This is a genomic window from Pontibacter beigongshangensis, from assembly GCF_014332515.1.
In the GTDB taxonomy this organism is placed as follows: domain Bacteria; phylum Bacteroidota; class Bacteroidia; order Cytophagales; family Hymenobacteraceae; genus Pontibacter; species Pontibacter beigongshangensis.
The window spans coordinates 56,768-114,438 of record NZ_VFSD01000020.1 but is presented as its reverse complement, the minus strand read 5'-3'; the positions used below and the strand labels follow the sequence as shown (position 1 = coordinate 114,438).

General features: G+C 50.1%; 49 protein-coding genes (2 of these 49 running past the window's edge). 37 read left to right on the top strand and 12 right to left on the bottom strand.

Features of this window, described 5'->3' with window-relative positions; translation table 11 throughout:
- From FJM74_RS16300 to FJM74_RS16265, 8 genes are all read left to right on the top strand, one after another.
- Positions 1–609, top strand: partial view of a bifunctional riboflavin kinase/FAD synthetase gene (locus tag FJM74_RS16300; RefSeq protein ID WP_187263705.1) — the 3' portion only. It extends 321 nt beyond the left edge of the window; 609 of the gene's 930 nt are visible here — the last part of the coding sequence; its start codon lies off the left edge, out of view; the stop codon is at positions 607–609.
- A gap of 567 nt (positions 610–1,176) precedes the next feature.
- Positions 1,177–1,869, top strand: coding sequence for a CoA transferase subunit A (locus tag FJM74_RS16295; protein ID WP_187263704.1), 693 nt, complete (start codon positions 1,177–1,179; stop codon positions 1,867–1,869).
- A 77-nt stretch (positions 1,870–1,946) separates the two neighbouring features.
- On the top strand, positions 1,947–2,318 hold the full coding sequence (locus FJM74_RS16290) for a four helix bundle protein (RefSeq protein ID WP_187263703.1): 372 nt from the start codon (positions 1,947–1,949) through the stop codon (positions 2,316–2,318).
- 86 nt (positions 2,319–2,404) lie between these two features.
- Complete coding sequence (locus tag FJM74_RS16285; protein ID WP_187263702.1) at positions 2,405–3,055, top strand: 3-oxoacid CoA-transferase subunit B; 651 nt, start codon at positions 2,405–2,407, stop codon at positions 3,053–3,055.
- 369 nt (positions 3,056–3,424) lie between these two features.
- Positions 3,425–4,972 (top strand): bifunctional GNAT family N-acetyltransferase/carbon-nitrogen hydrolase family protein, encoded by a 1,548-nt coding sequence (locus FJM74_RS16280; protein WP_187263701.1) that lies wholly within the window; start codon positions 3,425–3,427, stop codon positions 4,970–4,972.
- A 623-nt stretch (positions 4,973–5,595) separates the two neighbouring features.
- On the top strand, positions 5,596–6,726 hold the full coding sequence (locus tag FJM74_RS16275) for a DegT/DnrJ/EryC1/StrS family aminotransferase (protein WP_187263700.1): 1,131 nt from the start codon (positions 5,596–5,598) through the stop codon (positions 6,724–6,726).
- Between the two features lie 6 nt (positions 6,727–6,732).
- Positions 6,733–7,305, top strand: a complete 573-nt coding sequence (locus FJM74_RS16270; RefSeq protein WP_187263699.1) for an acyltransferase — start codon at positions 6,733–6,735, stop codon at positions 7,303–7,305.
- Entirely contained in the window at positions 7,306–8,346 is a 1,041-nt protein-coding gene (locus FJM74_RS16265) for a Gfo/Idh/MocA family protein (protein ID WP_187263698.1), read from the top strand. It begins immediately after the preceding gene.
- 99 nt (positions 8,347–8,445) lie between these two features.
- Here FJM74_RS16265 and FJM74_RS16260 read toward each other — a convergent pair whose 3' ends face one another.
- Positions 8,446–9,360 carry a chain length determinant protein gene (locus FJM74_RS16260; protein ID WP_187263697.1) on the bottom strand — a complete coding sequence of 305 codons (915 nt, stop codon included), beginning with the start codon at positions 9,358–9,360 and terminating at the stop codon, positions 8,446–8,448.
- Positions 9,361–10,074: 714 nt separating this feature from the next.
- Here FJM74_RS16260 and FJM74_RS16255 point away from each other — a divergent pair.
- The 14 genes from FJM74_RS16255 to FJM74_RS16190 all read left to right on the top strand — a co-directional run bounded on the left by FJM74_RS16255 (position 10,075) and on the right by FJM74_RS16190 (position 29,201).
- A complete protein-coding gene (locus tag FJM74_RS16255; protein ID WP_187263696.1) occupies positions 10,075–11,370 on the top strand; it encodes a flippase in 1,296 nt (431 codons plus the stop codon).
- 743 nt (positions 11,371–12,113) lie between these two features.
- Positions 12,114–12,827 carry a class I SAM-dependent methyltransferase gene (locus tag FJM74_RS16250; RefSeq protein ID WP_187263695.1) on the top strand — a complete coding sequence of 238 codons (714 nt, stop codon included), beginning with the start codon at positions 12,114–12,116 and terminating at the stop codon, positions 12,825–12,827.
- Between the two features lie 155 nt (positions 12,828–12,982).
- Complete coding sequence (locus tag FJM74_RS16245; RefSeq protein ID WP_187263694.1) at positions 12,983–14,125, top strand: glycosyltransferase family 4 protein; 1,143 nt, start codon at positions 12,983–12,985, stop codon at positions 14,123–14,125.
- A 249-nt stretch (positions 14,126–14,374) separates the two neighbouring features.
- Positions 14,375–15,670 (top strand): O-antigen ligase family protein, encoded by a 1,296-nt coding sequence (locus FJM74_RS16240; RefSeq protein ID WP_187263693.1) that lies wholly within the window; start codon positions 14,375–14,377, stop codon positions 15,668–15,670.
- Positions 15,663–16,733: a glycosyltransferase family 4 protein gene (locus FJM74_RS16235; protein ID WP_187263692.1), complete on the top strand. Its 1,071-nt coding sequence runs from the start codon at positions 15,663–15,665 to the stop codon at positions 16,731–16,733. Before FJM74_RS16240 ends, FJM74_RS16235 begins: the two co-directional genes overlap by 8 nt.
- A gap of 153 nt (positions 16,734–16,886) precedes the next feature.
- Entirely contained in the window at positions 16,887–17,855 is a 969-nt protein-coding gene (locus tag FJM74_RS16230) for an NAD-dependent epimerase/dehydratase family protein (protein WP_187263691.1), read from the top strand.
- 6 nt (positions 17,856–17,861) lie between these two features.
- Positions 17,862–18,977 (top strand): glycosyltransferase family 4 protein, encoded by a 1,116-nt coding sequence (locus FJM74_RS16225; RefSeq protein WP_187263690.1) that lies wholly within the window; start codon positions 17,862–17,864, stop codon positions 18,975–18,977.
- The gene (locus FJM74_RS16220; RefSeq protein WP_187263689.1) at positions 18,946–20,223 is read left to right on the top strand and encodes an O-antigen ligase family protein; all 1,278 of its coding nucleotides are present in this window, start codon (positions 18,946–18,948) and stop codon (positions 20,221–20,223) included. The genes FJM74_RS16225 and FJM74_RS16220 overlap by 32 nt, the downstream gene beginning before the upstream one ends.
- Positions 20,224–20,482: 259 nt before the next feature.
- Positions 20,483–21,865, top strand: coding sequence for an undecaprenyl-phosphate glucose phosphotransferase (locus tag FJM74_RS16215; protein WP_187263688.1), 1,383 nt, complete (start codon positions 20,483–20,485; stop codon positions 21,863–21,865).
- 430 nt (positions 21,866–22,295) lie between these two features.
- Positions 22,296–23,693 carry a histidine--tRNA ligase gene (gene hisS, locus FJM74_RS16210; RefSeq protein WP_187263687.1) on the top strand — a complete coding sequence of 466 codons (1,398 nt, stop codon included), beginning with the start codon at positions 22,296–22,298 and terminating at the stop codon, positions 23,691–23,693.
- 313 nt (positions 23,694–24,006) lie between these two features.
- On the top strand, positions 24,007–25,506 hold the full coding sequence (gene hutH, locus FJM74_RS16205; RefSeq protein ID WP_187263686.1) for a histidine ammonia-lyase: 1,500 nt from the start codon (positions 24,007–24,009) through the stop codon (positions 25,504–25,506).
- Positions 25,507–25,871: 365 nt separating this feature from the next.
- Complete coding sequence (locus tag FJM74_RS16200) at positions 25,872–27,764, top strand: T9SS type B sorting domain-containing protein (RefSeq protein ID WP_187263685.1); 1,893 nt, start codon at positions 25,872–25,874, stop codon at positions 27,762–27,764.
- Positions 27,765–27,853: 89 nt separating this feature from the next.
- Positions 27,854–28,189: a YbaB/EbfC family nucleoid-associated protein gene (locus FJM74_RS16195; RefSeq protein WP_147922208.1), complete on the top strand. Its 336-nt coding sequence runs from the start codon at positions 27,854–27,856 to the stop codon at positions 28,187–28,189.
- Positions 28,179–29,201 carry a glycosyltransferase family 2 protein gene (locus FJM74_RS16190; RefSeq protein ID WP_187263684.1) on the top strand — a complete coding sequence of 341 codons (1,023 nt, stop codon included), beginning with the start codon at positions 28,179–28,181 and terminating at the stop codon, positions 29,199–29,201. Before FJM74_RS16195 ends, FJM74_RS16190 begins: the two co-directional genes overlap by 11 nt.
- Here FJM74_RS16190 and FJM74_RS16185 read toward each other — a convergent pair.
- Positions 29,196–29,414 carry a PspC domain-containing protein gene (locus FJM74_RS16185; RefSeq protein WP_187263683.1) on the bottom strand — a complete coding sequence of 73 codons (219 nt, stop codon included), beginning with the start codon at positions 29,412–29,414 and terminating at the stop codon, positions 29,196–29,198. The genes FJM74_RS16190 and FJM74_RS16185 overlap by 6 nt on opposite strands.
- A gap of 243 nt (positions 29,415–29,657) precedes the next feature.
- Between FJM74_RS16185 and FJM74_RS16180 the strand changes: the two genes are divergently transcribed.
- Together FJM74_RS16180 and FJM74_RS16175 are read left to right on the top strand one after the other, a co-directional pair.
- A complete protein-coding gene (locus FJM74_RS16180) occupies positions 29,658–31,439 on the top strand; it encodes a tetratricopeptide repeat protein (protein ID WP_187263682.1) in 1,782 nt (593 codons plus the stop codon).
- 85 nt (positions 31,440–31,524) lie between these two features.
- Positions 31,525–32,508, top strand: a complete 984-nt coding sequence (locus FJM74_RS16175) for a pyruvate dehydrogenase complex E1 component subunit beta (protein WP_187263681.1) — start codon at positions 31,525–31,527, stop codon at positions 32,506–32,508.
- A 36-nt stretch (positions 32,509–32,544) separates the two neighbouring features.
- On the opposite strand, the gene FJM74_RS16170 is transcribed toward FJM74_RS16175, so the two are convergent.
- Positions 32,545–33,492: a YihY/virulence factor BrkB family protein gene (locus FJM74_RS16170; RefSeq protein ID WP_187263680.1), complete on the bottom strand. Its 948-nt coding sequence runs from the start codon at positions 33,490–33,492 to the stop codon at positions 32,545–32,547.
- 526 nt (positions 33,493–34,018) lie between these two features.
- On the bottom strand, positions 34,019–34,735 hold the full coding sequence (locus tag FJM74_RS16165; RefSeq protein WP_187263679.1) for a class I SAM-dependent methyltransferase: 717 nt from the start codon (positions 34,733–34,735) through the stop codon (positions 34,019–34,021).
- Between the two features lie 225 nt (positions 34,736–34,960).
- Between FJM74_RS16165 and FJM74_RS16160 the strand changes: the two genes are divergently transcribed.
- Positions 34,961–35,491 carry a DinB family protein gene (locus FJM74_RS16160; RefSeq protein WP_187263678.1) on the top strand — a complete coding sequence of 177 codons (531 nt, stop codon included), beginning with the start codon at positions 34,961–34,963 and terminating at the stop codon, positions 35,489–35,491.
- Between the two features lie 409 nt (positions 35,492–35,900).
- Here the strand turns inward: FJM74_RS16160 and FJM74_RS16155 are convergent, their stop codons facing one another.
- Positions 35,901–36,527 carry a DUF6565 domain-containing protein gene (locus FJM74_RS16155; RefSeq protein WP_187263677.1) on the bottom strand — a complete coding sequence of 209 codons (627 nt, stop codon included), beginning with the start codon at positions 36,525–36,527 and terminating at the stop codon, positions 35,901–35,903.
- A gap of 533 nt (positions 36,528–37,060) precedes the next feature.
- Positions 37,061–37,549 (bottom strand): hypothetical protein, encoded by a 489-nt coding sequence (locus FJM74_RS16150; protein WP_187263676.1) that lies wholly within the window; start codon positions 37,547–37,549, stop codon positions 37,061–37,063.
- 276 nt (positions 37,550–37,825) lie between these two features.
- On the opposite strand from FJM74_RS16150, the gene FJM74_RS16145 reads away from it, so the two are divergent.
- On the top strand, positions 37,826–38,299 hold the full coding sequence (locus FJM74_RS16145; RefSeq protein ID WP_187263675.1) for a nucleoside deaminase: 474 nt from the start codon (positions 37,826–37,828) through the stop codon (positions 38,297–38,299).
- 302 nt (positions 38,300–38,601) lie between these two features.
- Here FJM74_RS16145 and ffh read toward each other — a convergent pair whose 3' ends face one another.
- Positions 38,602–39,936, bottom strand: coding sequence for a signal recognition particle protein (gene ffh / locus FJM74_RS16140; protein WP_187263674.1), 1,335 nt, complete (start codon positions 39,934–39,936; stop codon positions 38,602–38,604).
- 327 nt (positions 39,937–40,263) lie between these two features.
- Here ffh and FJM74_RS16135 point away from each other — a divergent pair, with 327 nt between their 5' ends.
- The 10 genes from FJM74_RS16135 to FJM74_RS16090 all read left to right on the top strand — a co-directional run bounded on the left by FJM74_RS16135 (position 40,264) and on the right by FJM74_RS16090 (position 53,129).
- Positions 40,264–40,911: an START domain-containing protein gene (locus FJM74_RS16135; RefSeq protein WP_187263673.1), complete on the top strand. Its 648-nt coding sequence runs from the start codon at positions 40,264–40,266 to the stop codon at positions 40,909–40,911.
- A 177-nt stretch (positions 40,912–41,088) separates the two neighbouring features.
- Entirely contained in the window at positions 41,089–42,411 is a 1,323-nt protein-coding gene (locus tag FJM74_RS16130; protein ID WP_187263672.1) for a glycosyltransferase family 4 protein, read from the top strand.
- 348 nt (positions 42,412–42,759) lie between these two features.
- Positions 42,760–43,779, top strand: coding sequence for a UDP-N-acetylglucosamine 4,6-dehydratase (inverting) (gene pseB, locus FJM74_RS16125; RefSeq protein ID WP_187263671.1), 1,020 nt, complete (start codon positions 42,760–42,762; stop codon positions 43,777–43,779).
- Between the two features lie 307 nt (positions 43,780–44,086).
- On the top strand, positions 44,087–45,277 hold the full coding sequence (pseC, locus tag FJM74_RS16120) for a UDP-4-amino-4,6-dideoxy-N-acetyl-beta-L-altrosamine transaminase (protein WP_187263670.1): 1,191 nt from the start codon (positions 44,087–44,089) through the stop codon (positions 45,275–45,277).
- Positions 45,270–46,007, top strand: coding sequence for a cytidylyltransferase domain-containing protein (locus FJM74_RS16115; protein WP_187263669.1), 738 nt, complete (start codon positions 45,270–45,272; stop codon positions 46,005–46,007). Before pseC ends, FJM74_RS16115 begins: the two co-directional genes overlap by 8 nt.
- A 53-nt stretch (positions 46,008–46,060) precedes the next feature.
- Positions 46,061–47,551 (top strand): UDP-2,4-diacetamido-2,4,6-trideoxy-beta-L-altropyranose hydrolase, encoded by a 1,491-nt coding sequence (pseG, locus tag FJM74_RS16110; RefSeq protein WP_187263668.1) that lies wholly within the window; start codon positions 46,061–46,063, stop codon positions 47,549–47,551.
- 13 nt (positions 47,552–47,564) lie between these two features.
- Positions 47,565–48,608 carry a pseudaminic acid synthase gene (pseI, locus tag FJM74_RS16105; RefSeq protein ID WP_187263667.1) on the top strand — a complete coding sequence of 348 codons (1,044 nt, stop codon included), beginning with the start codon at positions 47,565–47,567 and terminating at the stop codon, positions 48,606–48,608.
- Positions 48,609–48,611: 3 nt separating this feature from the next.
- On the top strand, positions 48,612–49,925 hold the full coding sequence (locus tag FJM74_RS16100) for a hypothetical protein (protein ID WP_187263666.1): 1,314 nt from the start codon (positions 48,612–48,614) through the stop codon (positions 49,923–49,925).
- 302 nt (positions 49,926–50,227) lie between these two features.
- Entirely contained in the window at positions 50,228–51,577 is a 1,350-nt protein-coding gene (locus FJM74_RS16095; protein ID WP_187263665.1) for a DUF7033 domain-containing protein, read from the top strand.
- 73 nt (positions 51,578–51,650) lie between these two features.
- On the top strand, positions 51,651–53,129 hold the full coding sequence (locus FJM74_RS16090) for a lipopolysaccharide biosynthesis protein (RefSeq protein WP_187263664.1): 1,479 nt from the start codon (positions 51,651–51,653) through the stop codon (positions 53,127–53,129).
- Here FJM74_RS16090 and FJM74_RS16085 read toward each other — a convergent pair whose 3' ends face one another.
- Positions 53,130–54,269, bottom strand: a complete 1,140-nt coding sequence (locus FJM74_RS16085; RefSeq protein WP_187263663.1) for a DegT/DnrJ/EryC1/StrS family aminotransferase — start codon at positions 54,267–54,269, stop codon at positions 53,130–53,132.
- A gap of 164 nt (positions 54,270–54,433) precedes the next feature.
- Here FJM74_RS16085 and FJM74_RS16080 point away from each other — a divergent pair, with 164 nt between their 5' ends.
- The gene (locus FJM74_RS16080; RefSeq protein ID WP_187263662.1) at positions 54,434–55,096 is read left to right on the top strand and encodes a hypothetical protein; all 663 of its coding nucleotides are present in this window, start codon (positions 54,434–54,436) and stop codon (positions 55,094–55,096) included.
- An 86-nt stretch (positions 55,097–55,182) separates the two neighbouring features.
- Here FJM74_RS16080 and FJM74_RS16075 read toward each other — a convergent pair whose 3' ends face one another.
- From FJM74_RS16075 to fsa, 4 genes are all read right to left on the bottom strand, one after another.
- Positions 55,183–56,073 (bottom strand): glycosyltransferase family 2 protein, encoded by an 891-nt coding sequence (locus tag FJM74_RS16075; protein WP_187263661.1) that lies wholly within the window; start codon positions 56,071–56,073, stop codon positions 55,183–55,185.
- Entirely contained in the window at positions 56,063–56,773 is a 711-nt protein-coding gene (locus FJM74_RS16070; protein WP_187263660.1) for a cell division ATP-binding protein FtsE, read from the bottom strand. The genes FJM74_RS16075 and FJM74_RS16070 overlap by 11 nt, the downstream gene beginning before the upstream one ends.
- Before the next feature lie 5 nt (positions 56,774–56,778).
- Positions 56,779–56,982 carry a fructose-6-phosphate aldolase gene (locus tag FJM74_RS16065; RefSeq protein ID WP_187263659.1) on the bottom strand — a complete coding sequence of 68 codons (204 nt, stop codon included), beginning with the start codon at positions 56,980–56,982 and terminating at the stop codon, positions 56,779–56,781.
- A gap of 173 nt (positions 56,983–57,155) precedes the next feature.
- Positions 57,156–57,671, bottom strand: the 3' portion of a protein-coding gene (gene fsa / locus FJM74_RS16060; RefSeq protein ID WP_187263658.1) for a fructose-6-phosphate aldolase. Its footprint extends 141 nt past the window's final position; the window shows 516 of its 657 coding nt (coding positions 142–657); the start codon falls outside the window, past its right edge; it ends in the stop codon at positions 57,156–57,158.

Below are 57,671 nucleotides of genomic sequence, written 5' to 3'. Positions count from 1 at the left end.
ACGGATGTGCTGGTGCGGGCCCTCAACACCAAAGTGCTGGTGATAGGCTACGACCACCGCTTCGGCAAGAACCGCGAAGGCAGCTTCGAGCACCTGAAGGCGCGGTCACAGCAATACGGGTTTGAGGTGGAGGAGATTCCGCAGCAGGACGTAGATGATATTGCCGTGAGCTCTACCAAAATCAGAAAGGCCCTGGAGTCTGGCGACCCGCCCACGGCCACCCGGTACCTGGGGCGATACTACAGCCTGAGCTCGGTGGTAGAAAAAGGGCAGCAACTTGGCCGAACCATCGGCTTTCCGACTGCCAACCTGGCCCTGCCTGTGCCACACAAACTCATTCCGGCCAACGGTGTGTATGCCGTCTGGGTACATGTAGTGGGTGAGCGGCTCCCCGGCATGATGAACATTGGCACCCGCCCCACCGTGGATGGCAGCAAACTGACCCTGGAAGTGCATCTGCTGCATTTCAGCGGAGACCTGTACGGCCAGACCTTAACCGTAGAATTTGTGCAGCAGCTCCGCCAGGAGCAGAAGTTTGAAGGGCTGGACGCCCTGAAAGCTCAGCTTGCCAAAGACAAAGCAGCCACAGAGCAAGCGCTGGGACTTTAGATTGGTTTTGGTTGGTGGTTGCTTGTCTGAACCTTTAGTTAGCGCCCCAACCCTAAGGATTTACAGGATAAAAGGAGTAGCAGGATTCTGTGGACCTAATAATTCTGTAGTACTGATTACCTGCAACTACTGAACATCGTCTCAAATTATTTGAATGAAATTCCCCCTCCAGAGGTATATCAAGCTGCTGCTGCTAAAAAGGGCGCAAGACGCAGGAGAAAGGACCTTCTTTGGGTAGTTAAGACTTTAGAGTAGCCGGAGCGGCGGCTGTAGAAGTCTTATGAGGGGCATTTTGATTGGAATAATTCATTTTCGCGGTAGCTACTTGCCGCTAGAGCGGGCTTCTACCGGACACAAGACACAGGAAATCAGATACAAGATTTTTTCATCATGAGAACAAATCAACTGTCGAACCCCGATAAGTTCTGTCATTGTCTATTTCTTCCGCCTCACTTTTAACTCATAACTCTTACCCAAACAACAACCATTTGTACTGAAATTACGAAGAGCTATAATAACCATATAGCTCTTTTTCTATTTTTTGTACGCTAACAACCGTTCCGGCTTATGATCAATAAAACTGTGAAAGATGCCACCGCGGCATTGGCGGGCATCAAAGACGGCATGACGCTGATGCTCGGGGGCTTCGGGCTGTGCGGCATCCCCGAAAATGCCATTGCCGAGCTGCTGCGGCTGGGGGTAAAGAACCTGACCTGTATCTCGAACAACGCAGGCGTAGATGATTTCGGCATTGGGTTGCTGCTGCAAAAGCACCAGGTCCGGAAAATGATAGCGAGCTACGTGGGCGAGAACGCTGAGTTTGAACGCCAGCTGCTCACCGGCGAGCTGGAGGTGGACCTGATTCCGCAGGGCACGCTGGCAGAGCGCATCCGGGCAGGTGGGGCAGGTATTCCGGCTTTTTTCACACCGGCAGGTTATGGCACCGAGGTAGGCGAAGGCAAGGAGACCCGGGAGTTCAACGGTAAAATGTATTTGATGGAGACCTGGCTCAAGGCCGACTTTGCCTTTGTAAAAGCCTGGAAAGGCGACACGGCCGGCAACCTGGTCTACAAAGGCACGGCCCGCAACTTCAACCCCATGATGGCCACAGCCGGCAACATAACGGTGGCCGAAGTGGAGGAGCTGGTGCCCGCCGGCGAGCTCGACCCCAACATGATCCACACCCCCGGCATTTTCGTGCAACGCATCTTCCAGGGCACCCACTACGAGAAACGCATCGAGCAGCGGACGGTAGTTTAATGTGATGATTTTTTAATGTGCTAATGTGCTGATTAGAGGATGATTTAATTTTTTCAGTTTGTAACTGGGTATATATAATGAATGGGATTAATTATACTGGAATTTCTGATAACGTAATAGTAAACAAGTCCTTTCAGTTTGCTCTCTCCATTATCCAGTATGCAGAGGCCCTTGAAGGTGAAAAGAAATACGTGATTGCCAACCAACTTCTGAAAAGCGGCACGTCTATAGGAGCCAATGTCTGGGAATCGCAACATGCTGAGAGCAAAGCAGATTTTATTCATAAACTTAAAATTGCGGCCAAAGAAGCCAAAGAAACTGAATACTGGCTGTTGCTCTGCAAGTTACGTGTAGGTTATCCGGATACGTCTGATAAATTAGATAAACTTCTGGAAGTACAAAAGCTACTCTCGAGGATCATTCACAGCAGCAAATTAAACAGTAAATAACTCAGCTCATTTTTTAGCCCACAACTTAGGCCCGAAGCAAGAAAAAAATTAGCACATGAGCACATTAAACACATTAGCACATTAACATGGATAAACACGGAATTGCAAAGCGAATTGCCAAAGAGGTGAAGAATGGCATGTACGTCAACCTGGGGATCGGTATCCCCACGCTGGTGGCCAACTACATTCCGGAAGGGCTGGAGGTGGTGCTGCAGTCGGAGAACGGCTTGCTGGGCATGGGGCCCTTCCCCACCGAAGACAAGGTGGACCCGGACCTGATCAACGCCGGCAAGCAGACCATCACTACCTTGCCGGGCTCCGCCTTGTTCAGCTCCGCCGACAGCTTTGGCATGATACGCGGCGAGCATGTGGACCTGACCATACTCGGGGCCATGGAGGTATCGGAGCGCGGCGACATTGCCAACTGGAAAATTCCGGGCAAAATGGTGAAAGGCATGGGCGGCGCCATGGACCTGGTGGCCTCTGCCAAAAACATTATCGTGGCCATGCAGCACACCGCCCGCGACGGCTCCTCCAAGCTTCTGAAAAACTGCACCCTCCCCCTTACCGGCCTGGCATGTGTCAAGAAAATCGTTACCGACCTGGCCGTGCTGGAGGTAACCGGGCAGGGTTTTAAACTGCTGGAGCGGACACCAGGCGTATCGGTAGAAGACATAAAAAGGGCAACGGCAGGAACACTGCTAATAGAAGGCGAAATACCGGAAGTGCAGGTGTAGCAGCCGGTAAAGACAAGGGTATTCAACCGATGAGCGATTTCAAAAGGTAATAACTGCCTTCTTAGCAGACCGGCACCTTCACCAATTATTTCAATAAAAACCGACCTCCAGAGGCATTGCCGCTCCTGTTGCTGCTGCTCTATTATCGGAAGATAATCTTAAAACGCAGGCAGCAGGACCTCCTCTTAAGGCGCTACATCTGCCATTTTAAACCAGCTTTAACAAGAGGAAGCAACATGCAGCCACACAAGCTGATCAAAATTAGCTATTTTTGTGGTTGAAGCCCTTCCAGAGTGGGCTATCCTTACCCATCGTATCTTTACTATACTTTAACCTCGTATACGTTCAGATGAATTATCAATTTAATTTATGAGTGAAAGAAACGACAACAATACCGAACACCGGCTGCTGCTACGCCAGCTGGAACTGAAAGATTATAAAGAAGTAAAAGAGATCATGGACAAGGTGTACTCCAACATGGGGGCCTGGACCAGAAAAGAGTTCTCTAGTCTGCTGAAAAAATTCCCCGAGGGCCAGATCTGTATCGAAGACAAAGGCAATGTGGTGGCGGCCGCCCTGAGTATAATTGTAGACTATGCCAGCATCGGCGACAAACACACCTACGACCAGATCATAACCAAAGGATCCTTTAAAACCCACGACCCCGAAGGCGACACCCTGTATGGCCTGGATGTGTTTGTACACCCGGAGTACCGCAACCTGCGCCTGGGCCGCAGACTCTACGATGCCCGTAAGGAAATGTGCGAGAAGCTGAACCTGCGCGCCATCATTGCCGGAGGCCGCATCCCCGGCTACATCGACTATGCCGATAAGCTCTCGCCAGCCAAGTACATAGAAATGGTGCGGAACAAAGAACTTTCGGACCCGGTGCTCTCTTTCCAGATCAGCAACGACTTCCACGTGCGCAAGATCCTGAAAGGCTACCTGCCCGACGACAAAGAATCGAAAGCCTACGCCACGCTGCTGGAGTGGATAAACGTGTACTATGAGGAAAAGGAGAAGCTCATAGGCGGCAAAAAAACGGTTGTCCGGATCGGGATTGTGCAGTGGCAGATGCGGGCCGTGAAGTCGCTCGACGATTTTATGCAGCAGGTGGAGTTCTTCGTAGACACGGTGAGCTCCTACAAGTCCGATATTGTGATGTTCCCGGAGTTCTTCAATGCACCCCTCATGGCGCTCACCAACGAGGAGAGTCCGTCTGAGGCCATCCGGAGCATGGCCGAGTATACCGAGGAGATCCGCGAGCGCATGATTCACCTGGCCTTGTCTTACAACATCAACATTATTGCAGGCAGCATGCCGGAGTACTACGACAACAAGCTCTACAACGTGTCGTACCTCTGCCGCCGCGATGGCACCTACGACAAGCAGTACAAACTGCACGTAACGCCTGATGAGACGCACTATTGGGGGATGCGCGGCGGCCACAAGCTCAAAATTTTCGATACGGACATTGGTAAAATCGGCATCCTGATCTGCTACGACATCGAGTTCCCGGAGCTGGCCCGTATGCTCTCCGACATGGACATGAAGATCCTCTTCGTGCCTTTCTGGACCGACACCAAGAACGCCTACCTGCGGGTGCGGCTCTGCTCCCAGGCCCGCGCCATCGAGAACGAGTGCTATGTGGCCATTACAGGCAGCGTGGGCAACCTGCCGAAGGTAGAGAACATGGACATCCAGTATTCGCAGTCGGCCGTTTTCTCCCCTTCTGACTTTGCCTTCCCGCACGATGCCGTAGTGGCAGAGGCAACGCCAAATACTGAGATGACCCTGATCGCCGACCTCGACCTGGACCTGCTCAAAGACCTGAACACCGCAGGCAGCGTCCGGAACCTGAAAGACAGACGCAAAGACCTGTACAACCTGAGCTGGGTTCTCCGGAAGGATGATTAGAGACGATGAAATTTTTATTACAGACAAAGCCGCTCCCAAAGAGAGCGGCTTTGTTGTTTCTGGCCCAATTCCTAAGCAAGTCTCCAGCAGGAGCAGCAGGAACAGCAGAAGCTCCGGAGGGCTAATTCCATTGAAATAATTTGGTTGTTAATTGTTAGTGGCTGATTTTTAAATTGTTTAATTGTTGATTTAAAACCAGAGGCCCCTATGGTTGTCAGCTTAAACCTCGAAGTTCCCGAACTTGATTAGGGGGATCGGGTGGGCGAGTAATAAAAACGATAAAGAAAATCCCGCTAATCCTAACATCCTCTCTTCCTGATTCAGACAGACAACAGTATCAGAGCCTCTGGAGGGGCATTTTCATTAGCATAATTTAGAACTGCTCCCGGCTGCACATTCTTTAAGTTTGTAAAATCCTGGGGAAGGGACCCTATAAAAAGATGCAGGCAAAATGGCACCTTCAAAAAATACAGCCGACGAAGGCTGCTGAAGCGAAAAGCCATTGTAAAATTTTAGATAACTTTACGGAAGTTTGCATCCTGCGCCGGTCCGGACAAAGGCACCAGCAATTAAACTGGCAGTTCAGGAAGTTCACCGCTTTAAAACAAATACGGCCTATCGATATGAAGATACAGATGGTTGACCTTCAGCGTCAGTACCTCGCCCTTAAAAAGGAAATAGATGCCGCCATGTCGGGTGTATTGGAGAAGGCAGCCTTTATTAATGGGCCTGAGGTAGCACTGTTTGCCAAGGAGCTGGCCGCCTATACGGGTGCAAAGCATGCCATAACCTGCGCTAACGGAACAGATGCCCTGCAACTTGCCCTGATGGCGCTCGACCTGAAACCCGGAGACGAAGTAATTGTGCCCACGTTTACTTATGTGGCCACGGCAGAAGTTATTGCCCTGCTGGGCCTGACACCCGTGTTTGCCGATGTGGACCCTGCTACGTTTATGCTGACAGCAGCAGGCATCGAGAAAGCCATTTCCTCCAGAACAAAGGCCGTAGTACCCGTCCACCTTTTCGGGCAATGTGCCGGCATGGAGCAGATACTGGCCGTGGCGCAGGCGCATCAGCTGTTTGTAATAGAAGACACGGCCCAGGCCCTGGGGGCTGCCTATACTTTTTCAGATGGCACTACCAAACAAGCTGGCACCATGGGGCATCTTGGCACCACCTCCTTTTTTCCATCCAAAAACCTGGGTTGCTACGGCGATGGAGGAGCTCTGTTGGTGCAGGACGATGCCCTTGCCGAAAAACTGAGCATGCTGGCCAACCACGGCCAGAAAGTAAAGTACCACCACGACCTGGTCGGGATTAACTCCAGGCTGGACACCCTGCAGGCCGCTATTCTGCGCGTAAAGCTCCCTTACTTAGACGCTTATAGCTCCCGCCGCAACAGGTCTGCCGAGTTTTATGATCAAGCGTTAAGTGGATTGAGTGGTATAAAAATACCCAAAAGGGCAGAAAACTCCAGCCATGTGTTTCATCAATACACCTTAACATGCGCTGGTGTTAGCAGAGAGCGGCTTCGTTCCTATCTGCAGGAGAAGGGGATTCCGAGCATGGTGTACTACCCGGTGCCCCTGCATCGGCAGAAAGCTTATGCCCACTATAAACAGGCCCCGGAAGGCTACCCGGTATCTGAGCAACTTTGTGCACAGGTGCTGTCCCTCCCCATCCACACCGAGCAGGACGAGGAGCAGCTTGCTTACATCACAAAGGCTATCAGGCAATTCATTTTTCAGGATTAAATAGATATGGGATACACCAACCACGAAACGGCAGTAATCGAGGAAGGCAGCGTGATCGGCGATGGCACCAGGATCTGGCATTTCTCGCATATTATGGCCGGCTGCCGGATCGGTGAAAACTGCAATATCGGCCAAAATGTAGTTATCTCGCCAATGGTGGTGCTCGGCAATAACGTAAAGGTGCAGAACAACGTCTCGATCTACACAGGCGTTACCTGCGACGATGATGTGTTTCTGGGGCCCTCCATGGTTTTCACCAACGTCGTGAACCCCCGCAGCGCCATAAAAAGGCGCGACCAGTATGCCAGCACCCATGTGGGCAAAGGGGCTACCATCGGAGCCAATGCCACTATCATTTGCGGCCACGAGATTGGTGCCTATGCCTTTGTTGGAGCAGGTGCGGTGGTTACCAAAAGCGTTCCGCCCTATGCCCTGGTAGTAGGGAACCCATCTAAACAAATAGGCTGGATGAGCGAATACGGACACCGCCTGGACTTCGATGCAACGGGCCGCGCAGTTTGCCCCGAGAGCGGAGAAATTTATACATTGGAAAACAATACCGTAACCAAACTTACCTAGATGCCTTTTCAGGATCAGAAAATAAAATTTGCGATGGTGGGCCTGGGGCATATCGGCAAGCGCCATGCTGACATGATCTTCAGGAATGCGGAATCCGAATTAGTGGCTTTAATAGACACCAGGGCGAAAGAAGAGCTAAACCTGGCACCGGAGTTCCGGCACCTGCCCTACTTTAATTCCCTGCACGATTTCCTGGGAGCAGGTGTAGAGGCAGATGTCATAAACATTGCCACGCCCAACGGCTGCCATGCCCAGCAGGCGCTGCAATGCCTCGAAGCCCGCAAGCACATTGTAGTGGAAAAACCCATGACTCTGACCCGCCACGATGCCGAAAAAGTAATATTTAAAGCGCTGCACGTGCATAAACACGTCTTCACAGTTATGCAGAACCGCTACTCACCACCATCCGTCTGGATCAAGGACCTGATGGAGCGGGGCGTGCTGGGCAGGATTTTTATGGTGCAGCTAAACTGCTTCTGGAACCGCGATGAGCGCTATTATAGTCAGGGTGGCTGGCATGGCTGCCAGGAGTTGGATGGCGGCACCTTATTTACCCAGTTCTCTCATTTCGTGGACATTATGTACTGGCTCTTCGGCGATATAGAAAATATAAAGGCCAAATTCAACGACTTTACGCACCAGCACCTGACCGATTTCGAAGACTCCGGCTTCGTTTGTTTCGATTTTGTGAACGGAGGCATGGGTTGCCTCAGTTACTCCACCGCCATCTGGGACCAGAACCTGGAGAGCAGCATGACCATTATTGCTGAAAACGGCTCCGTGAAAATAGGCGGCCAGTACATGGATAAGGTGGAGTATTGCCATATTAAAGATTACACGCTTCCTGAACTTGCGCCCACCAACCCCGGCAATGACTATGGCGCCTACAAAGGTTCGGCGCAAAACCATCATTATGTTATAGAAAATGTAGTAGATACCTTGAAAGGACGAAACACGATCACTACAAACGCCCTGGAAGGACTAAAAGTGGTGGAGATTATTGAAAGAATTTATGCGCACAGGTACAAAGTCAATCCTTAGTAGCCTTCTTATAATAGCTGCAACCGCAGGACGGTAGCCCTACAAAAAAAAACGCCACGATCATACTTCGACCCTGGCGCTTTTTTGTGATATTGAATGCTAGATCCTCGCTTTCTTTCTTGTCTCCAAGAAATGGGCCATAATTAGTCCGATTATCAGGGAGATAAGCGCCCCGACTAGCAGGTGCAGTTTAAGGTTGGGTCCATTTGGCCTGAGCTTCGGGGCAAAACTATTCACCACCTGTATACTCTCAATCCTGTCCAGTTCACCCTCCATTTCCACCTGAAACTTATAGATGCTTATCCCTTCTCTGTATAGCTCGGTAGGGTCTAACGGCTCGCCATAAACAAAACCGTTCACAGGGCCGGCAGGTTTTATAAGCGAGGTTTTGATACTGTCTATCGACTTTACATCATTTCTGTACTTGCCGATCAGCTTCCGGTACCTGTTCTCGCGTATAAGCTTCTGCTTTGAAAAGTAGGGGTTATTCTCCAGGAAGTTGGTAATGGCAGGTTCCATGGCGGTGAAAAGCGTATTGTCATACAACTTTAGTTCAATCCGGATAGGTGACCCAGTTAAAACGCTGTCCTCTTCAATAATATCCTCATCAAGATTGGTGAACTTAAGGCTTTTAATCTGCTGAGCCGCCTGCAGAGAGATGTCCAGTCTGTCAGACAAGGCCTCAAAGTTGTCTTCGTTCACCATTTGCTCCAGCACCCCTAGCTGCCCACCCACAAAATCGTTCCGAATTTCAGCCAGAGAGACTGTCATGTAGGAGGTATAGAAAGGTTTGGCAAGCTTGTACATTATATAGCTGATCCCTAAGCCTATCGCCATAAATAAACCAATTACCAGGATTTTCCTGAATATCAGGTGGATTAAATACCCGAAGAAATTCCCAATGCTTCTAAGCCCCCGCCTCAGTAACTGGAAAAAAGCTCCTAGATCAACTTCCTCACTAGACTCATTCTTAGAGGAAAAAACCCTTACTTCCTCCTTCTGCTCTTTTAACATAGTAACCGTTTAATAAAATTTCCCTTTACAACCGTAGTCTTACTGATACAAAACTACAATAAGTATGGATATAGACACAACAATAACCTTTCACCGATACTACTTTCTCATAGGTAGAGTCTTTTTTTTTGATCTGTTTGTAAGTGAATAGTGTTCGGCAAAAATTCCATTGAAACAGCTTTTGGGTCTCTAAGTCAAGCTAAGAGACATAAAAAGTTCACACCTGGGCTTTTTTCAGGGTACAGGATTATTATTAAACAGGCTAGTAATGGCAAGTAACGAATTAATTACCAGGATGATTTACTTGTATGGGCTTCGTTATCAATTTTTGGCGCTGACTCTTGTAATTTTAATAAAATCAGATTCCAGTATGCACAGGACCGCATTAAATTGCGTGTTTTCTTCCACCCTTCCTTATTTTGTCTCATCTTTGAGGGTTTTAGGAAGGAATTGCTTGAGGAAGTACGTTCTGTTTTGTACAAACTGACATGCTTCTTTAAGTTAGTACCTCATGTCAACAGCCTCGGATTTTGAAATGGGCCTTTCCTAAGCTTTATCAGAGCTGTGGGTTAAGTGAAAGGACATCAACTATTTATGGCCTGAAGATTGGCAATCTAAAGGTTGGTTGCTCTTTAATTCTCAATTTTATACATAGTGTATACAAAATACTTCACCTTACTTTCCACTATAACTACCAGGCTCAGGCAAGCCGCTGTGGTAAAGAATATCATCTGGCTTGTTATCGATAAAGTATTACGTGCCGGATTAACCTTTGCACTGATGGTCTGGATTGCGAAGTATCTGGGACCAGAAGAGTTTGGCCTTTGGAACTACACAATAGCCTTTGTTGCGCTTTTCAGCATCTTTTCGACGTTGGGGCTGGATAGCGTTGTTATAAAAGAGCTTGTTCAGGATAGCGGAAAGAGTAATAGCATATTAGGTGCTGCGTTTTTCCTAAAGTTCTGGGGAGGGCTTGCTGGCGTACTATTGGCGGCAGGTTCCATCCTGCTGGTAAGGCCGAATGAGGAGTACACACTCATCCTGGTGTCGTTAATAGCTTCCGGCTTTATTTTTCAATCGCTGGATGTTGTGGACTTTTACTTTCAATCGCAGTTAAAGTCCAGGTTCACAGTAATTGCCCGCAACGCCGCCTTTCTGATCGGCGCCATCCTGAAAGTGATCCTACTCCTGAACAATGGCGAGCTAATCCACTTTGTGCTGGTAAATTTGTTGGAACTGGCTCTCACCGCTGTGTTCCTGGCAGGTATGTATACTTCCAAAGTGAACTCTCTCATATCCTGGAAAATAGACAAGGACATTATTGCATACCTGCTCAAAAACAACCTGCCACTAACTATTGCAGGCATGGTGATCCTGATTTATATGCGGTTAGACCAAATTATGCTGGGCCAGATGGTTGGAGACAAGGCTGTAGGAATATATGCTGCAGCAGTAAGATTATCAGAGGTCTGGTGGTTTATTCCACTTATTATTAGCAATTCACTATTGCCTTCTATTATTAGGGCTAAAAAAGAATCTATTAGGAACTTTCACAAACAAGTACAACGGTCGCTGGACATCACAGCCACTCTCGGTATTGCAACAGCCATTCTTATTTCTTTATCTTCCGAATTTATCATTAACTTCTTATACGACTCGGCTTATGCGCCGGCGGCTCCTATTCTGGTAATACACACCTGGACGAGCATTTTCGTATTTATGAGTTTTGCCTCCACTAATTGGTTTATAACCAATAATATGCAAAAATTCATGCTTTACAAAACGCTTGCAGGGGCGGTCATCAACTTAGTATTGAATTATTTGCTAATACCATTCTACGGTGGATTAGGTGCTGCCATCTCTACACTTGTGGCACAATTTGTATCCTCCTACTTCTTCAATCTTTTCACTAAAAAGACCTACCCTATGTTCAGGATGCAGACCATAGCCTTGCTAAAGGTTGCAGGTATCTATGCGGTCTATAACTACATAACCCGGCCAGATAAATAAAGTCCTAGCTCTTTGTAACTGCCATGTCAACTTCTAAGGCCAAATTGGTCCCAAAGGGCTTTTTCATTAGAATAATTAGCTCTAGGCCGCTTAATCGGCATTACCTGGAAAACCAAATCAGCAGCAGGCTAACCAACTAATACTACAGTTAGCCGGAGCCACGTTAGGTGGAAGGCTGTTTGCTTGAACACCTCCTGAAGAGAGAATTGCTATGACCAGGAGCCAGAGTGCAGGTTGCAAGTAAAAAACTTTGTCTTCAGCCAAAGCAAATCGACTAATTTCATACTTTTGCAAACCAAATAGTTATTCAAAGTATCAGTAGAGCGATTTTAATTAACTACTGCTCAATAATTAACTGGCGCGACACATCCTGACGGTGTTGCCTAAAAAGAAGAGAAAGACAAGTATAAGTGTTTCATAGGCGGTGAGGCCAGGGACAAACAGTTAGTAGAAACAGGTTGACTATTCTTAAACCAGAACGATAATCAGTGGAGAGTTTTGACATCGGTCGCTCGTTCTGGCAAATTGCCTGGCAATCGTACATCCAGGCGCTAAAAGTATGTTGTTCAATTTGCCATGCCAAACAAAGGGAGCGTTTTGCATTTGTATAGCAAAAGCTTTCGGTAAAACAACAAGCAACAATTTTTACTTTAACTATGTTCTAGTTAAATGGCAAAATAAAAACAGCATTTGCATTACTTCATTTTTTTGAACACCATTAAACCAGCTAACAGCGTTGCTCCATGAAAGTAGATTTATATGAGAACTACACGACTACATCAGTTCTGTTCAATGTAGATGAAGCCAAGTTTACCCAAAACAGCATCATATATTTCAAGCACCACATTCTGCCACACTTTCCCGAAAACAAGGAAATTAAGATACTCGAAATCGGGTGCGGCTATGGAAGGTACAACAAAGCAATAACCGACTTGGGCTATCAGAACATAGTAGGAATAGATATTAGCCAGGAGCAGGTTACTTACGCCAGAGAAAAGATGGGTCTGAAAAATGTATTTTTGGCTGACGCATCGGAATTCTTAGACCAGGATAAAAAATATGACGTCATCCTTTTGATGGATGTGCTGGAGCACTTGGAAATTGCATATGCGGTAACCCTGCTTAAAAAGATACACCGAAGCCTCCATGAGGGTGGCAAGTTTATTATACACGTGCCGAACAGTTTTGCTCCTCTCCGCCCGTCTTTTAACGGCGACATTACCCATATAAGGTCATTTTCTGCTGACAGTATGTCGCAACTCTTGCGCATGGCCGGATTTACCAAAACAACTCATTATGCACTTAACCCGATTGCTAAAAACGCCAGCAGTTTGCTAAGGTCCCTTCTTTGGCGGTATTTTCTAAGTCCAGCGATCAAAGCATTTTTGCTTATCGCTAATGGGTCTGCAAGTGGCGGGATCTATACGAGCAACCTGCTTACCGTTACCACGAAATAAAGAGGAGGCACAAGCTCCTACAAAACTACAAAAGTAGGCGGTGGCAAAACTTAAAACAGCAGGCAAGAAGCATTGATAAGGGACTTTCACCAAAAATCTCGTTTAAAAGAGGCATATCCTGTATCTTTGTGCCGAAGCATCCTTTTATTCCCCTCATGAAAGTTGCCATTGATTGCAGATCCCTGCGAAAATCATCTTCAGGGATTCCTAATTTCTTAGTAACAGCTATAAACGAAATGGCTGGTCAGGAACCTGGCTGGTCATTTTATCTGCTGACCAATGAGCCTTTTAATGCGGAATTGGAGAATAACCTGCACAAGTTCCAGAATGTTCATGTAATAGTCCGGCCACTGCCTATCTTCAGAAGCGTTTCCAGCCTTTGGTACCTTCTTAAGGCGGGCCAGGTTGTGAGGGAAGTAAAAGCAGATTTGTTTTGGGGGCCCGCTTTCTTACTCCCCCCAGGGCTTCCCCGGCATATGAAAAAGCTGGTTACAGTCCACGACATGGTATATAAGGTATTCCCGTCAACCATGTCCTTCGGCAACAAACTTTTTTTCAGGCTCTTGCATGACTATTCCATAAGATCTGCAGACATGATTTGGACAAACTCGGCCTATACCCAGCAAAGTCTAGAACAATTTTTCCCGGAATGGCGTCCTGAAAGAGTTTATACCGGCTTTTTTATCAATACCGATATTTTCAGACCGCTTGAACTCCAGGAGACGGAAGTACGATCGTTAAAACAAAAGTATGCAATCACTGATAAAACTATCTTGTTCGTCGGCACTCTGGAGCCACGGAAAAACCTGTCGTTTTTGCTGTCATTAATGCCAACCTTAGTATCCAAGGGGTATCGGTTGCTCATAATAGGTGCAAAAGGTTGGGGTAGCCACCAGACCGGTACCGATCCTGCACTCCTGGAACAACTCGCTGATAGCGTCAGGTTTGGAGGATTTGTGCCGACAGAAGAGTTGGTTAAGATCTACAACATGGCAGCTTTATATCTATCCACTTCTAAGAACGAAGGATTTGGCATGCCTCAACTGGAAGCCATGGCATGCGGCTGTCCGGTGATATCTCCCCACAACTCCGCTATGATTGAGGTTGTGGAGGGAGTTGGAGAAACAGTAAAAGGATGGGGTAAAGATGACTGGCTAAAAACCATCGAACGGGTAAACCAAAACCGAGCAATGTACGCGCAGGCTGGCTTAGAAAGAGTAAAGCAGTATAACAAGCGAGCTGTAGTGGCGAGTATGCTAGCTTACGTCAAGAATGGCATGATGCCAGCCAGAATATGAAGCCGACCTTACTCAAAGTACACATTAGGCATCCTGAAAGAAAAGGAAGCCCTATTTCCCGAAGGGAAGAGGCTTCAAGTGAGCCGGCAGAAATTATTCTAATGAAAATGCCCTTCCAGAGAGTTGCTGCACCAACTTACCAATAGCCATTGGCACCTGTAAAAGTAGTGGTCTGGCCCCTTTCCACATAAGTTGGAGCTGGAAGACACCTTCTTTCTGTACCAAATACACTATTATGCAAATTGTTCTATGGACAGACCTTCTTTAAAGTTTAAACTATACGATAATACAGTAATAGCATTCTTCTTTTTCTTTTTAGCTTACAGTTATGCGCTCACCATACAGATTGCGTTCCCTTTAAAGATCTCGGAAATAGCGCTGGGCTTAATTTTTTTGTTGATCCTGATCCATCAGAAGATCAGGATTTTGGGTTTACGACATCCTTACCAGATTGCCCTGCTGGCTTTCATCCTGTTCACCGTACTATCAACTACCGTAAACCTGTTTTGGGAATACCCTTATTCCTTTCACGAATATGAAAGCAGGTTTGGGTATAAGTTTGATAGTATCATGAAGCTGGCTTATTTGATTCTGGCCTACCTTGCCTATATAGTTTCAGCTAACGCCTTACATGATCGGCCTTACAAATACTTAAGCTTATTTCTCTATGGTGCCGCCATAGCAGCCCTTTATAGTTGGTATCTCTTTATCAGTAGCCTGATCGGTGTCCCCTACCTGTTACTCCCCGGAATGGATGAAGAACCACAAACGATGTACGTATTTGGGAAGACCCTGGTCAGATGCGGCACCTTTAAAGAAGGCAACTATATGGGGCTGTTTCTACTCGTTTCAGGCATAGTGGCCATGTATGTAAAGAAGAACAAGTTTGCAATACTTTTCTTTATTACTATCATAACCACTTCTTCCACAACATCTATTGTCGGCTTGGGAATTTTTCTGTCGCTCCACTATTTCCATGCTTACTTCAACACAAAGAATTTTCACCGCTTTCTGGTTGTAGCGGCGGTGGCTGGCATTGTGCTTGTCCTCCTTTTCCAGATAGAAGGATTCAGGTTTATTATAGTAGACAAACTTTTTAGCGACACCTCAAAAATTACTCATGCAACTTTCTCTAAGGCTGACAGGACAAATTCGACACTTACCGCACTTAATGTAGGTAATGCAAACCCATTCATTGGAGTGGGTATATCCAATTATGCCTTGCATTATATTGAATATTTAGCAGACCCACGTTTCAGATTCATGAATTTTAAAGTCATCCCGAATAACATCTATATGGAAATCCTTTCAGAGGTTGGGTATACAGGCTTGTTTCTTTTCCTTATTTTCCTTTATTGCCTTTTCAGAAAATCAACTATAGATAAGTCACGGGTATTGCGGAATGGCCTTATCGCCATGCTCATCTGCTTCATTGCCTTCCCTACTTTCACGCTCTTATTTATTTGGTTTTATTTTGGACTGATCGCCTCCTTAGATTCCAGTAAGCCAAGCCGTTCTACTGCATCTCTAGAAACAAGTGAATAGCCTCTGCATAAACGCCCGCTTCCTCACGCAGCCTGTAACAGGTGTGCAACGGTTTGGCATAGAACTAAGCCGCCAGATCAAAAAGCTATTGCCGGAGACGGTGTTTGTGGCGCCTCCACATATTCTGCACAAGGAAGTGGCAGCAGAACTAGGGGTTGTAACGTTCGGCAAAATGAATGGGCACCTGTGGGAGCAGTTTGAGCTGCCCCTGTTTCTGAAAAAACAGGGCAACCCGCTGCTGCTGAACCTGGCCAATACAGCACCACTCCTTTACCCGAACAAAGTAGTCACGATCCACGACCTGGCCTTTAAAGTAAATCCGGGTTGGTTTTCGAAGCCGTTTTACCTATATTATAACTTCCTGATACCACACATTGCGCGCAATTCCCTCAAGATTATAACCGTGACGCAGCATATGAAGGCCGATATAACTCAGATCCTGAACGTGCCGGCAACAAAAGTGGAGGTCATCTATAATGCAGTCTCCTTCAGCTCCGCTCCTGCCAACTCCAAAAGTGAGAAAAACGATTTACCTGCCCGGTATGTGCTGGCTGTTTCCTCTTTAGATCCCCGCAAAAACTTTGTTCGCCTGCTCAAGGCGTTTGGAGCCATACAGGACAAGGAAGTCAAACTGCTGATTATAGGTGGCTCCAGCAAGGTGTTTGCAGACCAGGAGCTGCAGCGGCTGTTAAAAGAAACGCCACAGGCGCAGGCCATAGGCTACGTGCCGGATGAGGAGCTGCACAGGCTCTACCGGCATGCCACCGCCTTTATCTACCCCTCACTTTACGAGGGTTTTGGCATCCCGAATATCGAGGCCATGGCGCTTGGGTGCCCGGTGATCACCTCAGCAATAGGTCCCATAGAGGAGGTGTGCGGCAAGGCAGCCCTTTTTGTGGACCCGTACCAGGAAACTGATATCACAGCCAGGCTAAACCAGTTGCTGGCTAGCCAACCACTGCAGGAGGAACTGCGGGCTAAGGGCCTGGAGCAGGCCGGTCGGTACAGTTGGCGGCAATCTGCACGGCAACTTCTGGATATACTGCAGCAGTTGCCGGCCTGATGCAGTTTTTGTGCTGGCCTGGTGCAGTAAATCTTACTGATACTCAAAACATTACTCCCCCTTTGTTGCGAACGCCGTTTTGCCTGGCGGCCTACCTGGTTGAGGCAACTTAAATATGCTTATCTTTGAAAGCAGAAAATAAAAAGCAGCTACATGTCCTTGTGTATAATTTTTGGAGGTGCAGGTTTTGTGGGTACTCATCTGGCACAGCACTTTCTTAAGAGCGGGCGCTTCTCGCACGTGCACATTGCCGATATCAGAGAAACGCCCCTTAAAGGCCTGCCAAATATTTCCAGCTCCCTTACAGATGTGCGGCTCCCCATAAACCTGGACCTGCCGAAGCGTCCGGATTGGATATTTCATCTGGCGGCCATACACCGGGAACCCGGGCACGAGGCAGAAGAGTATTTCGAAACCAATATAAAAGGAGCTGAGACAGTCTGCGATTTTGCCGCAAGGGTAGCTTGCCCCCATATCTACTTCACCAGCAGCATTGCCGTGTATGGTCCCTGCCTCACGCCTACGAGCGAGCACAGCAGACTGGCCCCAACCACTCCCTATGGTTCGTCTAAGCTGAAGTCCGAAGAATTGCTAAGCCAGTGGCGGGCAGGCAGCGCTAACAGGAGGTTGCTGATCAGCAGGCCAGGCGTTATTTATGGTCCAGGCGACCCAGGCAATATCATGCGTATGATCAAAGCCATCCGGAAAGGCTATTTTGCTATTCCAGGCTCTAAAAACATCCATAAGTCCTATGCCTACATTTATGGGTTTATAGAAAGTGTTGATTTCGCCCTGGACAGCAGGCAGCAGCAGATCACCTACAACTATGTGGAGCATCCTACCGAAACAGTAGGGGAAATCACCCGCATCATTAAAAATATTTTTCATAGCAAAGCGCCCATTCTATCCATTCCTGCGCCGTTTCTGGTTACAGCAGCAACCTTTCTGCAGTTTTTCCTGCGTCAGAAAAGCCCAGTTCACCCGGTTAGGGTCAGAAAGGCAGCCACTCCCACACATATTATTCCGCAGGTGCTGCTAGATATGGGTTTTATATTTAATTTTGATTTTTTGAGCTCCATTAAGCATTGGCAGCATGTGGCTCCTGAAGACTTTGAAGCATAGCAGGCAATGACTGATCTCAAAATAGCATTGGTACATGACTGGATTCCGGTAATGGGCGGAGCAGAAAGGGTACTGGAGGCCATCTACGACATTTATCCAGGCCCCATTCATACGCTGGTGCTCGAAAAGCAGGTACTGGAGGGGAGCAGGCTTCGTCATGCCACCATCCATACCTCCTTTGTTCAGAAGCTTCCTTTTTCAGCCCGGAAATACCGGTCTTATCTGCCTTTCTTCCCCCTGGCTATCGAGCAGTTCGACCTTTCGGAGTACGACATTGTTATTTCCTCCTCCTATGCCGTGGCGAAAGGAGTGCTTACCCATGCCAACCAGCTGCATATCTGCTATTGCCACTCCCCTATCCGCTACGCCTGGGACCTTTATCACCAGTATTTGCGGGAGTCGGGGCTGAAAAAAGGGATAATAGGTTTTGTGGCAAAATTCATCATTCACTATATCAGGATGTGGGATATAAGCTCTACCAACCGGGTGGATTTCTTTATCGCCAACTCAAACTACATTGCCAAGCGCATTGCCAAAATCTACAACCGAAAAGCCACTGTTATTTACCCGCCTGTGGATGTCGATAACTTCACGCTCCACACAGCCAAAGAAGATTTTTACCTGACAGCTTCGCGGCTGGTGCCTTACAAGAAGGTAGACCTGGTGGTGGAGGCTTTTAGCCAGATGCCAGACAAAAAGCTGATCGTGATCGGAGAGGGCCCTGACTGGGAAAAGATCGTAAAAAAAGCAGGCCCCAATGTGTTGATGATGGGGTACCAGCCATTTGAGGTGCTGAGAGATCATATGCAGCGGGCTAAAGCGTTTGTGTTTGCGGCAGAAGAGGACTTTGGCATAACTCCGGTAGAGGCACAGGCCTGCGGCACCCCGGTGCTGGCCTACGGCAAGGGGGGAGCCCTCGAAACTGTAATAGATGGCCAGACAGGGCTCTTTTTTGAGAAGCAGACTTCCCAAAGCCTGATAGCATGTGTCAACCGGTTCGAAGCGCAGCAGGAAAGCTTTGAACCTTGCCTTATCAGAAGGCACGCCGAACAATTTGGCAGAGCTGTTTTCGCATCAAAATTTAAACAATATGTACAGGATCGCTATGAGCAGACGCGATGAGTTAGCTCAGGTCGCTACTGTAGGGTGTTTGGCAGCAATAGCATTCTTCGTACCTTTTTCCATAGCCGCCACCAGCCTGGCTACAGGCGCATTGCTCCTTACCTGGCTGGCAGGGGGCAACATAAGGGCCCGGCTTCAGGTTCTGTGCCAGCGCAGGCTCTTCCTGCTGTTCCTGCTCCTGTACCTGGTGTTTGGAATAGCCGCCCTCGGGGCCGATAACTTTTCAGATGCTCTAAAGCTGCTCGAAACAAAGTTAACGCTGCTCGTATTGCCTCTTATTATCGGGAGCATCACACTTTCCCGGAAATCCTTCCTGCTTATTTTTGCGGCATTTGTAACCGGAATAACCATTCTCTCCGCCTATGGGTTTGCCAGGCTGCTAAGAGACTACCCAACACTGGCCGGCCTGAGGAGCACGTTCCCAAATAATATTATTCGCGACAGGTTCTCTGATTATACAGACCTGCATCCTACTTATCTGAGCTTTTTTGCAGTAACGGCCATCCTTATCACCTGCTATTTGCTCTATAAATACTGGGGCCGTGCAGCCATCTGGCAAAAACTGGCCGGTGCGGCCATGCTTCTCTATATGCTGCTGCTGCTATTGGCTCTTTCCTCCAGAATGCCGCAGCTAGCACTGGCAACTACAGGAATCTGTTTTGGCATTGGCTATGTCATCAGGCATAAGCGCTATATCATACTGGTAGCAGGCGCCATTATGCTTGTTTTGTTCGCCATGGTGCTGGCACGCACTCCTATTGTTGCACACCGGTTTATGGAGATACAGGAAACAACTCTGGAGCCGCCACGTGGCATATACCACAACTCCACCAACATAAGAGTCGGCATTATGCTTTGTACGATGGAACTGCTGGACCAGAACTGGCTCCTGGGGTTGGGCACAGGTAATGTACAGAAGAACCTGAACAACTGCTACCAGACCAATGGCTACAGCGATGTGCTCTACAAAGACAATTACGGACCTCATAATGTGTACCTCGATGCCTGGTTAACGGCTGGCATTCCGGCTCTTACCCTGCATTTGGCCGCATTCCTGCTCCCTTTGTTGCTGGCACTCAGGCAAAACCACCTGTTGTACGTGGCCTTTCTGCTTGTTTTTATTCTTTGCTCCCTCACAGAATCTCTTCTCAGCAGCAATAAGGGCATTGTTACCTATGCCTTATTTAATTCCCTGTTCGCCTTACGGCTTTACACAGGCAAAGAACAAAAACCAGGAGACGATTAAAAAGGAGCATCACAGGCATGGCAGGCAGAAGTGGCAAGATTCTTTTTTACTGGAAGCAGGTGCCGCCCTGTGCGCTGCCTGGCTCCTGAAAAAAACTCAGCTGTTTCTTCAGCACCGGAACACGTGTAAAACAAGATCAAATAAAATTGGCATAAAAAAGATTAAACTCTGTAAATTTGGCCTTGTCTCTACCAAGGCTCAGAAAGGTTTAAAGTATTGACCATTACATGTTGCCCAATTCAACCATTGTAAATTTTTAATGCCAGGACTCTATTCTAAATACATTAAACTGGTACATGCACTTGGAGACTTGGTGGCTGTTACGGCATCTGCCGTTTCGGCTTACGCACTGGCGAAGGGTAGTTTAAGCGATTTCGTTTCCTCAAACCACGCCCAGTTCATACTATACTCCGTACTGGGCTGGTTTAGCTGTGCCTCTCTGCTGGGTATCTACAGGTATTTCAGGGTAGCCCGTACCATTCGGGTGCTGCTAAATGCGCTTAAAGTTATTTTCCTGTATGTTCTGCTCGTAGAGGCCGCCCTCAACGCCTTCAATATAAGTTACTTCTCCCGCGATTTTCTGGTCTACCATTACCTTTTGCTGGGAGGCTCCGTGCTTTTCTGGCGGCTTTTTGTGGTGTATGCCCTCAAGTTTTTGAGAAGAAGGGGCTATAATTTCCGGAAGGTGATTATCGTGGGGTATGGCAACACCGGCCTGGAACTGAGGCGTTTCTTTAACCTGCATCCGGAGCACGGTTACCGCTTTATCGGCTTTTTCGACGACAAGGCCATTGGCGAGCCAAACGTGATGGGCAAGATAGCGGACGTGGAACGCTTTGTGCTGGAAAACAATATAGATGAAATTTACTGCTCGCCCCACGAAATGACAAAGGAGCAGGTGGTGCGCCTGCTCGATTTTACTGACAACAACCTGGTGCGGATGAAAATCATGCCAGAGCCCGGCGATTTCCAGTACAAGCGCCTGAAGATAGATTTTTACGACATGCTGCCGGTGCTCATCCTCAGGTCTATCCCCCTCGATGATGCCATCAACAAAACCCTGAAACGTGCTTTCGACATCATTTTCTCCCTTTTTGTCATCATCTTTATTCTTTCCTGGCTCATTCCGGTGGTGGCCCTGCTTATAAAGCTGGACTCAAAAGGCCCGGTATTCTTTAAACAGGAGCGCTCCGGTATCGACAACAGAATTTTCAACTGCTGGAAACTCCGCTCCATGTACGTCAACAGCCATGCCGATTCTTTACAGGCCAGGCGAGACGATGAAAGAATTACCAGGATCGGAGCCTTTATCAGAAGAACCAGTATAGACGAGCTGCCACAGTTCTTTAACGTGCTCATCGGCAACATGTCGGTGGTGGGTCCGCGCCCGCACATGCTCAAGCACACCGAAGAGTATGCCTTGATTGTAGACAAGTTTATGGTGCGGCACTTCATTAAGCCTGGCATCACCGGCCTGTCGCAGGTGCGGGGCTACCGGGGCGAAACCAAGGAAGTGTACCAGATGCGCGCCCGCGTAAAGCTCGACATCTTCTACCTGGAGAACTGGAGCTTCATGCTCGACATGAAAATTATCTTCTATACCGTCTACAACATGCTCCGAGGCGACAATAACGCATTTTAATTAACCCTTCGTAGGTAGCCGCAGCAGAAGCTGCAGAGCTACTGGGCTCCGGATGGGCATTTTGATTAGAATAATTGGTTGTTGCTTGCTATTTGCTAGTTGTTAAAGGGCCAATTTGCCAGATGCAAAGTTTTTTAAACCCATAGCCGGAGTTGCTTCCAGAGGCCAAAAGCTCGTAATCTCCAGAAGTCCTGAATCTAAAAAAGTCTATCAGTTAACGTCTAATAGAGCAGCAGCAGCAGGAGCAGCAGGAGCAGCAGATACCTCCGGAAGGGCTTTTTCATTAGAATAATTGGCTTACCTTCCTACCCAGATTAAACCGCAAGATCGCCAGCCCATCATCACCAAATCTTCAATTCTCAAATTTCCAAATCCTCCAATCTTCAAATCCCATCCTATTTAGTAACTTCGCGGAGCAAATTCTGAAGGCATGAGCAAAGAGAAACCATCCATTCCGAAAGGAACTCGTGATTTTGGCCCCGCTGTCGTGGTCAAGCGAAACTATATTTTTGGCGTAATCAAGCGCACATTCGAGAAATACGGCTACCTGCCCCTCGAAACCCCAGCCATGGAGCAGCTATCGGTGCTCACAGGCAAATACGGCGACGAAGGCGACCAGCTGATCTTTAAAATCCTGAACTCCGGCGATTTCCTGTCCAAAACCACCGCTGCCGACATAGAGCAGGGCTCGAAGCACATTACCCGGAAAATTTCTGAAAAAGCGCTTCGCTACGACCTCACAGTGCCCTTTGCCCGCTTTGTGGTCATGAACCGCAACGACATTACCTTTCCGTTTAAGCGTTACCAGATACAGCCGGTGTGGCGCGCCGACCGCCCGCAGAAAGGCCGCTACCGCGAGTTTTACCAGTGCGATGCCGATGTGGTGGGTACCAACTCGCTGCTCTGCGAGGCGGAGATCGTGCAGATGATCCAGGAAGTGCTGACCACCCTCGGCCTCACCGATTTTACGATAAAAATAAACCACCGGGGCATACTCGCCGGTATTGCCGAGGCCATCGGCGAGAAAGGCCGCGAAAGCGAAATCTGCGTCGCCATCGATAAGCTCGACAAGATCGGAAAGGAAGGCGTGCGCAAAGAGCTGCTGGAGCGGGGCATCAAAACCGCTGCTGTCGAGAAATTAGAACCACTCTACGACCTGACCGGCACAAACGAAGAGATTCTGGACAAGCTCACCACCCTACTTTCGGAAACAGCCGAAGGCAACCGGGGCCTCGCCGATCTGCGGGAGGTCTGGCAGTACCTGGAGCTGCTGCAGAGCCAGGCGCTTATCAGCCAGAACACCTCCGGTCAGCCCCGGCTGCAGCTGGATGTGACGCTGGCACGAGGCCTCTCCTACTACACCGGCTGCATTTTTGAGGTGAAGGTGAACAATGTGAACATGGGCAGCATCAGTGGCGGTGGCCGCTACGACAACCTCACAGGCATGTTCGGGCTGCCCGGCGTGTCGGGGGTGGGCTTCTCTTTTGGCGTGGACCGCGTGTACGACGTGCTGGAGGAGCTTCAGCTGTTCCCGGACAGCAGCCAGGCAGGCACGCAGGTGCTGCTGGTGCAGTTCGACAAAGCATCGGAGCAATACGCCCTGCCCGTGCTGCAGCAGCTGCGCAATGCGGGCATAGCCTCTGAGCTTTACCCGGAGGCGGCCAAGCTGAAAAAGCAGATGAGCTACGCCGACCAGAAACGGATTCCGTATGTAGTACTGATCGGGTCTGAGGAAATGGCCAGTGGCAAACTCAAGCTCCGGAACATGCTTACCGGCGAGCAGCAGGACGTAACAACCGAGGAGCTGGTAAAGGTGCTGGCAGGTTAACTGGCAGCAAAAGCCGCGTACCTCCGGAGGCGGAATTATTCTAATAAAAATGCCCCTCCGGAGCCAATGGCTGCTGCTAAATTGCCGAAGGTACGCTTATTGCAAAGCTTTTCCGTTTAGTTACAAGGAGAACCACACCAGGAGAAAGGACAGTTTCTGAAACTAATATTCGTGAAATCAGACAGGGGAAAAAACTTTTTTGGGTGACTATTACCTTCAACCAAAGGATGAACTTTATTTGATATAACACTGGATTTAAAAGAAATAACATCACAACTTCGCTATTCCTTTTAACGATTTACAAACAAAACCAATGAGCGGCGTTCACACAATCTCCGGCAGTCATCTCAGCCTCGAAGCCATCGGAGCGATTCTCTCCGCCAACTTCACGCTGGCGCTTTCAGCTGAGGCAGAAACGCGCATCCAGACTTGCTATGATTACCTGCAGCAGAAGATAAAGCAGACCGACCAGCGCATCTATGGCATCAATACCGGCTTTGGGGCGCTGGCAGACAAGAAAGTGCCCGCACAAGATCTGGAACAGCTGCAGCGCAACCTCATGATGTCGCATGCCTGTGGCATTGGGGCCGAGGTGCCAGCTGAGGTGGTCAAACTGATGCTGCTGCTCAAAGTGCAGTCGCTGGCCTACGGGCATAGCGGGGTGCAGCTGCAAACGGTAAAACGCCTTATCGATTTTTTTAACCGCGAAGTGTACCCGGTGGTGTACCAGCAGGGCTCTCTAGGCGCCAGCGGCGACCTGGCCCCACTGGCGCACCTCTGCCTGCCACTCCTGGGCCTGGGCGAAGCCAATTTTCAGGGCTATAAGCTCGACAGCAAGCATATTCTGGAGATGTTCAGCTGGGAGCCCATCAACCTCAAAGCCAAAGAAGGCCTGGCCCTGCTCAACGGCACCCAGTTTATGAGCGCCTACGGCACCTGGTGCCTGCTGCAGGCAAAGCGGCTGTCGGCCTGGGCCGATGTGATCGGGGCTCTCTCTCTGGATGCTTTTAGTGGCCGCATAGATCCTTTCCACCCCCTGCTGCACCAGATACGCCCTCACCAGGGCCAGATACAGACGGCTGAGCGGCTCCGGCAGCTCCTGCAAGGCAGCGAGATCATTTTGCAACCCAAAGAGCATGTGCAGGACCCTTACTCCTTCCGCTGCATGCCGCAGGTGCACGGTGCCAGCAAAGACGCGATCAAATATGCTGCAGACGTTTTCACAACAGAGGTCAATGCCGTAACCGACAACCCCAGCATTTTTCCGGAGGAGGATGAAATTATATCGGGCGGAAATTTCCATGGGCAGCCACTGGCCCTGGCCCTGGACTTTCTGGCGATAGCCCTGGCAGAGCTGAGCAGCATATCGGAACGAAGAATCTTTCAGCTGCTGGCAGGGAAGAACAGCTTACCTGAGTTCCTGGTGGCGGAGTCTGGCTTAAACTCGGGCCTCATGATCAGTCAGTACACGGCAGCCAGCCTGGTGAGCCAGAACAAACAGCTTTGCGCCCCCGCCTCCACCGACACCATCCCGTCGTCTAACGGGCAGGAGGACCATGTGAGCATGGGCGCCAACGCTGCCACCAAGCTATACCAGGTGGTGCAGAACCTGGAGACGGTCCTGGCCATAGAGCTGCTCAATGCCGCGCAGGCTCTGGAGTTCCGCAGGCCACTCCAAACGTCACCTGCCCTCGAAAAGCTGGTGAGCGCCTTCCGGCAAGAGGTTCCGTTTATTGCTGCAGACACCCTGTTGCACCCGCACCTCAAGAGTACGCTGTCTTTCATGCGGAAGGTGGAGGTAGAGAAGATTTAACATTCTTGTTTCCTTCCGATCAGGTAAGTAAGAAAGAGTGGCAGTTGGCGGAAGCTATAAGGTAAGGCAACTTAAAGCTACAGCCTCCGGAGCAGCAGAACCTCCGGAGGGGCATTTTTATTAGAATAATTTAAGCTTGAACAACAAACCAGTTGTCTCCTGATTATCTGATATTTATAGGCAACAACACACAACAAATGGCTTTTGTAACTGTAACCACCCTTGGTCAGCAGAAAACTAACCTTGCCAAAACATACTAAACAAAAAGCGCAGTAGTTTATTCTTTACGGCAGCAGGCATACAGCCTTTCCTGCTGCATTTCTGAATTATTTTTGCTTGATTTGAAGATATAAAACCTGTTTCTCTTGAAGTACCTGCTGACCGTTTTTTTGCTGTTCGCTAATCTTGCTGCTTTTGCCCAGGGCTGCTTTAAGGTGTATGAGGCAGGCAGAGAGGTTACGGTGCTCTGTGTAGGCAAAACAGTCAGGTTTAAAGACTGCACCGGCCAGGTAAACCCGGAACACGAGTACTACTTTATTAACGAGGAAGACCGCAACAACCCGAACAAGGACACCAGCAAAGTTTTTACCCCAAGCACCCCCGGCACATTCCAGATAACTCAGTTTGTGAATATGCAGGGAAACCGGTATTTTTTCACTCAAACATTTGAGGTGAAAGAAAGCCCTGAGCCCGCTTTCCAGGCCAGCATCTGCGCCGACCGCACCGTTCGCATCACCCTCACCGACAACAGCTACGATACCTACCAGGTTGACTTTGGGAACGGCCATACAGAAGCCATAGCACCTGACCAACCGCTCAAGTACAGATATTCCGCCGACGGCCCCTATCAGCTCACCGTCACCGGCTCTTTTGCGGAGGGCTCCTGCACCAACAGCTCTTCTCTTACGCTTCAAGACATTCCGGCACTGCAACCCCCTTTTATATCGGAACTGCTTACTGAGAGGCAAGGCACTGCAGATGGCAGCCTACGGGTAACACTAGAGCAGGTAGTTCCGGGGTATAGCTATCTGCTGGAGCAGGTGCAACTACCCGGCAGCAGCGTCCTCTCCACCGACACCATTTCCGGCATCAGGCAACCCGGCAGGCATACTTTTTCGATAGAGAACATAAACACCGCAGAAGCGGCTTGCTACAGGATTCGGGTAAGAGACGTTTGCGGCAACACCAGCCTCTCTAACACCCTTTGCACCATCGTGCTCCAGGCAACCCCGGGCGACAAGGAAGCTGGCATTGCCTGGAGCACCATCCAGGTGCCGCAGCAAAGGCTGGAGCTCTTCCGGGGCACCACCCGCATCCTTAGCCCTCAAACTCAACAAGGCAGCCACACCGACACCAGCCTGAAATGCGGCCAGGCGTATTGCTACAGCATGCGCAGCCTTTCGGCCAGCGGAACTGCCATTGCCATCTCTGCCACCCAGTGTGTGGGCGTTACCTCTACTTCGGCTCCACCAGCCGGCCGCCTGCTCTCTACGTATAACAACGTCAATGAAGTGATGCTTACGTTTGAGGCACCCCAGGGACAGACTTTCAAGCAGTTGTCGGTGCAGCGGCAGGGCACGGGGAACAGCTGGCAGACCCTGGGCACTTCCGGCAATGCCTTTTTCACAGATCTGCCCGGCAAGCCAGCAGCCTACTGCTACCAGGTCACCTACACCGACTCCTGCAGCATGGTCTCGGCCGTGAGCAACATCACTTGTCCCATGCTCCTGGCTCTACGGCAACAGAGCGAGGCTGGCATTGTGCTGCAGTGGTCTGCTTACAGCGGTTTTCGGGATGGCGCGCTACAGTACGAGGTAGAGCTCCTGGACCCGGATTATATTGTGACAGGTTCCTTCCCGGTCTCCGGCACGAGCTTTACGCAACAAAACCTGCCAGATGAGCAGCAGTTACGGTACCGGGTAAAGGCAAGCTCTCGCGACGGAAGCTACTACTCCTACTCCAATATACTGGAGGTGGAACAGTCCGTAAAATTGTTCGTGCCCAGCGGCTTTACCCCCAACAACGACGGGCTCAACGACATTTTTACCGTAAAGGGGAAATTCTTCCAGCACTTCAGTATCCGGATCTATAACCGCTCGGGGCAGGTGGTATACCAGTCAGCCAGCGCCACCGAAGGCTGGGACGGCACCTATAAAGGGCAGCAGCAGCCAGCAGGAGTGTACGTGTATGAAATTGAGGTAACAGCCGCCGACGGAGAAAAGAAGAACAGAAAAGGCACCGTTACATTGATTCGCTGATTCATTTGCCGCCAATCCGTATATTTGCAGTAACAAAAGTGCCGGTTTAGGTTTAAGCTGGCAGTAATTCATTTTTAGAGAGAAGCATCATGTTTGATATGTTCGGAATGCTTGGCAAGGTAAAAGAAGTCCAGGCCAAGATTAAAGAAGCGCAGGATAAGCTGCAGCACATCACCGTTACCTCCGAGTCGGGGGCCGGATTGGTAAAGGCCACCGTAAACGGGCAGCGCAAACTCCTCAAAATAGAGATAGATGACTCGATCCTGAACACCAACGACCGCGACATGGTAAACGACCTGGTGGTTGCCGCCGTGAACAGCGCCATGGAATCAGCCAACGAGAAGGCACAGGAAGAGCTGAAAAAAAACACCGAAGGCCTGCTCCCCAACATCCCCGGATTAGATCTAGGAAACTTTGGCATGTAAACCAGGCCACACGGCCGTTGTCATACTTAACTGGAACGGGCGGCACCACCTGCAGCAGTTTCTTCCATCAGTGCTGGAACACAGCCCCGGCTGCGAAATAATTGTGGCCGACAACGCCTCCACGGATGAATCGGTGGTGTACCTGCAGGAGCATTTCCCGCAGGTGCGCCTGATCCGGCACCAGACCAACCTGGGTTTCTGCGAAGGCTATAACCAGGCACTCAGGCAAGTGGAGGCAACCTATTACGTGCTCCTCAACTCCGATGTGGCTGTAACGCCAGGTTGGGTGATTCCTGTTTTATCGCTGCTGGAATCGGATGAGCATATAGCCGTTTGCCAGCCCAAAATCAATGCCTACCAGCATCCGCACATGTTCGAGTATGCAGGGGCAGCCGGAGGCATGATCGATGCGCTGGGCTACCCCTTTTGCCGTGGCAGGCTGTTTGAGCACCTGGAAGATGACCAGGGGCAGTATAACGATGTGCAGGAAGTATTCTGGGCAACGGGGGCCTGCATGTTTGTACGGGCCGATGCCTTTCATGCGCTGGGTGGGCTCGAACCCGCTTTTTTCGCGCACATGGAGGAAATAGACTTTTGCTGGCGCGTCAGAAACGCCGGGTATAAAGTCATGTACAGCGGCCTGAGCCAGGTGTTCCACCTGGGAGGTGGCACATTGCACAAGTCGAACCCGCACAAAACGTTTCTGAACTTCCGCAACGGGCTGGCCATGCTCTACAAGAACCTCCCCTTCAGGGAACTCCTGCCTGTCATGATCTTCAGGATTATACTGGATTGGATTGCGGCTGCCCGTATGCTCGTGGCAGGCCAGGCGGCAGATGCCAAAGCTGTGTTAGAGGCACATGCTTCCCTGCTGCGGAATGCAGCCTACTGGCATAGCCGCCGAAAATTGCAGCTCACCAAACACAATATTGCACAGATGAACGGCGTCTACAAGGGCAGTATCGTGTGGGCGTACTTTATCCGCCAGAAGCGGACGGTGCAGGCGCTATAGATCCCAGATAGTGCTGCGCTCACGGCGCAGGTGCTTGCTCACATTCATCCAGAAGGCCAGCATCAGGTAAAGCAGCACCGGAGACCCGAATGTGAGAAACGAGAGGTAAACAAAAGAAAATCGTATGCTGCTGGAAGCGATTCCAAGCTTCTCCCCCAGCATGGTGCACACACCAAAAGCCTGAGATTCGATAAAGTACTGGAGCCGTCTCATAATTCGTTTAAAAATTAAAATCTAAAAATATACTATAATTTTTTTCCGTCAAAATAAAAATACGGAGGCTGTTTCACCTTCCCACCTCATTTTTCCGGCAAAATTCTTCTGCTTAAACAGAAAAAAGCTGCAAAAGTTTCTTTTATTAAGCAGATGCCATCGTGAAAATTACAGCGTCCGGACATGCCCATAACGGCTAAAGCGGAATTTTGATGTATTTTACGGTTTATTTAGAAACAGGATATGCCACTTATCAGAGTCTCACTTAACCAGCTAACGCCTTTCATCTTCATTATCAGCTGCTTCATATCGTCCTGCACACTGCCACGCATTCTTCGCCATGCAGATAAGAAGCAGGAAATAACCATACAGCCCGAGCCCCTGGCCGCATCGGGCGATGAAGTAACTTTTGAGTTAAAGGCCAGGGTGCCTCAGCGCCTGGTGAACAAAAAATACCCGTATAAGGTCGATGTTTATTATGCGTATGGCGAGAACAAGCGTGAGAATATTGCCACCCTCAATTTTCAGTTCGGGGAGTTTCTGTACGAAAACAAAAAGCCGACCATCACCAAAACGCTGGCATTTGCTTATACTCCCGCTAAAAGAAACGGCCACCTGATGGTGCAGGGCCGGGCAATGGACGCCAAAACCGAGCAGGTGGTGTATGCCGAACCTAAAAGGCTTGCTTCCGGTATCCTGACCACTCCCCTCTCTGTTGTGAAAGACAACCAGGTGCTTTACATTCCCAGTGCCTACAACCCCGATGACCATACCAAAGAGCACCTGGAGTTTTTCTTCGAGAAAGATGAGCACCAGCTGCGCAACTATGTGGGCTCTAACCTGCAATCGCTGGACCAGTACATCATGGACAACGTGGAGGCGCAGCAGATAAGCGTATCCGGCAGCCAGTCGCCCGACGAGGCAGGACAGGGCCTGGCAGCCAGGAGAGCGGCTGAACTAAAACAATATTACCAGCAGAAAGTGGAGATGCTCGACTACTCCGGGAAAAAGGTAACCATTACGACCGACGATGCAGCGGATTTGCAGGAACAGCTGGCCACAAAGGTAAAGCAATCGGCCCTGCCCAAAAAGCAGGTGGCGGAGATACTGGCTGTTATCGGCAAAAGAGGCTCTCTCACTGCCATGGCTACTTCCTTGCAGCACACGCAGGCATACCCTTACCTGCAGCGGTACATCTACCCCAGCCTCCGGACCGCACGGGCAGAAATAAACTATAAGCGAAGCCGCAAACCGGATTACCGCCTTTACCTGCTCGCACAGAAGATCGCAGACCAGAAAGCCGCCCCGGACCAGCTCACCGCCGACGAGCTGCTCTATGCCGCTACCCTAACCCCGCTGCTCAGCGAAAGAAAAAAGCTATTTGAGGCCTCTGTTAAACTCACGGATAAATGGCCCGCTTATTTTAATCTGGGAGTGGTATATCTGCAGATGGCCGATAAAGAATACCGGCCAGCAGTACAGCACCGGTTGCTGGACAGTGCCATTCACCACCTCTCCTATGCCGGCTACCGCAACCCGACAGCCGCCGTGCACTATGGCCTTGGCAGCGCCCGGCATGTGCGGGGAGATAAACCCAAAGCGCTGGAATCTTACAACTATGCCATCCGGATGGGCGGCGACAGCACCCTGCTAACCCGCATTTTTGCCGATAAAGCCGCCCTTGAGATTGAGATGGGCCTGTATGATGAGGCTATTGCCAGCCTGCGTTATGCCGGCGACAGCTACCAGACGCAAATGAACCTGGGCCTGAGCTACCTCCTCAAAGAAAATCACGAAGGGGCCGAACGTTTTTACCAACTCGCCCTGCAACATAAGCCCAACGATGCCCGGGCTCATTATTTTCTGGCAGTAGTGGCTGCGCGCAGCAAGCAGGAGCAAATGCTGGCAGAGCACCTGCGCAGAGCCATCCGCAGTAACCAGGCGCTGATTAAAGAGGCAGTGGAGGACCTCGAATTCAGGGATTACCACCGTACCCGTTTCTTTCAGGAGGCCCTTCTGCCATAGGCCGGCTGCATAATTATGAAGAAGGCATTGTAAATTGGCGGACTTATCTTAATTTTACCTGCAGAAATAGAAATAAACATCCTATATGCGAAGTATACAGTTTAGAGAAGCCTTGCGCGAAGCCATGAGCGAAGAAATGCGCCGTGACAAAAGCGTTTATTTGATGGGTGAAGAAGTGGCCGAGTACAATGGCGCCTATAAAGTAAGCCAGGGCATGCTGGACGAATTTGGTCCGGAGCGTGTAATCGACACTCCCATTGCAGAACTTGGTTTTGCAGGTATCGGCGTTGGATCAGCCATGAACGGTCTGCGCCCTATCATCGAGTTCATGACCTTCAACTTCTCGTTGGTGGCTATCGACCAGATAATTAACTCGGCTGCCAAGGTAATGTCCATGTCTGGCGGCCAGTATGGTGCCCCTATGGTGTTCCGTGGTCCTACGGGCAGTGCCGGCATGCTGTCTTCGCAGCACTCCCAGAACTTTGAGAACTGGTTTGCCAACACGGCCGGCCTTAAGGTAGTAGTGCCCTCTAACCCTTACGATGCCAAAGGTCTTCTTAAAACCGCCATCCGCGACAACGACCCGGTTATTTTTATGGAATCGGAGCAGATGTACGGCGACAAGGGCGAGGTACCTGAGGAAGAATACCTGATCCCGATCGGTGTGGCCGACATTAAGCGCCAAGGTTCTGACGTTACCATCGTATCTTTCGGCAAAATGATGAAAGTAGCCCTGGCTGCTGCCGAAGAACTTGCCAAAGACGGTGTAAACGCGGAAGTAATTGACCTGCGCACGGTAAGACCAATCGACTATAAGACCTTAATTGAGTCTGTAAAGAAAACCAACCGTATGGTGGTAGTGGAAGAAGCATGGCCGCTGGCCTCTATTTCTTCAGAGATCGCCTACCACATCCAGAGCAACGCCTTCGATTACATGGACGCCCCTGTGAAGCGCGTTACCTGCCGCGATGTGCCGCTTCCTTACGCCCCTACGCTCATCGAGGCTTCGCTGCCAAACGTAGAGCGCACGATTGCGGCTGTAAAGCAGGTAATGTACACGAAAGTCTAAGTGCTTGTTTAGATTATAGAAAAGGGAAAGCTCCTGTTAAAGAGCTTTCCCTTTTTTTATTTCCCGTCTTTCACCATATTCATCCGTTTCAACTTCCTCCGTACGCACTTTTACGGCATTGTCCTGTGGCCTGATGCCTCTGTCGTGCTCACGTGAATAAACTTGCGTAAATTCTGCCCCCAGCAGGAAAATAACGGACGTATAGTACACCCACACCAGGATCAGGACCAGCGAGCCGGCGGCACCATAGGTATCGGCCAGCGGGTCGTGCTGAAAATAGATGTTGAGCACAAACTTCCCTATCACAAAAAGTAAGGCCGTAACCGTGGCGCCTACCCACACATTGGGCCAGCGGATTTTGGCATCCGGAAGCACTTTAAAGATGACGGCAAAAATAAGGATGGCGATCGCGATAGAAACGGCCACATTGGCTGCCGTCATAAAGTAAACCGCCACTCCCGATATCTCCTGCTTCAGGTAGTCGTTCACAACACCAAGCACCACATCCAGCGACAACGAAACCAGCAGCAAAAAACCAAGGCTGACGACCATGGCCAGGGAGAGCACCCGGTCTATCACCAGCTTTATCCAGCCTTTCTCGGGTTTGGCCTTTACTTCCCACATGGCATTGAGCGAATCCTGCAGGGCCACAAAAACAGTAGTGGCCGAAAAGATCATGGTGGCTACGCCTATTATTGTGCCGATGGTGCTGGCTTCCGACTGGCTGGCATTCTCGATGATGTTCTGAATCTGCTCCGCACTGTTCCGCCCTACTATGCCGCCGATCTGGTTCACGACCTCTCCGCGCACGGCCTCCTGCCCAAAAGCCGCCCCTGCTATCCGGATCATGATGATAAGCACGGCAGGAAGCGAGAATATGGTATAGAAGCCGATGATGGCAGCATAATCCAGCGGTCGGTCATCGGCAAATTCTTTAAATGTCTGCTTGGTAATCTCCCAGGTGGTCTTAAACGTTTGTTTCATAAGCTCCAACACTATTGCTTTACGGACAGCTAGAACGCTTCTGCAACGCTCTTACGTCTTACAATGCTTACTCATACGGTTCCCGGCGCAACAGGATAACAGGCAAAAGAGAAGTGCTGCAGCAGCAAAAGTCTTGGGAGGTGCTATTTTATTAGAATAATTTGCTGGTTGTTGAGTGGTTGATTTGGATATTGGGAAATCAATTTAGAAATCCTGATTAACAGACAGCTGATCTATAGCCAGAAGTCTTATGTCGTGCTTCGTGATGAGATCATCGTGATACACAAATCCTGTGTCCTGCATCTTATATCCTCTTCAAAGAGCAGCACCAACAGCAGTAAATACCTCTGGAGGGGTAATTTGATTAGAATAATTGGGTTGGGTGCTGATGTGTTGATTTAGCTTTTGGAAAAAACGAAAGCCTTTCTTCCATCTCTTAAAGTGATTTTTACCTCATCAAGTTTTATTTCTATGAAGACGTACTTCCGTTTGCCTCCTGGCCAGCCTGACGCGGCGGCAGGTTTGCTTATTGCAGCAGCGTCAGGCTGGCCAGGTAGTTGCCATCCTCTCCCTGGTAGAGCAACCGGAAGTCAAAACCCTGATCTGTGGCATAATCTTCCAGGAGGGCGGCATCTATAAAGAGCCAGTTAAACCAGCCGGTTTCATGGGCTTTGTACCGCATGTTGTACATTACTTCGCCATAGTAGCCCGCATTCAGGTCGAGCAGCACACTGCCATCTTCCTCCTCAAACATGTACAGAATATCCGACGACTCTAGCAGTATTTGTCCTCCCGGCTCCAGCAGCGTGCGGGCATGGTTCAGAAAGCGCGATAAGCCTGTCAGGTTACCGGCTATGCCGATGCCGTTCATCAGCAACAGCATGGTATCGTAGGTCGGCCCCTGCAGCTTCAGGATGTCCTGGTGCAGCACCTGCCTAACGCCTCTTGCCTGCATAACCTGCACGGCGCCGGCCGATATATCCAACGCCGTTACCTGCACTCCCCGTTCCTGCAGGGCAAGGCTATGGCTGCCGGCTCCGGCACCTATATCGAGCACGGTTCCCCGGCATGTTTCCAGGGCTAGTTGCTCCAGTTCAGGCATCTGGCTGATACTCCTGAAAAGATAATCGACCGGAATAATGTCGTCTTCGGTTAAGTTGCTCTCTACCGTTATTTCGGCACCTTCTACTCCTCGCATTTTATCGAGGAGAGCGGCTCCTATAGGGTCTTGTAAATCTTCCATTTCAGATCAAAAAACAAATTTACCAGATATTTCAGCCAATCCGAAATAACCTGATTGGAGCAATAGGATAATAGGTAAATAAAAACATAACTTTAAGGATGTCATCTTTTATTAACACCTAAAAAACAGGTTATTATTTGCATTTTTCAGGATATATGCCGTAATTGATATATAACACTGGTCAATATCTGCCTACCTACAGGCTTCTAAATTGCCTGATCGCTGATGAATCCAAACTTAGAAGCTAAGTACCTACGCCTCGAGAAATCAAGGAACCGCCTTCTGGATAATCTGGAGCAGCTGGATCCTGCAATCCTGAACACTCCAGCTGCCGATAACAAATGGTCGGTGGGGCAAATCGTAGCGCACCTGGTGCTGGTAGAGGAGTTTACGGTCTGCTATATGCAACGCAAGCTGCAGGAGCCGGAAAAGCTCATCAGTTCCTCCCTTTCCCACACCGTAAAATCTATTCTGTTAACCATTCTGCTTAAGTCGCAGGTCAGATTTAAGGCGCCGCCCAGGATGGCTGATGTTCCGGAAGAAGTTTGTCTACCCGAGCTGCGAAGCAAATGGGACCATCTGCGCTTCCAGTTCGAAGACCTGCTGACCGACCTGCCACCCGAACTGCTCCACAAATGCCTGTTTAAACACCCCTATGCAGGGCCGCTTTCGGCAGCACAATGCCTCACTTTTCTACAGGACCATTTCGACCACCATGCCGCCCAGATCAAGCAGCTTATCAAAGTTAAAAGCTGAAAGTTTGACGGCCCGTACGGCACATGCCTCTCACAAATAGGGCATCTGGGCATCCACTATTTCACGCTTACGCTATTTGGCAATTGGCTCATCAGGCCGGGAATTCATTCACTTATTAAACAGCTGCTCCCCTAACCCGATTATGATTGTTATCATTCTATGGATTGGCGGGGACATTTTTGTATATTTGTGCGTTCTGAGTCTGGAAATGGTAATTAATGATAGCAGCTTATGTCTAAGTTAAAAAGTGGCCTGAAAAAATTTGGGATAGCCGGATTTTTATTCTTCTTTATTAAAGGGCTGATCTGGATCTTTATTTTTTTGGGAGGCGCCAAACTCCTTTTCGGCTGATCGGCAACTTTGGTGATATCTAAGCCAGCATGTCTGAGAGCAGCCTTCCTGGAGTTTTTCAGGACTCTGTTTCAGGTTCGGTGCCTGTTACTTTATCTTCGTCCTCGTCAGCGCCGGTTCGGAGGGCATGGTACTCCATTTGCAGGGCTTTTATCCTGACCTCATCTTCTGTTGTGATACCTGCTGCAACCTCATCCTGTCGGCGTGCTAGTTGCTGGTATACCTCATGGGCCATTCTCCAGTCCTCATCTTCCCAATTTGCACAGCGCAGCCGCACATTGCTCATAAAGGTGGCATAAGCCTGCCAGAGGCTCCCGGCCGTGATAGCAGAGATATCGGCTGCATCCTCTAACAAGTCGGTTCGCCATTTATTTTTAATTCTAAGCTGCGCCTGTTCCTCCTCCAGTTCCGCAAACTGCGCTTTCAAGGCCTGATACTCTTCTTTTAATTCCCTGGTCAGGTGCTGCTGCTGCTCGTCCAGGCTGGTCGTTCTGGCACTAAACTCCGCACTTGCCTGTTGCCAGCTCTCCTCCGACTGGTGCTCCAGTTGCTGCCCCAGGTTTGAGATCCAGGCTCTGAAATCATCAAAGTCGTTTTGCAGCCGCTGCTCACGGGTAAGCGCACAACTGCTCACCAGCAGGAGGCAGAGCAAAACAGGAAAGGTAAAACTGCTAAAATTTTTCATAGGCCGGAAAGGTAATAGGTACAATGCTCTCCTTTGATACGAAACCTGATTTTTTTTGATTTTTAGCGTCCATTTCCAATTCAGCGTTGCATCCGTCCGGGCGCCTCGTGGTTCGCAAGGAGCTACGTACCCAGGCCCCTTGAACGAGCTGACAAGAATCTACTTTAATAAACTTAGAACCCGAACCCGGCTATGGATTGAAGCCTGCTCCAGCTATCCTTTCAACCCTTACCGGAAGATTGCAGTGATTCATCAAACCTCCTGATAAACAACTCGTACTACTAATATAATATACATTTAGTCCCATATGGTGCTTATAGCGATATAGGCAGGAAAAGGCTTCTTTAAGCTAAAAGCCCTTGCCGCCCTGAGAGCTGGTAAAATGTGGCACAAGCGAAGAAAGTAAAAGGCAGCACAGGTTCTGACACCCAGGCTGCCTTTTATTTTAAGCTGTGTTACAGGCCGGGGGGTTGTTTCAGCCTGGCCGGCCTCTGATTCCGTCGGGGTTAACCTTGCCCTGGCAGGTTTGCTGCCTACAGTTTCTGGCTGCTGGTCTCGTGCTTCTCTTCAAAAACCAGAAGTTCTCCTTCCTGGGTTACCGTAGACAACACTAACCGGCTTGGTAGCATGCGGGCAATCTGCCAGCGGTAAGCCAGGGCGCTCCGGATAGCCCGGCCGTCTACCTGCGTTACCTGCACGCCGATATACCCGTTGTCTTCGTCGAGCTCCCAAATGCCTTCCTCCACCACTTCTGCGCCATTAACAGCATTTGGCAGGTCATTCTCCTGTATAAGCTGATAGGTTTTATCCGGGTGCAAGGAGAGGATAAGTTTCAGCACTGGCCGCACCGATACGAGTTCCTCCTTTTCCTTTAAAATGCGCTCCCGCAGAATCCAAACCTTCGACAAGTAGGCGACTGAATCCTGGCGGGCATATGAGACAGGTTCTTCCACCGGAGGCAGGATTTCCGGCACTTCAGCAGGGGCTACCAACCACAGCAGTAGCGATAAGATAAATGTCATAGCTTTATGTAGTTTGCTTGTTCATGTATAACAAAAATCAGGCTAAACCGGAGCCGGGCTGCAACAGGCCGTTTATAGCCATTTTGATGCCAACATCCATACAACAGCATGTAGCTGGGCCAGATGGTATTCACTGCCGGGAGCAAAGCCAGAAAGGGCGCAGACCAGGCCAAAACAAAGTTCTCCAGGCATATCTAACGTATAGGTAGAAAAAACTTATACAATACTTACAGGAGTTTTACGTAACCATTTAATATAACCAAAATTCCAATCTGTATGAAGGAGCAAGAAGAATTTATGCGGGAGGCCATCCGTTTGTCTATAGAAAAAATGAGAGCTGGTTTCGGGGGGCCATTCGGAGCCGTAATCGTGCGCAATGGGGAGATCATTGCCCGTGGGTTCAACAATGTGCTCGCTTCAAACGACCCAACGGCCCATGCCGAGGTCGACGCCATCCGGAAAGCCTGCCAGGCACTGGGCACCTTTCAACTCACAGACTGCGACCTGTATACCAGTTGTGAGCCCTGCCCCATGTGCCTGGGCGCCATTTACTGGGCCCGCCCCCGCAAAGTGTACTACGGCAACACCAAATCCGACGCTGCCCGCATCGGCTTCGACGACTATTTTATATACGAAGAACTGGATAAACCACTGGCCAACAGACAAATACCCATGGTGCAACTGCTGCACGAAGAAGCCCTGGCAGGCTTTAAAGCCTGGGAACAGCATGAAAATAAAAATGCTTATTAATGTGCTAATAGCTTAATGTGCTGATGTGCTAATTAGTAAATGGCTAATTGGCTAATTGGAAATTTGGAGATGAATGACCTGTGCTGGCTTCAACAAACAATTAATTCTTACTCTTATCTATTTGATGTCCTGGCTCAGGCAAAATTCCTGTGTCTTATGTCTTATGTCCTGCTAGGAGCAGCAGCAGCAGAAACTGCGGAGGGCTATTTTCATTTGAATAATTCAGGGCGGTCTTAAAATAGCAGTGGCTGCACCTTGTCTGGTGCAGCCACTGCTACTATAAAAAGGAAGGGATCGTATCCTTATTTACCCATCATTTTGGCAAGGTTGGCCAGACCACCTGGTTTACCGGCCATCTTGTTCATGGAGCGCATCATCTTGCGCATATCATTGAATTGCTTCATCAGGTTGTTTACCTGCTGAATATCGGTGCCGCTGCCTTTGGCAATACGGGCACGTCGGCCGCCGGAGATCACATCCGGGTTCTCGCGCTCGTATGGCGTCATGGATCTGATAATGGCTTCTATTGGTTTAAAGGCATTGTCGTCTATCTCCACATCCTTCAGGGCCTTGCCTACACCTGGTATCATGCCTACCAGGTCTTTGATGTCGCCCATCTTCTTGATCTGCTCCAGCTGTGTGAGGAAGTCATCGAAGTTGAACTGGTTTTTGCGGATCTTCTTGTTGATGCGCTTCGCTTCGTCTTCGTCGAAGGCCTGCTGCGCGCGCTCCACCAGGGAGATCACGTCGCCCATGCCCAGGATCCGCTGTGCCATCCGGTCTGGGTAGAACAGGTCGAGCGCCTCCATCTTCTCGCCGGTAGAGATAAACTTAATCGGCTTCTCCACCACAGAACGGATAGAAAGAGCTGCACCACCACGGGAGTCACCGTCGAGCTTGGTCAGCACCACCCCGTCAAAATTGATGCGGTCGTTGAAGGTTTTGGCTGTGTTCACCGCATCCTGACCTGTCATGGAGTCGACCACAAACAGGGTTTCGGTTGGTTTTACGGCGCGCTTAATTTCGGCAATCTCATTCATCATCGCCTCGTCCACGGCCAAACGGCCGGCGGTATCAATGATCACTACTTTCTTATTTGTTTTACGGGCGTGCTCAATGGCGTTGAGGGCAATCTGAACCGGATTTTTGTTTTCCATCTCGGTGTAGGCCTCTACGCCTACCTGCTCAGCCAGCACCATCAGCTGGTTTATCGCAGCCGGGCGGTACACGTCGCAGGCTGCCACCAGTACATTTCGGTTCTGCTTTTTGAGGTAGCTGGCCAGTTTGCCCGTGAAAGTGGTTTTACCAGAACCCTGCAGACCCGCTATCAGGATGATAGCCGGATCGCCTTTGATGTTGATGTCCTGCTTCTCGCCGCCCATCAGCTCCGTCAGCTCCTCGTACACGATCTTCACCATCAGCTGCCCCGGCGACACAGCGATCAACACGTCGCGGCCCATGGCCTCATCTTTGATCTTGTCGGTTACAGTTTTGGCAACTTTATAGTTTACGTCAGCATCTACCAGGGCGCGGCGTACCTCTTTTATGGTTTGGGCAACGTTAATTTCGGTAATGCTTCCCTGCCCTTTCAGGGTTTTAAAGGCGCGGTCTAACTTGTTACTTAAATTATCAAACATCTCTTTTTCTGGATTTACCTACAAAAATAAGGATTTTTCTTTTTATATGATACCTGCAACAGCTAAAGCTTATAAGTTTGCCCATAAAAGTTGAAGGCTGAAGGTAGCGAAGGCAGAGGTCTTTGCCGGTGGCACCAGGCGTGGCTGGGAGCTTAACTGAAAACCCTTCGCCATTAATGCAATTAAGGAAGCGCCTGATACTGCCCTAAAAGCCGTTCTTTTTTTTAAAAATTTGCGTACTACCAAAGATTAGCCACGCTGAAAGGACATTTTTCTCCTGCTTCAGCTCAGTATATTGAATTTTTGGCATTTCCTTTTTCATAACCTATGTACCCGATAAATTATATTTGGCCCGTAATCGGCAAAGCAAGGCATATCCTTTCGCTGCTCTTTCTGCTAGCAGTTACACCTGCTCTTTTAGCACAGGACGGCTGGGACCTGAAAAAAGATGAGAATGGAATAAAGGTATATACCAGGCGGCTGACCGATGATAAGCTGAAGGAAATAAAAGTAGTAACAGAGATGCCTGGCACACCCGCCCAACTGGTGGCTGTTATTTTAGACGTAGCTAACCATAAAGAATGGGTATATGGCCTAAAGGAAACCCGCCTGTTAAAAAAGGTAAACGACCACACCATTATTTACTACAATGTGGCCGACCTGCCCTGGCCGGTCAGCAACCGCGACATGGTGCTGCAGCTTACCGTATCCAAAGACCAAAACACACAGCATGTGCTTATCAGCTCTAAAAGCCTGCAGGATTATATGCCTCCCCAGAAAGGCAAAGTCCGGGTTCCCTACTCCACTGCCTCCTGGAAAATCGTGCCGCTTACAAAAAACACGATCCTGGCAGAATATATATTCAGCGTAAATCCGGGCGGTTCGCTGCCGGCCTGGGTTGTAAATACTGTTGTTACATCCGGCCCGCTTCATTCTTTTACAGAACTCCGGAAGATTATGACCAGGCAGCAGTAGGCCTGCCGCCATGGCACAGACGTACTTTAGCCTGAGAAGGCGGATTTACATTCATCAAAAATTCTGTTACCTTTAAATTTCTATTAATCCTGATTCAGACAGTATGGAAAAGTACGCGTACAGCCATACTGGCAGAAAACACTAATTAGTTAGAACCTCAGATTATCAGGCTAAGAATTGAAATCACACGACCCTCTAGAACTGCTTTATATCTCCTACTACTGGCCACCATCGGGCGGGCCTGGCGTGCAACGGGGACTCAAATTTATCAAGTACTTTCCGCAGGCGGGCATAAGGCCCACTGTCATCACCGTAGATGAGAAGCAGGCTTCGTACCCCCTGCTGGACTCCACTTTCCAGAGCGAAGTACCTGAGGGTCTGGCTGTTTACCGCACTTCCACTTCGGAGCCTTTTGAGTATTACAAGAAGCTTTCCGGCAAAAAGGAAATTCCCTATAGCGGCTTCGCCAACCAGAAAGGCCAAGACTCCTTTCTCGATAAGGTGTTCAAATTTGTGCGCGGCAACCTGTTTATACCCGATGCTCGGGTAGGCTGGAACAAGCATGCCATACGACAGGCAGACCAGTTGCTTCAGAACGGGCAATACAAAGCGGTTGTCACCACCAGTCCGCCACACTCTACCCAGCTGATCGGGCTGGAGCTGCGCAAAAAGCACAACCTGAAGTGGATAGCCGACCTGCGCGACCCCTGGACCAACATCCACTACTACGACCAGCTCTACCACACGGCTATTGCCAAACGCCTCGATGCCAGCTACGAGCGACAGGTGCTGGAGCAGGCCGATGCCGTAATCGTGACCAGCGAAGACACCAAACGCCTCTTCCTAAACAAGCCGGCAGGCATCGACCACCACAAGATTCATGTAATCCCGAACGGGTACGACGACGACGATTTTATTTATCCGTCGGCTCCTCCCGCCGACACATTCCTGATTACCTACACCGGCACCATCGCAGAAAACTATAACATTGATGTGTTTCTGAAAGTGCTGGCACACCTGCGCTCGGTGCACCACGAGATCAACTACAAGCTGCGCTTTGTCGGGAAAGTATCGGATGGGGTCCGTAGCCGGATCGAAAAGGCGGGGCTGGAGGGAATTACCGAATACATTCCGCACGTGCCGCACAAGCGGGCCATTCAGTACATGATGGAAAGCACGATCCTGTTCCTGGCCATGGCCGATGTTCCGAACGTGTTCGCCAACGTGCCGGGCAAGCTGTTTGAATACCTGGCGTCGAACAAGCCCATTGTGTGCCTAGGTCCCGTTCACTCCGACACTGACCGGATCATTGACGAGTGCGGGGCCGGCCGCATGTTCCACTACACCGCCTACGAGCTCATGCTGGACCACATGACCCAGCTTAGCCGGGCCTGGAAAATAAACCACAACCTCGACCTGCCGCTCATTAACCACACCTACTACTCCAGGCGTGTGCTAACCGAGCAACTGGCAGAGGTCATCAGGAGGCTTTTCAGGTGATACTTAGAGATGACAGCCAGCATCGCTGGCTTACGGGAATTCAAGGGTTGGCATGTAGGATTTCAACAAAAGTGTTAAAAAGAACTGCGTCCTGTTTCCTGAGGCGCCAGCATCCTGGTTCAGATAAAAGCCCTTACTCTAACAGCTGGCACCTTAAAAGAAGTGCAGCGGCAGAAAAAGAGAAAGGCTCCGGAGGGCCATTTTCATTCGCATAATTCTGTTTTGTATAAATACTGCCTACAGGCAAATATGCTGTACCGGCTACTCCCATCATCCTTATAAATTCTGTAACTTGCGTCACCATTGGTTGCCTTTTGGCACCCGAACAAATCAAGTTTAATTTAAAGTATGGCATTAGACCTAAACCATAAAGCCATCCTGGTAACGGGCGGCACAGGCTCCTTCGGGAAAAAGTTTGTAGAAATGGTCTACAAACGGTTTCCGCAGGTAAAGCGACTGGTAATTTACTCCCGCGATGAGCTGAAACAGTTTGAGATGTCGCAGGTTTTCCCGCACAGCACCTACCCTTCCATCCGGTATTTTATTGGCGATGTGCGTGATGGGGACCGCTTTAAGCGCGCCTGCGAAGGCATCGACATTATTGTGCACGCCGCTGCCCTCAAACAGGTTCCTGCCGCCGAGTACAACCCCATGGAGTGCATCAAAACCAACGTGCTGGGCGCGGAGAACGTCATTAATGCGGCCCTGGATTGTGGCGTGAAAGACGTAGTGGCGCTTTCCACAGACAAGGCAGCCGCACCCATAAACCTCTACGGCGCCACCAAACTCTGCTCCGACAAGCTGTTTGTGGCCGCCAACAACATGAAGGGCAAGCGCGATATCCGTTTCTCGGTGGTGCGCTACGGCAACGTCATTGGCTCCCGCGGCTCGGTGGTGCCGTTTTTCCTGAACAAGCGCAAAGAAGGCGTGCTCCCGATCACCCACCCCGACATGACCCGTTTCAACATCTCCCTGGAAGAAGGTGTGGAACTGGTTTTCCATGCCCTGGGCAACCACTGGGGCGGGGAGATCTTTGTGCCGAAGATCCCTTCTTACCGCATCACCGAAGTGGCAGAGGCAATCGGCCCGGACTGCGAGCAAGAGATTGTAGGCATCCGGCCAGGCGAGAAACTGCACGAAGAAATGATTACCGAAACAGATTCCCTCCTCACGGTGGAACTGGAAAAATACTATGTCATTCTCCCCTCCACCCCCATCTGGAAACCAGAAGATTTCCTGCAGGCGCAGCAGGGCAAGATGGTGGAAATGGGCTTTAAATACAACTCCGGCACCAACCACGACTGGCTTAGCGTAGAACAGATAAGAGAGCAGATCCGCAGGCATGTAGATCCGGATTTTACTGTTTAAAGTAGCATTTGGTCGGTGCCCGGAGAGGAACGAGCAGGAACAACAGAAAAGACTCTGGAGGGCCGTTTTCATTAGAATAATTCTGCTCTAAAAACACTTGGACGAAGGCGTACCAGCAGTAGCAAAAAGGCTCCGGAGGGCCGTTTTAATTAGAATAATCCAGATCCTGAATTCTCATGTGGAGTAAAATCACCTTCCCGGTTGTCGGATCGACACGGAGAGAGAAATAAGGTCGTTAAGGCACCAATTACAATCGCGTTTTCAGCTACATTTCTAATTTTGAATTTCTAATTTTGAATTAATAAGAATGGCAGAACAGCAGCCAATCCCGTACGGCAGGCAACACATTACCGAAGCAGACATCGCGGCGGTGGTAGAAACGCTGCGCTCCGACTTCCTGACGCAGGGGCCGAAGGTGGCAGCTTTTGAGGAGGCATTTGCCAGTTACGTAGGAGCCAGGTATGCCGTGGCCGTGGCAAACGGAACTGCAGCGCTCCACCTGTGTGCGCTGGCGCTGGAGGTAAACGAGCACTCACGTGTTATCACCACGCCGATTACTTTTGTAGCCTCCGCCAACTGCATCCGCTACTGCGGCGGCACCGTAGAATTTGCTGATGTTGACCCTGCCACCATCCTGCTGGATATAAACCATGTGCGCCGCCTGGTCGAGAGCAAGCCCAAAGGCTACTACAGCGGCATTATCCCGGTCGATTTTGGCGGCAACCCCGTAAACCTGCAGGAGCTGCGGGAACTGGCCGATGCCCATAATCTCTGGATAATAGAGGATGCCTGCCATGCCCCCGGCGGCTATTTCTACGACAGCCACGGCGAAAAGCAGCTGTGTGGCAATGGCAACTACGCAGACCTCGCTATTTTCTCGTTCCATCCGGTTAAGCACATCGCTACCGGCGAAGGCGGCATGATCACGACCAACAACGAAGCCCTTTACCAGAAGCTGCTGCGCTACCGCACCCACGGCATTACCAAAGACCCGGCCCACCTGCACGAAAACCACGGCGGCTGGTACATGGAGATGCAGGACCTCGGCTATAACTACCGCATTTCCGACATTTTGTGTGCCCTGGGCCTGTCGCAGTTGCAGCGTGCAGATGCCGGCCTGGCCAGAAGAAGAGGAATAGCCAAAGTATATGAACAGGCTTTTAAGGAGGTGCCAGGCATACAGGAAGTAGCCACTGCGCCAGCCGCCATAGGGGCATCCGGTGACACTGGTCATGCCTATCACCTCTTTATCATTAGAGTGCAGGACCGCAAAGGGCTATACGATTTTCTGCGCCAGCACCACATTTTCGCACAGGTGCACTACATCCCGGCCCACACCATGCCATACTACCGTAACCTGGGTTATCAGAAAGGCGATTTCCCCGTAGCAGAGCACTTCTACAGCGAGTGCCTCAGCCTGCCCATGTACCCTTCCCTGACGGCGGAGGAACAGCAGTATGTGATAGAGAAGGTGAAGGAGTTTGTTGCTCATGTGTAGTAAAAAAATAGGCGTCGTAACGCAGGCACGCATGACAAGTACCCGGCTTCCTGGCAAAGTGCTGCTACAGGCCGGCGGGAAAACGCTTCTGCAACACCATACGGACAGATTAAGAGAAGCAGGGCTTGATGTGTACATAGCGACCACTACCAACACAACCGACGATGTCATTGCTGAATTTGCCCAACAGGAAGGCCTGAAATACTGCCGAGGAGATGAACAGCATGTGCTCAGCCGCTTCTACACTTGCGCCACAAAAAACGAATTAGATGTTATTGTCCGGGTAACATCAGACTGTCCATTAATAGATGGGCACCTGATCAAGGATGCCATCCAAAAATACCTGACTTTAGAGGATGACCTGGTTTACCTCTCGAATGTTCTAGACCGTACCTATCCCAGAGGATTCGATTTCGAAATTTTTTCAATCAGGCTTCTGGAAGAAACTTACCGCAAGGCCAGAGCCCAGCCGGAAATAGAACACGTTACACCTTATATTTATCAGCAGAAGATAAAGGGCACAAAATTAGTCCATTACACCCGTACTACCGACGCCAGCCAATACCGATTAACCGTAGACACGCTGGAAGATCTCCAGTTAATCAGAACACTCATCGAAGAGCATCAGGCACAGCACTTAAGTGCAGAAGAAATTATCCGTATCATGGAAATTACTCCGGAACTGAGTAAAGTAAATGCGCATGTGGAGCAGAAAAAGCTGAGTGAGTAGCTTTCTGTTAATCAGTAAATTTAAAGGAGGTCAGCGGTAGTTGATTTACCAGTATGCCAGTAACGAAACGAGTTATTTTCAGAGCAGACGGAGGAAGCCAGATAGGCCTGGGGCATGTGGTGCGATCGCTGGCGCTGGCGCACATGCTTCAGGAGGAGTTCACCCTGGTTTTCGCCATACAGCAACCGGAGCCGGCCCTGCAAGCGCAGATACAAACGGTTTGCCCCACCCTTATAGCACTGCCAGCTGAAAAGGATTACCCAAAGGAAGCTTCTTTTCTGGCTGAGCAGGTGCTCTCTCCTAACGATGTGGTGGTACTTGATGGGTATATGTTTAAAACAGAATACCAGGAAACCCTCAAAATGCGCGGCTGCACGATCCTGTGCATCGACGATATTCACAGCTTTCCTTTTGTAGCGGATGCGGTACTGAACCAGGCGGGGGGCATAACAGCAGCAGCCTATCTGGTGGCACCCTATACCAGGTTACTGCTTGGCCCTGGCTATGCACTACTCCGTCGCCCTTTTCTGGAGGCAACACTGTCAGCCCGGACCTTACCAGCGGGTTCCCTTAAAGTAATGCTGAACTTTGGTGGCGCTGATCCTCTGAATATCACCCTGCAGGAAGCGAGAAGGCTACATGCTATGGCGGAACTTTCAGCGATTGAAATAGTGACCGGGAGTGCTTACCGGTATCAGCAGGCGCTGGAGAACTGGGCAGCAGATAAACCCCGCATAAAGCTGCACCGCAACCTGCCGGCAAACGACATGTGCGAGCTCATGCGGGCGTGCGCCGTGGCCGTGACCTCAGCCAGTGGCATAGCTTACGAGTATGCCGCAGTAGGAGGTCTGTTGTTCATAAAACAAACCGCAGATAACCAGCGCGGCCTGTATCAGTTCCTGCTCAGCACCGGTATCGCCGCTGACCTGGCAGCGCTTGATCCCAATTTTCTAAACGATAGCCTCATCTCTGATTTTGGGGCTAATGTTGCCTTACAGCGGCAATATTTTGATGGCAAGAGCGCTGAACGGCTAAGGAAGGTCATGGCCATGCTCTCCCTAAGTGCAAGTTTAACCTTACGTGACGTAACAGAAGAAGACATGCTGCTGCTGTTCAACTGGTCGAACGAGGTGGAGGTAAGGCGGCGCTCCTTCAATAGTAAACCGATTCCGCTGGACGGCCATAAAGTGTGGTTTAAGCAAAAACTTCTGCAAAAAGACGCTTACCTGTACATCGCCGTTGTTAATGGAGACGCCGCCGCTCATATACGGTTCGAAGTAACTGATAACAGCGCCTCGATCAGCTACATGATCGGGGAAGAATACAGAGGGAAAGGACTGGGCCATACGGTATTACTGAAAGGAATCCGCAGGCTAACCGAGCAGCGACCGGGCCTGACACAGGTGGAGGGACTGGTGCAGCAGGACAACCCCGCCTCGATTAGAGCTTTTGAGAAAGCCGGATTTATAGTCACAGAGCCAGACAAAAAATACCCGCAGGCCCACCGCTTTGTGTTGGAACTAAAAAATGCACCTGCTTTTTAAATAGAAGTGACCCATGACAAAAGAAATAAATATTGCCGGCCGCCTGGTAGGGCCAGATCATAGCCCGTTCATCATTGCGGAGATGTCGGGCAACCACAACCAGTCGCTGGAGCGTGCGCTGGCCATTGTAGATGCCGCTGCCGATGCCGGTGCCGATGCCATAAAACTCCAGACCTATACAGCCGATACCATGACACTGCCAGGAGCCTTCACCATCGAGGATCCTGGTTCTCTCTGGAAAGGGCGAGAACTCTACGATCTCTACCAGGAGGCTTATACGCCATGGGAATGGCACCAGCCATTATTCGACAGGGCCAAAGCACGGGGCCTTATCGCCTTCTCCTCTCCCTTTGACGAAACGGCCGTTGACTTTCTGGAGGGTTTGGGAGCACCAGTGTACAAGATCGCTTCTTTTGAAAACACGGACCACCCGCTCCTGCGCAAAGTAGCTGCCACAGGCAAGCCCGTGATCATGAGCACAGGAGCAGCAACCATAGCAGAGGTAGAGGAAGGGGTGCGTGTGCTGCGTGAGGCTGGTTGTAAGGATCTGATTTTGCTGAAATGCACCAGCACATACCCCGCCACACCCGAAAACACCAACCTGCGCACCATCCCGCACATGCGTGAGCTTTATAACGTGCAGGTGGGGCTATCGGACCACACCATGGGCATTGGGGCAGCCGTGGCAGCTGTGGCACTAGGCGCTACGGTTATAGAAAAGCATTTTACCCTGCGCCGGGCAGATGGTGGCGTAGATGCCGCTTTTTCGCTGGAGCCGGAGGAGCTGAAAGCATTAGCCATAGAATCAAACAGGGCTTTTCTGGCCTTAGGGCAGGTGCAGTACGGGGTGCAGCGGGCAGAGGAGAAAAGCAGGCTCTTTAAACGATCTGTGTATGCCGCCCAGCATATAGAAGCAGGTGAGCTTTTCACAAAGGAGAATATACGCGTAATACGGCCTGGACTGGGGCTGGCGCCAAAGTATTTCGAAGAACTTTTAGGGAAAAGAGCACGCACTGCCATCCCGGCAGGCACACCTCTGAGTTGGGAAATGGTGTAGCAGATGAAGCAGTGGTTCCGCTTATACAGCAACATTCTTTACCTCTACTTCACAGAGAGTTTTTACCGGCTGCCGGAGAGTGCCAAAAATGCCGTGTCGCCTACCCAAGGCTGGATGCGGCTGTTAAAAATTGCAGGCTATTCGGTGGTGCGGTTAATGGGCAATTTATTTAAATCCGTAGAGAAACCTGGCCAGCTGGAGGGCAAAATCTGGCTCTATGCCGTTAGCCAGAACAACTGCGACAGCCTTAACTTCATTGCCGACGCAATTCCGGAAGCTGTGCTCGTAGCAGGACAGAGTAAGGCGGTAGGCAGATATGAAACGCTGGTGGAGCGCATTTCGCTGCGGCGTAAAATACTGTATTACTACAAATTCTTACCGCTTCTGCTTTTGTTTCTGCTTCGTAAACCAAAAAGCACCCTCCGTTTTTTCGATGTTCTATATGATGCCATCGGCTTCTACGAGGTGTACCTGCAGAAGCTGCAGCAATACAAACCACAGTGCATCATTTTCGCCAACGATCATACCCCGGATGCCCGTGCCATGCTGCTGGCCGCAAAAAAGCTGGGCATAAAAACGGTTTATATCCAGCACGCCAGTGTAAGCCCTCATTTTCCGCCGTTGCAGTTTGACTTGAACCTGCTGGAGGGCCAGGATTCGTGGGACAAGTACAAGCAATGCGGCCCTATTAGCGGACAGGTAGAGCTGGTGGGTATGCCCAAATCCGATGCTTATGTCCTCTACCGGAGCCGAAAAAAACTTATCAGCACGATTGGTTTAGGCTGTAATCTAATGGACGACATAAGTGAAGTGGAGCAATTGGTAAAGAGCGTGATTAGGCGTTTCCAGCAGGTGCAGGTGGTGGTTAGACCTCACCCTCGTGATACCAGAAATTTCGATTTTCTGCAGCAGCTTTCCCCTCAGGTATCGCTTTCTGCTGCAAGCACCGAAACTACCTTTGATTATCTAAAGAGGATAGACGTGCAGATCAGTGCCAACTCCGGCATCCACCTGGAAGCGGTACTACTTAATGTCTGGTCTGTCTTTTTCAACCTGAACCAGAAGGAGCAACTACATGATTATTATGGCTTTATTAAGACTGGTTTAGTAGAAGCAGCAGCCAGTACAGAAGAACTACTGCAACTGCTGCAGCAAAACCTGCAGAACAAGCCAGATGTGCTTTTACGAGCAAAATATTATAATGCCACCGTCGCAACAGCCTTTGATGGCAAAAGCAGTGAACTGGCCCTGCAGTTGATTAAGGATTTCCTGCGGCAGGAGCAGCAGTTACAGCACCGGACAGAACCTATCGATTAAAAGCTGCAAAGGCTCCGGAAGGGCAATTTCATTAGAATAATTGCTGGGTACTGATCATTTGTTGTTGACTGCTAGATCTGGGAATTTGAAGTTAAAATTGAAATTAACTCCTCATGCATAAAAAGTCCTGCGTCCTGAGTCTTATTTTGTCTTCGGAGGGGCAATTTCATTCAAATAATTTGCCAGTTTCTGAAAGAACCTCTTTTTGGCTGAACTAGGTTCTGATCTCCCGCCTACAGAATAATAACTTAGCTGTTGCACAAAGGATTATTAACTTCTATCTTATCCCCTCTCCTGACCAAATGGAAATACCGCTCGACTACGTCCTTGCCCACTTCTACCGCCTTTACCCGCAGGCAAATGGCATTCCTATAACTTATGGAAAAGAAAAGGGAGGCACGGGCATTCAAATCAGAAAGTACGCAGGCAGCTTCTTTGAGGGCAGGGAGCCGCAGCCGGAGCAGATCGTATGGCACGAGTGGAATGGCGTCAGGCTCCCCTTTTTTTTTGACGTCGGCAGCCCGGCAGAAGTCATCCGCTATAAAAGCGGGTCTGCCATTATTAATTACGACATCATTGCCTCTGCTTTTTACCTGCTAAGCGGGTGGCAGGAGTACCATTGCACCCACCGCGACAGGTTCGGACGATTTCCTTACAGCGCCAGTGTGCAGTCGAAATATGGCTTTATTGCGCGGCCTGTGGTCAACTATTATTTCGGTATCCTGAAAGAAGCCATTGAGGCCCACACAAAAGTAAGGCTGGAGCAAAGGCTGTGGGAAACAGGCAGCTTTGCCACCTGCCTCACCCACGACATAGACAGGCTCCACTCGGCCTGGAAAGTTGCCGGCCTACAGCGTGTGAAGAAAGACAGGTACTTATCAGTTGCCCGGTTGATCACTAAAAAGCTGCTTCGCCAGGATGCCTGGGATAATATGCAGGAGGTAATGGCACTGGCAGACCTGCACCAGCTGAAAGCCACCTGTTTCTGGATGGCCAGCACAGCCAAATACCGCGGCCACTCCAATGCAGATTATGAGGTGCAGCACCCAAAGTACCAGCTGCTGCTGCAGAAGCTTGTGCAGCAGGGGCATGAAGTAGCCCTGCATGGCAGCTTCGGCACATCCGCCAGCAGCAGCCGGTTGCTAGCAGAAGCGGTTAAACTGGCCGTGCCCGTAAAAGGGAACCGCTTTCACTACCTCCAATACCAGCCTGACCTCACGCCGCAGGTGCTGGAGGAGAGCCAGTTGCTCTACGACAGCAGCCTGGGCTTTGCCGAGCAGTTCGGCTTCCGCAATTCTTTCTGCCACCCTTTCTACCCCTTCGATTTTAAGAAAAGGAAGGCCTGCAGCTACCTGGAGCTGCCGCTTACTCTAATGGACACCACCCTGTATAACCCCAACTACATGCACCTGCGTCCGGCAGAGGTTTTCCCGTTGCTGCACCCGCTGTTGCAGGAAATAAAAAAGTTTAACGGCTTATTCACCATACTCTGGCACAACGAAAATATTTCTGATTATCCGGAATATCCGCTGGGTGCGCACGAGCAGAACTGGCGCGAAGTACTGCAGGGCATTCTTCAGCAGACCACCGAAGCTGGCACTGTTTACCTGACCTGTGCAGAGGCGGCAGCGGCTTTTAGAGGTGATCTGTAAAAAATTGCGGCCGTACCGGGTTGCCTGCCCGGCTTTAAAGTATAGTTTTGCAGGCTGAACTACAAAGCACCTGATGGGAAAACTGCAGCGCGAAGGTATCTGGAACACCATTATATCATATGCCGGCATCGGCATAGGGTATGTGAACACGGTGCTGCTGTTCCCGAATTTTCTGGAAGAGGAGCAGGTTGGCCTCACGCGACTGCTCATTTCGCTGGCGCTGATGTATGCGCAGTTTTCGGCGCTGGGCTTCAACAGCATGAGCGCGCGGTATTTTCCTTACTTCCGCGACAAGGCCAAAGCGCACAACGGCTTTCTCTTCCTGCTGCTCCTTATCCCGATATTCGGTTTTGCCATCATCACAGCGCTGTTTCTGTTCAGCAAGCCGCTGGTGGTAGCCGCTTACCAGGACAGTTCGCCCCTGCTGCTGGACTACTACTATTACATCATTCCGCTGGCTTTTTTCACGCTGCTGGTCAACCTGCTTACCTCCTACCTGCGGTCGCTCTACAAAACCATTGTGTCGTCGTTTGTGCAGGATTTTCTGCTGAAAGTGCTTACCTCGGTACTGATACTGGTGTATTCGCTGGGCTGGATGGAGTTTCATCAGTTTGTGCTGTGCTATATCGGCATAAATTCTGTGCTGTTGCTGGTGCTGCTGCTCTACACCATGTGGCTGCGCCAGCTTTTCCTGATGCCCTCCTGGGCGGTGCTCCGGGTCATGCCCCTGCGGGAGTTGCTGCACTACGGGGTGTTTACCTTTTTAGGCACCATCTCCACCACCATTATCATCACCATCGACCAGTTCATGATCGGCTCCTACAGCCTGAGCGACAATGGAGTCTATACCACGGCCTTTTTTATTACAACGGCCATCATGATTCCGGCAAAATCAGTCTTAAAAATTGCCTACCCCCAGGTGGCCGACTACTGGAAAGACAGGAACATGGAAAGTATCAGCACCCTGTACAAACAGATCACCCTGGTAAACCTGATCCTGGGGCTGCTACTCTCTATCGGCATCTGGGCCAATATCGACAACCTTTTTTCGTTTATGCCGGAGCCTTACCGGGCAGGCAAATACGTGGTGCTGTTTATGTCGGTGGCCCGGCTGGTAGACTTGGCTACGGGCATCAATGGCATTATCCTGGCCACTTCCGATAAGTACCGCTGGGACCTGGTGTTTAACGTGGTGCTGGCCGTGCTCACTGTTTGGACAAACTATTACTTTATCCCGATCTATGGAATAAACGGTGCTGCTTTTGCCTCTATGATCTCGTATGCCAGCATAAACCTGGCGCGTCTGTTCTTTGTGCAGTATATGTACGGCATGCAGCCCTTCGCCTGGAGTTCCCTGGTGATTACTGTTATTGCAGGCCTGGCCCTGGGTGCTTCTTACCTGCTGCCCTTCCTGGGCAACGTGTACCTCGACATGTTTGTACGCTCCCTGCTGATTACAGCCATATACGGCAGCCTTACCCTAGGCCTGAGGGTTTTCCCGGAAATGAACAACTGGCTGCTGGCTACCGCCAGAAAACTGCTGGGGCAGTAATTACCCGTGTTCTTGTAGAAAACTGATGGTGTGATAAGCGATGTAGCCTTGTTGCTCTTCAGTAAGTTCTGTGTGCATAGGCAGCGACAGGACACTGGCTGCTACTTCTTCTGCTACCGGCAGGTCACCTTTTTTGTATTGATAGGATAGTTGAAATTCATTCTGCAGGTGCAGCGGCTGCGGATAATAGACCGTACTGGGAATATAGTGCTGCTGCAGGTGCTGCTGCAGGGCATCGCGAAGGTGACCTGGCACTTTTAGCACGTACTGCTGGAAAATATGCGTGCTCCGGGAATTACGGACCGGAACCTGGCAGAGCCCGCACTTCTCGAATAACTGATCGTAGACAGCGGCCACCTGCTGCCTTGCCTGCTTATAATCCGAGATATACTTAATTTTAACTTCCAGCAAAGCGGCGTCTAAAGCGGCAATCGGGGCAGGCCTGCTGAGTGCCCCTGTCTGGCTGTTGTTGGGCCCGCCTTTCCTCAACAACTCCTCTGCTTTTCTGGCCCAGGCCGGTTGGTTGGTTAGCACCGCGCCACCGTCATCCATGCCGGCCAGCGGCTTAGGCGGGTAAAAAGAGGTAATGGCTATATCTGCCAGAGCGCCGGCACGATAGGTTGTATTGTCCGGCATAGTATAGCTGGCTCCAAACGACTGAGCGCTATCCTCGATCACATAGAACTGATGCCGCTTTGCCAGCTGCAGAAGCTCCGCCAGATCGGCACATTGCCCGAAAAGGTGGACGGCAATAACAGCAACTGTACCGGGTGTGACCAGAGACGAGACGGCCACAGGGTCGATGGTAAATGTATCGGGCAGCACATCGGCAAACATTGGTTGCAGTCCGCTTGCTGCCACGGCCTCGGCCACAAACCTATCGCAGAAGGCAGGCAGAATCACTTCTCCTCCGGCCGGGAGATCGAGTGCCGCGAGCGCCAGAAGCAAGGCGTCTGTGCCATGGGCGCAGGGCAGCGCATGCGCCACCTGCAGGTAATCTTCAAGTGCCCGCGCCAGCGACTTCACCTGCGGCCCGTCCTGCAGTTCCATGGAGGCCATCATCGTACTAAAGGCCTGGTCAAGTTCGGGCTTCAGCTTTGCATACTGCGCCTTCTGGGCCGTCATCTTAATATCTTCCATGTCAGTATTTTAAGTTTCTGCGGTAAACAAATATAACGAACCCTTCTAACATGCACTAAAAAATTAATCAGCAGTTCTACCGGATTTTAGCAGGTTTATGGTAATATTGTAACCCATACCCAGGCACATCGTTCAGGGAATTTAGCTGAGTCAAAAATATTCATATGCTGCGAACCTTCTACTTTGCCTCTCTCCTTGTTTTCTCTCTGCTACTCTCCTGTGCTGAAAGCAAAGACAATAAGTTGAAAGCCGAAGGTGAGAAAGCGTATGAGGACCTGAAAGAGTTTGTGACGAAAGTCGAAAATATGGCTGCGGCTGACCTGGAAGACACCACTCTTATCTGGGAAAACATGGCAGGCGAACTGAAGGAAAAATACTACCACCTGGAAGAAGAAGTAGATGGGTATATTGAGATTTACACTCCTCAGCAACGCGAAACGATACAGGACTTTAAAGAACGCTTTAGAATTGCCCTTAACAACAAGCAGAAAAACTTCGACGACGCGCGGGCTCGCTACCGGCTGCGCCAGGACCTGCTGGGCACGGAAGCAGTGTCGGAGGACCTGAGCCTTATAAACGCCGAAAACATTACAGCCACTTTCCAGAAGTTTGTGAACACGGTTATTAAGAACAAGGACGTGTACACGCCGCGCGACTGGGAGATGATTGAAGGATGGTGGACAGCGCTGAATGACAGGAAAGTGAAGCTGCAGGAGCAGCTCAGGCCGGCAGACGAAGAGGCAATCGCCAAAAAGCAGGCTGAATACCTGGAGTTAAGAAACACGGTGTCTGCTTCTGCAGCCGAAGCAGGCCACACACCTTCCTGATACTTCCGGTAAGATTATTGCCGCTCAAACTCTCACAGCGGAAAGGCCCATCTCCCAATTATTCCAATCAAAACACCCCTCCAGAGCTATTGCTGCATTTTGGAGCAGAATAGCTGCAGCCTGTATAGGTCGAACAAAAAGAGGCTTGGGGTGGAGGACTCAAAATTTAATTTGAAAAGACGCCTGAACCTCGGAAACAAGCGGCTAAAGGCCTTGTCGAGGTGAAGCGCCTGGAGCTTTTTATAAGCCTGCACCAGCCTTAACTGCTCCACCTGCTCCCCCCTGCGGTACAGCCTGACCAGGTTCTCTACCGCCTGCTCTGTTTTATCCAGAAAAACAGGCGTTGGCTCCAGCCCCAGATGCAGGGCCGTGTTTTCGATGTGCCTTACCCTGATCTGCTGTTGCTTTAAGCGGAGCGCGAATATTGTGTCTTCGTGGCCATAGCTCTTCAGGCTTTCGCACAGCCTGAGCTCTAGAAACAAGTCCCGCTTTACAATGGCATTGCTCAGGTAAACATCACCATAGGGATTATCTTGCCGTATACTGGCTGGCTTAGCTGCCCGCTTGCCATACGTATAGTGCAGGCTGAAGGGCGGTGGAGGTGCCGTGGCGGCATAGCTGATGCCCCCTACCACAATATCCTGGCCTTCTGCAGCTGCCACATAAGCTTCCATGAAATGCTGATCCGAAGGCAGGCAGTCATTGTCGAGCATGAGCAGGTATGCGTACCTGGCTTCGGTTGCCAGCAGGTTGCGGATAGCCGAGCGGCCAATATTCTCTGGCAGCTCCCTGTACCTGACAGATGGGATGTTGGAGAGAGTTCGGTTCTGAGACTTCACATTTTCTGCCGAACCGTCGTCGAAGAGCAGGATCTCGAACGTAAGCTCAAGTTGCTGGCACTGCCGGTGCAATTCTTTTACCAGCGGCCTCACGTCATAATTAAATACAGGGATTAAAATCGAGACTTCAGAAATCATTCTTGAGTTTAAATACCCCTGTTGTCGAATCCAGCACCTTCCCTCCCTCACATTTCAGCACCCGCTTGGGGTATCGGTTAATGATCTCGTAGTTGTGGGTAGCCATGAGCACGGCCGTACCGCTGTTGTTTATTTCGAGGAACAGCTTCATGATATCGTCGGCCACCTCAGGGTCTAGGTTGCCGGTGGGCTCATCGGCAAAAAGGATAACAGGCTCATTAAGAAGCGCCCGGGCAATAACTATACGCTGCTGCTCTCCTCCCGACAGCTGGTGCGGCATTTTGGAGGCTGCTGCATCGAGCCCCACCCGCATGAGCACCTCCGAGATGCGCTGCTTCAGCTTGGCAGAGTCTTTCCAGCCGGTGGCCCGCAGCACAAACACCAGGTTTTCGCTCACCGTTCGATCAAAGAGCAGCTGGAAATCCTGGAAAATAATCCCGACTTTGCGGCGCAGGTAAGGCACCTGCTTGCGCGGGAGTTTCGTGAGTTTAAAATCAGCAACGGAGGCAGCCCCTGTCAGGAGCGGCAGGTCGCCGTAGAGGGTTTTCAGTAAGGAACTTTTCCCGCTGCCGGTGCGCCCTACCATGTACACGAACTCTCCTTTCTCAATATCAAAACTGACATTGCTCAGGATAGTGTTCACGTCCTGGTATACAGCCACTTCGCGTAGCGAAACCACAGGGGAAGAAGAAAAATTCATGGGGACTAGATGTCTAATTTCTGTAATTTCCCGAACGCCAGGCCGGCAATAACCGCTGAGAGGGCTTCTTCTTTGCCCCCAAGTCCGTAGCGTTCCAGGTTTTTGAGCGGGCGGTCTGCCCTGAAGTAGGCGATCAGCACAAACTGTTCATCGCGGAGCTGAATATAGTCCGGAATTTTGGCCTTGCCCTTTACTTTGATGATGTACATACTTTTTAGATATTAGATGATAGATGTTAGATAGTAGACTTTGGCAGTTGACAATAAATTAAGATAGCTGTTACTCAGAAAGTCGTGTGAACTTCGGCCTGAGCTTAACCAATAAATCCCGTCATACATGTTTAGTCTAACATCTAATATCTAACATCTAACATCTTAAAAAATTACTTGTTTCCTTTGGCGTGGTCTGCCAGGAATTTCTCAAGGCCGGAGTCGGTGAGCGGGTGCTTCAGCAGGCCAGTGATAACGGAGAGCGGGCAGGTTACGACATCGGCGCCAACTTCGGCGCACTGCAGCAGGTGCATCACGTGGCGCACAGAAGCGGCCAGTACCTGGGTCTGGTAGCCATAATTGCCATAAATAGTCACGATCTGCTCGATAAGTGCCATGCCGTCTGTGGCGATATCATCTAAGCGGCCAACGAATGGAGACACGTATGTGGCGCCCGCCTTGGCAGCCAACAAAGCCTGACCGGCTGTGAATACCAGTGTGCAGTTTGTTTTAATGCCACGGTCGCTGAAATACTTAATGGCTTTTACACCTTCGCGGATCATGGGCACTTTCACCACAATGTTCGGGTGCAGTTCGGCCAGGGCCTCGCCTTCGCGTATAATATTCTCGTAGTCAGTGGCAATTACTTCAGCGCTTATGTCGCCATCCACGATTTCGCAGATTTGCTT

Coding starts and splice junctions, on each gene's coding strand:
- FJM74_RS16075 (WP_187263661.1), bottom strand. CDS start 56,073: ATGATTTCTGAAGTCTCGATTTTAATCCCTGTATTTAATTATGACGTG.
- FJM74_RS16170 (WP_187263680.1), bottom strand. CDS start 33,492: ATGAAACAAACGTTTAAGACCACCTGGGAGATTACCAAGCAGACATTT.
- hisS (WP_187263687.1), top strand. CDS start 22,296: ATGAGCAAAGAGAAACCATCCATTCCGAAAGGAACTCGTGATTTTGGC.
- FJM74_RS16290 (WP_187263703.1), top strand. CDS start 1,947: ATGAATGGGATTAATTATACTGGAATTTCTGATAACGTAATAGTAAAC.
- pseC (WP_187263670.1), top strand. CDS start 44,087: ATGGCAGAACAGCAGCCAATCCCGTACGGCAGGCAACACATTACCGAA.
- FJM74_RS16260 (WP_187263697.1), bottom strand. CDS start 9,360: ATGTTAAAAGAGCAGAAGGAGGAAGTAAGGGTTTTTTCCTCTAAGAAT.
- FJM74_RS16185 (WP_187263683.1), bottom strand. CDS start 29,414: ATGAGACGGCTCCAGTACTTTATCGAATCTCAGGCTTTTGGTGTGTGC.
- FJM74_RS16090 (WP_187263664.1), top strand. CDS start 51,651: ATGGGAAAACTGCAGCGCGAAGGTATCTGGAACACCATTATATCATAT.
- FJM74_RS16275 (WP_187263700.1), top strand. CDS start 5,596: ATGAAGATACAGATGGTTGACCTTCAGCGTCAGTACCTCGCCCTTAAA.
- FJM74_RS16085 (WP_187263663.1), bottom strand. CDS start 54,269: ATGGAAGATATTAAGATGACGGCCCAGAAGGCGCAGTATGCAAAGCTG.
- pseI (WP_187263667.1), top strand. CDS start 47,565: ATGACAAAAGAAATAAATATTGCCGGCCGCCTGGTAGGGCCAGATCAT.
- FJM74_RS16285 (WP_187263702.1), top strand. CDS start 2,405: ATGGATAAACACGGAATTGCAAAGCGAATTGCCAAAGAGGTGAAGAAT.
- FJM74_RS16265 (WP_187263698.1), top strand. CDS start 7,306: ATGCCTTTTCAGGATCAGAAAATAAAATTTGCGATGGTGGGCCTGGGG.
- ffh (WP_187263674.1), bottom strand. CDS start 39,936: ATGTTTGATAATTTAAGTAACAAGTTAGACCGCGCCTTTAAAACCCTG.
- pseG (WP_187263668.1), top strand. CDS start 46,061: ATGCCAGTAACGAAACGAGTTATTTTCAGAGCAGACGGAGGAAGCCAG.
- FJM74_RS16195 (WP_147922208.1), top strand. CDS start 27,854: ATGTTTGATATGTTCGGAATGCTTGGCAAGGTAAAAGAAGTCCAGGCC.
- FJM74_RS16100 (WP_187263666.1), top strand. CDS start 48,612: ATGAAGCAGTGGTTCCGCTTATACAGCAACATTCTTTACCTCTACTTC.
- FJM74_RS16180 (WP_187263682.1), top strand. CDS start 29,658: ATGCCACTTATCAGAGTCTCACTTAACCAGCTAACGCCTTTCATCTTC.
- FJM74_RS16080 (WP_187263662.1), top strand. CDS start 54,434: ATGCTGCGAACCTTCTACTTTGCCTCTCTCCTTGTTTTCTCTCTGCTA.
- pseB (WP_187263671.1), top strand. CDS start 42,760: ATGGCATTAGACCTAAACCATAAAGCCATCCTGGTAACGGGCGGCACA.
- FJM74_RS16215 (WP_187263688.1), top strand. CDS start 20,483: ATGCCAGGACTCTATTCTAAATACATTAAACTGGTACATGCACTTGGA.
- FJM74_RS16070 (WP_187263660.1), bottom strand. CDS start 56,773: ATGAATTTTTCTTCTTCCCCTGTGGTTTCGCTACGCGAAGTGGCTGTA.
- FJM74_RS16225 (WP_187263690.1), top strand. CDS start 17,862: ATGACTGATCTCAAAATAGCATTGGTACATGACTGGATTCCGGTAATG.
- FJM74_RS16245 (WP_187263694.1), top strand. CDS start 12,983: ATGAAAGTTGCCATTGATTGCAGATCCCTGCGAAAATCATCTTCAGGG.
- FJM74_RS16115 (WP_187263669.1), top strand. CDS start 45,270: ATGTGTAGTAAAAAAATAGGCGTCGTAACGCAGGCACGCATGACAAGT.
- FJM74_RS16220 (WP_187263689.1), top strand. CDS start 18,946: ATGTACAGGATCGCTATGAGCAGACGCGATGAGTTAGCTCAGGTCGCT.
- FJM74_RS16270 (WP_187263699.1), top strand. CDS start 6,733: ATGGGATACACCAACCACGAAACGGCAGTAATCGAGGAAGGCAGCGTG.
- FJM74_RS16135 (WP_187263673.1), top strand. CDS start 40,264: ATGTACCCGATAAATTATATTTGGCCCGTAATCGGCAAAGCAAGGCAT.
- FJM74_RS16230 (WP_187263691.1), top strand. CDS start 16,887: ATGTCCTTGTGTATAATTTTTGGAGGTGCAGGTTTTGTGGGTACTCAT.
- FJM74_RS16250 (WP_187263695.1), top strand. CDS start 12,114: ATGAAAGTAGATTTATATGAGAACTACACGACTACATCAGTTCTGTTC.
- FJM74_RS16095 (WP_187263665.1), top strand. CDS start 50,228: ATGGAAATACCGCTCGACTACGTCCTTGCCCACTTCTACCGCCTTTAC.
- FJM74_RS16160 (WP_187263678.1), top strand. CDS start 34,961: ATGAATCCAAACTTAGAAGCTAAGTACCTACGCCTCGAGAAATCAAGG.
- hutH (WP_187263686.1), top strand. CDS start 24,007: ATGAGCGGCGTTCACACAATCTCCGGCAGTCATCTCAGCCTCGAAGCC.
- FJM74_RS16065 (WP_187263659.1), bottom strand. CDS start 56,982: ATGTACATCATCAAAGTAAAGGGCAAGGCCAAAATTCCGGACTATATT.
- FJM74_RS16155 (WP_187263677.1), bottom strand. CDS start 36,527: ATGAAAAATTTTAGCAGTTTTACCTTTCCTGTTTTGCTCTGCCTCCTG.
- FJM74_RS16280 (WP_187263701.1), top strand. CDS start 3,425: ATGAGTGAAAGAAACGACAACAATACCGAACACCGGCTGCTGCTACGC.
- FJM74_RS16240 (WP_187263693.1), top strand. CDS start 14,375: ATGGACAGACCTTCTTTAAAGTTTAAACTATACGATAATACAGTAATA.
- FJM74_RS16165 (WP_187263679.1), bottom strand. CDS start 34,735: ATGGAAGATTTACAAGACCCTATAGGAGCCGCTCTCCTCGATAAAATG.
- FJM74_RS16295 (WP_187263704.1), top strand. CDS start 1,177: ATGATCAATAAAACTGTGAAAGATGCCACCGCGGCATTGGCGGGCATC.
- FJM74_RS16145 (WP_187263675.1), top strand. CDS start 37,826: ATGAAGGAGCAAGAAGAATTTATGCGGGAGGCCATCCGTTTGTCTATA.
- FJM74_RS16150 (WP_187263676.1), bottom strand. CDS start 37,549: ATGACATTTATCTTATCGCTACTGCTGTGGTTGGTAGCCCCTGCTGAA.
- FJM74_RS16175 (WP_187263681.1), top strand. CDS start 31,525: ATGCGAAGTATACAGTTTAGAGAAGCCTTGCGCGAAGCCATGAGCGAA.